Below are 54,456 nucleotides of genomic sequence, written 5' to 3' on the forward strand. Positions count from 1 at the left end.
ACGACGTCGCCGGACGTGGGCGCGAGGAGGTCGAGCAGTTCCTCGCGCGAGCAGAACCGGTACCGCCCCGGCTTTTCGAGGTCGTCGGCGCGGTCGGCGTCGAACGTGTGAAAGGCCATGTAGAACGAAGGGACGTGACGCACCTAACCCCACCGGAACCGGGCGAAACTGAGACAGGGTTAAATCCCTCGACGTCGCCACTGAACGTATGAGCAGCGGAGACCTTCGGCGGCCGACCGACCGGACGTGTGAGCGGTGCGGCCGAGAGGAGACGTGGAACGCGGACGCGGAGAGTTGGCGAATCGTCGTCGCCGACGGCGAGCGACGGGCCGGGAACGCCTACTGCGTCCACGAGTGGGACATCAACGGTCGGTTCGCCCCCTTCGACTCCTGAGACCCGACGACCATGCCGACGCTGTACGTCACCGCGCCCACCGAGGTGGCCGCCGACCTCGCCCGAACCGTCGTCGAAGCGCGCCTGGCCGCCTGCGTCAACCGCTTCCCCTGCACGTCGACCTACCGGTGGGAGGGTGAGGTCGTCGAGGACAGGGAGGAACTCCTCCTCGTGAAGACGACCGACGAGCGGTACGAGGCGCTCGTGGCCCGACTCGTCGAAGAACACCCGTACGACGTGCCCTGTATCGAGCGGTTCGACGAGGACGACCTGTTCGAGGCGTTCGACGCGTGGGTCGCCGAGTCGACGACCGAGGCGTGAGCGCGGCTCAGTCCGCGTCGCGAACCGCGTCGAGCGCCCTGAGCGTCCCGTCCATGTACCCCTCGTCGAGGACGACGTCGGCGGCCGCCTTCGCCACGTCGTCGGCGTTGGCGACGGCGAACGAGCGCCCGGCGACGGCGAACGTGGAGGCGTCGTTCTCGCTGTCGCCGACGGCGACGAAGGCGGTGGGGTCGAAGCCGAGTTCCTCGGCGACCAGTTCCAGCCCCTCGCCTTTCTCGACGCCGGGCGTCTTCACGTGGTAGGCGTAGCCGGTGTCGACCACCTCCATGTCGAACTCGGCGGCGACGTCTCTGAGGAGCGTCCCGTCCGCGTCCATCGAGACGGCGAGTTCGGTCTCGCGCCAGCGGTTCACGAGGTCGGCGTCGCTCCAGCCGACGTCTCCACCCCGTGACTCGAACGCCTCGATGACCCGGACGGCGCGCTCGCGGTCGCCGGCGAACCGGACAGTGTCGGGCGTGCAGACGACGCCACCGTTCTCGGCGATGACGCGCTCTGGCAGTCCGGCGAAGTGACAGAGCGCGACCGGGTACGGGAACGACTTGCCCGTGGCGACGACGACGGGCGCGTCCCACGCGGCGAGTGCGTCGAACAGTCGTGGGTCGAGGCTCCCGGTCGACGTGGTCAGCGTCCCGTCGATATCGAGCGCGAGCGGTGGGCTCATACGAGGACGTCGACAGAGCGGAAGGAAAGAGGCGTCGTTTCCGCGAGTGGCCGTCAGTCGCTGATGTCGACCAGTCGTCGAAACACGCGGGTCGGGAACTGTGGTTCGAGCCGACTCGGGGGGCGACCGAGGCCCCGGTCCTCGTCGGTCTCGATCCGTTTGACCACGCCGGCTTCGGCGAGTTCGTAGAGGACCCGCTTGATGGTCGTCGCCGAGAGGTCGATGTACGGGTCGGCGGTGAGCGCGTCCGTCGCCGCGGTGACGGACGAAACCGCGTTCGCGTCGAGTTCGAGGAGGCGGCGGAGGATCCGCCGTCGGTTCTCCGGGAGCGCGAGGACCCGCCCGAGCGACACCGACGGCCACGGGACCGAGTCCATCCCGACCTCGATGTCGTCGGTGCTGATTCGGTCCTGGTCACGCTCGAGCGCGTGGTCGGCGGCGCCGAAGACGGCCGCGAGCGCGTCGTGCGCGTCGCCGTCGGCCCACGACGCCACCTCGCGGATGTCGGTGTGTGAGACGGCGTTCCGCGTGAGACCGAGCGACGCCCGCTGGGTGAGGATGTCGACCAGCGCGTGTCGCTCGTACCGCGGAACCTCGACCGTCTCGTCGACCCGTGTCGCGACCGCCTCGTCGGTTTCGGGTGCCGCTGTGTCCGGTGCGTCCCGCCCGACGACGAGATACGCCATCGAGGACATGTCGAGGAGCGAGTCGACCTGCCCCGTCGTGAGCGTGTTCGCCTCGTTGACGTGGTCGACGGCGACGACGGCCTGCGTCGTCCCGACCAGTTCCTCTCCGAGGCGGTCTCGGAGGTCGTCGGTCCCGACACCACCTTCGGGGACGGGTTCGTCGACGATGCTGTCGAGGATGTCGTGATACAACGCGAACTCGCTCGAGGCGTCGCGCGCGTCCACGTAGACGAAGAGCGTAGCCGGCGGCGCGACTGCCCGCGTCGTCGTGAGGATCGCCGACCGACGCCGAGCGTTCCGCTCGGAGAGATGTCCGAACAGGGCGCTGACGACCGCGGACTTCCCGGCGCCTTTCGGGCCCCAGACGTAGGCGTCGTCCGGAAGGTCGCCGCCGAACGTCGGGTCGAGCACGTCAAGCAGCCGTTCGAGGACGGGTCCTCGTCCGTTCGGCTCGGTCAGATGGGTCACGGGGCTCAGTACGTCGAAGTCACGGACGAGTGCGCGTTCGCTCTCGCCGCGTCGACGTCGTTCGATTCGTTCGTCGAGGTCCATGCTATGTCTGGCGCGAGGAGTCACGTCACGGTTCTATCGTACGCTGTCGTGTCGTGGTGCGGCGACACGTGTTGCTCGGACGTCGTCGAAACGACGGTCGGAGAACGATGCGACGAGCCGACTGCGTCCCGATCAGAGGGTCGGGACCCAGACGGCGGTGCTGAAGACGCCGACGATGGCGAGCACCGCGATGAAGAACGTGTTCACCACGATGGCTGCGGCCGGCGGGTCGAAGTGGGTGTCGGCGTGCGCGTAGAAGACACGCTGGACGACCTCGCCCGTGAGGGCGCCGGAGACGCCGAAGACACCGGCGACGACCATCGCGACCGCCCCGACCTCCGCGACGCCACCGGTGACGGCCAACGCGGCCGTCGACGCGGGGAGCGTCATGTGGTGGGTCACCGGGATCTGGGCGACGCCGAGGTTGAGGAACGTCAGCGACGCGGCGCTGATACCGAACGCCAGGAAGGCGCTGCCGGTCGTCAGTGCCGTGACGCCGCCGATGAGACCGGCAACGAGGCCGATCATCGCGACGTTCCCCCACTTGTACTGGTGGCCGAGCCACGGCTCGGTGGCGAGGCGCTGCTTGGTCTCGCCGCCGTCGGTCATCGCGCCGGCACTGCTCTGTGCCGGTCGCATCTCCTCGCGCTCGAACGGCCCCATGTCGAGGATGCCGCTACCGCGGACCTCGCCGATGAGGTCGTAGCCGAACACGAGGCGGTGTGCGACTGCCGAGAGGACGACCGCGATGGCGATCGGGTCCCACGGGAGCCCGACGGTGCCGGAGATGGCCGTGATGATGTAGCCGAGGATACCGAAGAGGCCACCGACGACGAGGACGTCGGGTTTGGTGCCGAGCGCCGCCGGGATGTTCTTCGCCTCGTGGTAGTCGAAGCCGAAGTCCATGTATCCCTTCTTGGCCGCGTAGGCCGCGGCGGCCGCGCCGCCGGCGAAGGAGATGTGTGGGCCGAAGACCGTCCCGAACGCGACGTTGCCGGTGATGCCAGCGGCGACACCGGCCCCGCCGAGGTCGATGCTACCGGCCTCAACGACGGCACCGGCAGCGAGATTCGCGGCCTCGCCGGCGATGACCATGAAGCCGGTGAAACAGAACGCCGGCAAGGCACCCAGTGCTGCGCCGAACGCGCCGCCTGCGAACGCCGCGAGCAGGAGCCCGGGGTTGGCGATCGCATCGATGATCGCCGACGCCTGCAGGACGACGCTCATCTAGTCGTCACCACCGTCGCGCGCCCAGTCCTCGGCGCGGGCGACCGCCTCGTTCCAGCGCTCGTAGTTCTTCTCGTAGTCCGCGTCGGGGTCGACATCGAACTCGCGGTCGACCTGCCAGTTGTCGCGGAGTTCGTCGAGCGTCTCCCAGTAGCCGACGGCGAGACCGGCGGCGTACGCGGAGCCGAGCGCCGTCGTCTCGTCGACGACCGGACGGACGATTTCGGTGTCTATGATGTCCGCCTGGAGCTGACAGAGGAAGTTGTTCTTCACGGCCCCGCCGTCGACACGGAGCGAGCCCATGTCGATACCGGAGTCGGCCTCCATCGCCTCGGCGACGTCGCGCGTCTGGTACGCGATGGATTCGAGCGTCGCACGGACGACGTGCTCGCGTCGGGTACCACGCGTCATGCCGACGAGGGTCCCGCGGGCGCGACCGTCCCAGTGCGGCGCGCCGAGGCCGGCAAAGGCTGGGACGAGGTAGACGTCGTCGGTGGAGTCGACCGAGCGGGCGAGCTCCTCAGTCTCGGCGGCGTTCTCGATGAGGGTCATGTCCTCGAGCCACTCGATCGCGGCACCCGTGATGAAGATGGCACCCTCGAGGGCGTACTGGACCGGCTCACCGGAGCGCTGGAAGCCGATGGTCGTGAGCAGGCCGTGCTCGGAGGCGACGGCCTCCTCGCCGGTGTTCATGAGCATGAACGAACCGGTGCCGTAGGTGTTCTTCGCGTCGCCCTCGTCGAAACAGGTCTGGCCGAACAGCGCGGCCTGCTGGTCGCCGAGCGCGCCGGCGACGGGGATGTCGGCGTCGAGGAAGTCGGGTGAGGAGTCACCCGTCGTGCCGTAGTAATCGTCGTCCGAAGACGGCCGGACCTCGGGCAGCATCGACGCCGGGACGTTGAACTCCTCGAGGAGCTCCTCGTCCCACTCGTTGTCGTGGATGTTGTACAGCATCGTCCGCGACGCGTTGGTGACGTCGGTGATGTGGTTGCCCGTGAGCTTGTAGATGAGCCACGAGTCGATGGTCCCCATCATCAGTTCGCCGGCCTCGGCGCGGTCGCGGACGTCTTCGGGCCGCGAGCGGGAGAGCTTGATCGGGTCCGCGTTGTCGAGAATCCACTCCGCCTTCGTCGCGGAGAAGTACGCGTCGCACTCCAGCCCCGTCTTGCCACGAATCCACTCGACCTTGTCCTCGGCCTGAATCTCCTCGACTCGGTCGGTCGTCCGCCGGTCCTGCCAGACGAGCGCGTTGTGGATGGGCTTGCCGGTCTCGGCGTCCCACACGACCGTCGTCTCGCGCTGGTTCGTGATGCCGATGGCCTCGAGCTGGTCGGCGCTCAGTCCGGCCTCGTCGAGGGCCGTGTTGATGACGTGCTTCGTGTTCCGCCAGATCTCGTTCGCGTCGTGTTCTACCCAGCCGGGCTCCGGGTAGATCTGTTCGTGCTTCTCGTAAGCGTTCGCGACCACTTCACCCGCGTGGTCGAACACCATGAAGCGCGTTCCTGTCGTCCCCTGGTCGATCGCACCGACGAATGTGTCCTGACTCATGTGTGTAGCACCTTGGTGTGCCAGCCTGTGCCGGACGCATGTTCTTTATCCACGGTCCGGCGGTACCAGTAAACAGTGTGAAAGAGTGTGATAAACTTTGCTAATTCATTGGGAGTCAGACACGTCTTCGGCCGTTCTTCACAATCTTTGCACACGCATGCGTGAGTGTCTCTTCCGGTGGGGTCTCGAACGGGGCACACGCGTGTGAGCGGTGTTCCAGCGTCAGTTTACCCCCGTTCTGGAAGCCGCTATCGGGGCGCGCGCGCCGTCTCGTCGGGGGCGCTCTCCACGCAACGCGGGGCGTGATAACACCAGACATATCTAGCGAGTGCCGAGGAGAGGTAAAGTAAAGTGGATAGGGTCCACAGCGTTACAAAGATTAATGACAGACACACCAGAGATCCTGGTCATCGGCGGGGGATCGACCGGGACAGGAATCGCGCGGGACCTGGCGATGCGTGGGATGGACGTCACGCTCGTCGAGCAGGGGAACCTGACACACGGGACGACGGGCCGGATGCACGGCCTGCTCCACAGCGGCGGCCGGTACGCGGTCACGGACCAGCCGAGCGCCAAGGAGTGTATCGAGGAGAACCGGGTGCTGCGGGAGATCGCGAGCCACACCGTCGAGATGACCGGTGGGCTGTTCGTCAAGCGACCCGAGGACACCGAGGAGTACTTCGAGAAGAAGCTGAAAGGCTGCAAGGAGTGTGGCATTCCGACAGAGGTCCTCTCGAACGCGGAGGCCCGACAGCTAGAGCCGTACCTCGCGAAGGACATCGACAAGGCGATTCGCGTCCCGGACGGGGCCATCGACCCGTTCCGACTCTGCGTCGCCAACGCCGCCTCGGCCGAGCAACACGGTGCGCGCATCGAGACCCACTCGAAGGTCGTCGACGTGCTCATCGAGGCGGGTGAAGTCGTCGGCGTCGAGGTCGAACACACCTCCGGCGAGGGCAAGCGCGTCCACGGGCGGAGCGGCGGACGCGAGAAGATCTACGCCGACTACGTGGTGAACGCGACGGGCGCGTGGGCCGGGCGCGTGGGCGACATGGCCGGCGTCGACATCGAGGTCCGTCCCTCGAAGGGCGTGATGACCATCATGAACGTCCGACAGGTCGACACGGTCATCAACCGGTGTCAACCAAAGGGGAACGCCGACATCATCGTGCCACACGAGACGACGGCCATCCTGGGAACGACCGACGAGGAGGTCGAAGACCCCGAGGACTACCCCGAAGAGCAGTGGGAGGTCGACATGATGATCTCCGAGTTGTCGAAGCTGGTCCCCATGCTGCAGGAGGCGCGGACTATCCGCTCCTTCTGGGGCGTCCGACCCCTCTACGAACCGCCGGGGACGGGCACGACGGACCCGACCGACATCACGCGCGATTTCTTCTTACTCGACCACGCCGCCCGCGACGACCTGCCCGGCATGACGAGCATCGTCGGCGGGAAGTTCACCACCTTCCGGATGATGGCCGAGAAGATTTCCGACCACGTCTGTGCGAAGTTCGGCGACACGACCGAGTGCCGGACCGCCGACGTGCCGCTGCCGGGGAGCGAGGACTTCTCCGTTCTGCGGGACTACATGGACGAGTTCGGCCTCCGGTCGCCCATCGGTCGGCGGTCGGTCCAGCGACTCGGCTCTCGCGCCGACGAGGTGTTGAAGACGAACGAGCCGAACCCCACCGTCTGTGAGTGCGAGGGAGTCACCCGCGCCGAGGTGCGCGACGCCATCTCGTCGGCCGGGTCGGACCTCAACGCCGTCCGGCTTCGGACCCGGGCGTCGATGGGGAACTGTCAAGGGGCCTTCTGCTGTCACCGGATGGCGAACGAACTCGCCATGGAGTACCCCGAGCCGGTCGCCCGCGAGGCGCTCGACGAACTCTACCAGGAGCGCTGGAAGGGCGAGCGACACGCGATGTGGGGCGAACAGCTCTCGCAGGCGATGCTGAAGCATCTCCTGCACGCGACGACGATGAACCGCGACCGCGACCCCGTCCGCGTCGGGAGTGACGTCGACTTCGGCGCGTTCGACGGCGGCCCGGCTGTCGGCGACGACGCGGGGGCGAAGCGGGCGGCCGCCGACGGAGGACGGCGGGATGGCGATTGAGGAGGACGTCATCGTCGTCGGGGGCGGCGTCGCCGGGACCGTCGCCGCGCTCTCCGCTGCGGAGACGGGCGCGAGCGTCCGGCTCATCACCCACAAGAAGAGCACGCTCCGACACGCGAGCGGCCTCATCGACGTCCTCGGGTACACGCCCGACGCCGACGGCCCCCTCGCCGACCCCTTCGAGGGGCTCGACAGCCTCCCGGAGGAACACCCCTACCGTGTCGTCGGCGAAGACGCCATCCGCGAGGGACTGGCCACCTTCGACGACATCGTCGGTGACGAGTACCACGGCGAACACACGGACGCGAACGCGCTCGTCCCCACGCACGGCGGCGCGGTGAAACCCACGGCACGGTATCCGAAGGCGGCGGCGGCCGGCGTCGCCTCGGACGACCGCGACATGCTCCTCGTGGGGTTCGCGTCGATGACCGACTTCGAGGCGTCGCTGGCGGCCGACCATCTCGACGCCGCCGGCGTCCCGTTCGAGGCGAGAGGCGTGACCATCGAGTTCCCGAAGCGCTTCCGGGCGGACGCGAAGGTGACTCGCTTCGCGAAGGCGCTCGACACCGACGAGGACGTCGGCGGGCGCGGCACCCGCGAAGCGCTCGCCGCGGCCGTCGAGCCGCATCTGGACGGCGCAGCGCGCGTCGGCTTCCCGTCGCTCCTCGGCGACGACCACCGACACGAGGTACGTGCCGACCTCGAGGCGTATCTGGGCGCGGAGGTGTTCGAGGTCCCGATGGGCCCGCCCTCCCTGCCCGGACTCCGTCTGGAGGACCTCCTCTTCGACGCGCTCGACGAGGCCGGGGTCGGTATCTCGTCGGGCAACAAGGCGGTCGGCTACGAGACGGACGACGGCGAGGTGTCGGCCGTCATCGTCGACCGGAAGGGCCGCGAGATTCCGTACCACGCCGACGCGTTCGTCCTCGCGACGGGCGGCCTCGTCGGCAAGGGCATCGACTCCTCGCGCGAGGGCGTGCGCGAACCGCTGTTCGACTGTTACATCCCCCACCCGGACGACCGCTACGACTGGTTCGTCGAAGACGCCTTCGGCGACCACCCGTTCACCTCGTTCGGCGTCGTCCCCGACGACCGGCTTCGACCCACGCGGGCGGACGGTCACGCAGAGTTCGAGAACCTCTTCGCCGCCGGCGGTGTCGTCGGTGGCGCGAACGTCGCGGCCGAGAAGTCGGCCAGCGGCGTCTCGCTCGCGACCGGTGTCGTCGCGGGCCGCGCGGCAGGTGACTCCATATGAGTGACGCACAATCTCCCACAGATTTCGACTTCGAGCCCGTCGACGACTTCGAGCCCGTCGACGTGTTCGACGACAGTATGGACCTCCGCCCCGGCGCGGACAACTGCTACAAGTGTACGGCGTGCGATACGTCGTGCCCGGTCGCCGAGGTCGACGACGAGTTCCCGGGGCCGAAGTTCCAAGGACCCGAACAGTGGCGGCTCAAGCGCAAGGAAGACGTCGAAATCGACGACTCCATCCTGTCCTGTTCGAACTGTATGCGGTGTGACAACGCCTGTCCCTCCAGCGTCCCGCTCTCGCAGATGCACAACGAGGCCCGCGGGGAGTACGTGGAGAACCAGATGGACCACCGCTCCCGGGAGTACATCCGGAACCGCATCCTCGCGAACTACCGCACGCTCGCCGAACTCGGGAGCAAGGTCCCCCGCATCACGAACGCCGTGATGGGGAACTCGCTCGTCCAGAAGCTCAACGAGAAGCTGCTCGGCATCACCGCCGAACGGGAGTTCCCCGAGTTCGCGACCCAGACCTTCCGCGAGTGGTGGCGCGAGCGCGGCGGCGCGCAGGTCTCCTCGGAGGAGAAGCGCATCGCGTACTTCCACGGCTGTTACTCGAACTACAACACGCCCGAGGTCGGCAAGGCCCTCGTGCGCGTGTTCGAGGAGTTCGGCTACGAGATCGCGGTCCCCCGCCAGCGCTGTTCGGGGACGCCGATGTTCGCGAACGGGATGTTGGACGACGCCGAGCGCGCGGCGAACGTCAACGTCCCCGAGTTCAAAGACCTCATCGACGAGGGGTACGACGTCATCGCCTCCTGTACCTCCTGTTCGATGTCGCTCAAACAGGAGTACCCCGAACTGTTCCAGATCTCGGGCATCGACGAGGTGTCGAACCACACCTACGAGGCGCTGGAGTACCTCCGTATCTACGAGGACGTCCAGGGGGCACTCGAGGGCAAGAGCGTCGACTATCCCGACCTCGCGTACCACGCGCCGTGTCACGCCCGCAACCAGGGACTCGACCGACAGGCGGTGGAGCTGTTCAGAGAGGTCGACGGCTTCGAGATCGAGGACGTCGGCTCCTCCTGTTCGGGCATCTCGGGTACCTACGGCTGGAAGGCCGAGAAGTACGAGAAGTCGATGAAAATCGGCGAGGACATGTTCGACCACATGCACCACGCCAAGGGTAGCGTCGGGATGACGGAGTGTCCCACCTGCTCGATGCAGATGGAACACGGGAGCGGCTACGAGATCCGCCACCCGCTCCAGTTGCTCGAAGAAGCGGTCGCCTGAACGACCTCGCCCTCCAACGGTTCTCGCTGTCGCCTCGCCACCCACCAGCTAGCTCGTCGGTACCGCCGAGACGCTGACCTCCCCGTCGGCGTCGACGGCGACCACGAACCCGTCCAGTGTCCACTCGACGCGCAGGTCGGCCGAACTGTTGGTGAACAGGTCGTCGATGGCTTCGAGGTCGACGACCTCCGAGAGCGGTTCCAGGTCGTCGAAGTCGACACCCTTCGCCACGGCGACCGCCCGCACCACGCGAACACTCGGCCGGTCGGTGCGCGTTTCGGTGATTGTCACATGTGCGCGATTGTCACGGGTGACCGTAAATCCGCGTCAGACCTCTGGCTGACGGACACGCCTCGTGTCGCGGCGGCAGCGCGGCTCAGTCGTCGGCCACCACGTCCTCGTCCGTCGGCGACCGCGCGTCGTACGCGGAGACGAACTCGTTCAGTTCGGCGGGGTCACTCGCGCCCGGAAGGACCGCCTCGGCGGTCCGGCAGGGTTCGTCGACGCCGAGGCGGTCGGCGACGAGGTCGGCCGTCTCCTCGGCCATCAGCCGGTAGGAGGTCAGCTTCCCGCCGACGACGCTCACGAAGTTCTCCACGCCCTCGTCGGCGTGGTCGAGGACGAAGAACCCACGCGAGATGCCGCGGTTCGCTCCCGAGCCACCGCTCTGGCTCCCGCGGGCGTCCTCGTCGGGCGCGTAGAGCGGGCGAACCCCCCACCAGGTACGAATCGTTTCCGCGTCGCGAACGGGGGGTAACATGTCGCCACACTCTTCGAACATCTTGTCGACTTCCGCCTGCGCTTTGGGGTAGTCGTCGGGGTCGTCGACGACGTTGCTGGTCGTCCCGAGCACCACCTGGTCGTCGTGTGGGATGATGATGTCGCCGTCGGCGGGGTCCCGACAGCGGTTGAGCACGGGGCCGAGGTCGGCGTAGTCGACGGAGACCATCACGCCGCTCGTGGGTCGCATCTCGACCACGACGCCCGCTTTCTCGGCGACCTGCCCGGCCCACGCGCCCGTCGCGTTCACCACGTACGTCGCGTCGACGTCGGCCGCACCGCCGAGTCGAGCCCCCGTGATGCGCCCCTCGTCGAGGGCGAACGACTCGAGCGGCGCGTCGCGGAGGACGGTCCCCCCGTGCCGCTCGACGTCGGCCGCGTTGGCCGCGACGAGTCGCGACGGATAGACGACCGCGTCGGGGACGACCATCGCCCGCTCGACCGCCGCGGCGAGTCCCGGGACCCGCGCGCGTGCCTCGTCACCCGAGATGACCTCGGCGTCGATGCCGTACTCGCGACAGGCGGCGAGTTTCGTGTCGAAGTAGTCGGGGTCGTCCTCCTCGAGTTGGACGAAGAGCCCGCCGGTGTCACCGATACAGTGGCCGGCGACCTCTCTGAGTATCTCGTTCTCCGCGATGCACTCACGAGCGCCGACCTCGTCGGCCTCGGCGTACCGAGCACCGCTGTGGAGCAGGCCGTGTGACCGCCCCGTGGTGCCCGACGAGAGGCCACCGCGGTCGGCCAGCGTTACGTCGACCCCACGCAGGGCGAGGTCACGCGCGATACCGGCACCCGTCGCCCCACCACCAACCACCAGGACGTCCGTTCGGTGTGTCATCAAACGTCATTGGACTGGGAAGACTTGACTCTTCTCCCGGTGCTCCGCGGGTGTCGCGGTCGAGGGTGTGACGACGCACATCGAAGCGGCTAACACCGCTCGTCCGCAGACACGGGTATGGAACGACTCGTCACCGTCGTCCCCGAAGCGGGCCTGCACGCCCGCCCGGCGTCGAAGTTCGTCGAGACCGCGAACGAGTACGACTGCGACATCCAGATCGGCCCCGAGGACGGCGACCTCGTCAACGCCCGGAGCATGCTCGGCGTGACGGGCCTCGGCGTGAAGTCCGGTGAGAGAGTCCGACTCGTCGCAGACGGCGACGACAGCGAGGCCGCACTCGACGCCTTGGAGGACGTCCTCTCGACCGAAGAGGTCGAAGGATAGTTCAGTTCGGTTCAGTTCAGTTTTCGGTACTCACGGGCCTCTTCGGCCGCCGCAACCACCGAATCGAGCGTCGCCTTCTCGCTCGTCGCCTCCACGGCGGCGTTGACAGCCGCTTCGAGGACGGGTGCGTCCGCGATGCGTACCTCGCTTCCCTCACGCATCTCGACAGCGAGTTCGGCGTTCATCACGGCGCTTCCGAGGTCGACCAGGAGGACGACGCCGTCGCCGTCGTCGGCCGCTTCGATGGCTTCGCTGATTCTGTCTACAGAGGTCCCGAGGCCGCCGTCGTTGTCTCCACCAGCGGGTTCGATGCTCGCACCGGTCGCCATCTGTGCCGCCACCTCACAGATACCCTCGGCAGCCTTCGCCGAGTGCGAGACGACGACGAGGCCGACCATCTACGACTCCTCCTCGCCGTCGTCGGGTACCGTCGGCGAGGTGGCGTCTCTGTCGACCTCACCGTCGAGGTACTCACTCGCGGTCGCTAACAGTTCCTCGAGGATGAACAGCGTGGAGGTCGCCCCGGGGTCCTGGTGACCGACGGAGCGCCAGCCCAGATAGGAGGCGCGCCCCTTCGTCGCCCGGAGGGGGACGGTGTACGCCACTCCGCGCTCGGCGGCGTCGACGGCCTTCGCGAGCGCCTCCAGCGGCGGGAGGCCGTCCTCCTCGATGGACTTCTTGTACGTGTGGACGGCGGGCGTGACCACGTCGACCATCGTCTTCTGCCCCAGCTGGGCCCCCCCGCGGTCCTGGAGCTTCTCGAGGTAGGCCTCGGCGAAGGCGACGCTCGTCTCCGCGGTGATGCCCGCTTCGAGTTCCTGGCTCGCGGTCATGATGGAGCCGCCGTAGAGCGGACCGGCCGCACCACCGACCTCGCTCACGATGGCCATGCCGACCGCCTTGACGATGTCGGCCGGCTCGCCGTCCATCCCCTCGGTCTTCTCGAGGACCTTCTGGAAGCCGCGGTTCATGTTCGCCCCGTGGTCGGCGTCGCCGATGGCCGAGTCGAGGTCCGTGAGGTAGGTCTTCTCGTCGGCGAGTCGCTCGGCGATGTTCTCGAGTGCCGCGTGCAGCGCCGCCACCTGGACGTCCGTATCTGCCATGCCACCGAATCAGCCGGAAAGAAAATAAGGATACGGGCAGCGGCGACCCTACTCTCGGACGGTCATCGCCGGCGTGTCGCAGGGAGCGCCGATGAGCTCCTTCAACTCGTCGTCGACGGCACACACCGTAATCGAGCAGCCCATCATGTCGAGCGACGTCATGTAGTCGCCGACCCACGCGTCCCACGTCTCCAGGCCGTGGTCGTCGAGGAGTTCCTGGAGTTTGCGGTTGACGATGAACAGTTCCGACTGCGGTGTCCCACCCATCCCGTTGACGATGGTGATGACCTCCTGGCCCTCGTCGAGGTCGAGGTCTTCGAGCACGTGTTCGGTGAGGTGTTCGGTGACCTCGTCGGCGCTCATCACGTCCGTCCGCTCCGTCCCCGGTTCGCCGTGGATGCCGATACCGAGTTCGATCTCGTCTTCGCCGAGGTCGAACGTCGGCTCACCCTTCTCGGGGGTGACACAGGAGGTGAGCGCCATCCCCATCGTTCCGACGTTGTCGATGACCTTCTCGGCGACTTCCTGCACCTCCTCGAGGCTGCCGCCCTGAGCGGCCTTCGCGCCGGCGGCTTTGTGGACGAGGATGGTCCCACAGACGCCGCGTCGACCCGAGGTGTACAGCGAGTCCTCGACGGCGACGTCGTCGTTCACGACGACCTGTGCGACGTCGACGCCCTCCATCTCCGCCAGTTCGGCGGCGGTGTCGAAGTTCATCACGTCGCCCTCGTAGTTCTTCACCACACAGAGGACGCCCTCGCCGCCGTCACACGCCTGAATCATCTCCTGGAGCTGGTCGGCCGTCGGGGATGTGAACACCTCGCCCGCGGCGGCACCGTCGAGCATCCCCTCGCCGAGGTAGCCCGCGTGTGTCGGCTCGTGGCCCGAGCCACCGCCGGAGACGATTCCCACCTTGCCGTCGACGGGGGCGTCCTCCCGGACGAGGACCTCGATGTCGTCGAGCCGTCGTACCTGGTCGGGGTACGCCGCGACCATCCCATCGAGCATCTCGTCGACAACGTCCGCCGGTTCGTTGATGAGTTTCTTCATGTTGCGTGCTACCAGACGGAGAACGGGGTGAAAAGTGTTTGTCGTGAACGATGAGGAACGACGAGCGTTTCGCCCGACGACGGGCGGTCGCGACCCGCTCAGGCGGCCGGTTCGGCCGCCTCGATGCGGTCGATACCGATGGTCACCGAGACGCCCTCGACGTCCCACTCCTCGACGAGGTCCATCTTCTCGGTGTCCTCGACGAACGCCTCGGTCCGTGTCTCCTCGGCGATGAGGTCGCGGTGGCGGTCGACGAGGTCGGAGATGCGGTCGTCGGCGACCTCGACTGCCGTGTGAATCTCCTCGTCGACGGCCAGGTCGAGCCGCTTTCGCATCTCCTGAATCCGCCGGACGACGTCGCGGGCGTAGCCCTCGGCCTCGATCTCCTCGGTCAGGCTGGTGTCGACGTACACCGTCCCGGAGTCGAAGTCGGCACCGGAGACGTGTGCTGGCGGCTCGGCGCGCCACTCGACCATCTCGTCGGTGAGTTCGTACTCGTCACCGTCGACCATCACCGACAGGGTGTCGCCGGCGAGTTCGTCCCGGGTCGCCCCCTCGACGGCACTCATGAGCTTCTGGGCGTCGGCACCGAACTCGGGGCCGATGACGCCCATCTGCGGCTCGGCGTACTCGACGAGTTCGTCGAACGTCTCGACCACCTCGACCGCACGGGCGTTGACCCGCTCCAAGAGGAGGGCAGAGAGCGACTCGACCGCCCCCCGCACGTGCTCGTCGTCGGACGCGACGACGACGCGCGGGACGGGCCACCGGAGCTTCCGCCCACCCTGCTGTCGGGCGTTCGCCGCCGCCTCCTCGACCGTCCGCAGGACGGCCATCTCCTCTTCTAACGTGGGCTGGTGGAGCGACTCGTCGACCTCGGGAGCCGACAGCGCGTGGACCGACGTGGCTTCCCCATCGAGCAACTGGTACATCCGCTCGGTGATGTACGGCGTGAAGGGCGCGAGGAGCCGGACGGCCTCGTCGAGCACGACCGAAAGCGTCGCGTACGCGCCGCGTTTCGAGTCCGAATCCTCGTCCTCCCACATCCGCTCGCGGATGGCCTTCACGTAAAAGCGCGAGACGTCGGCCGTGACGAAGTCCACGACCGCGTTGAGCGCGTCGTGGACGCGGTACTCGGACCAGGCGTCGTCGACCTCACGCTTCACCGACTGGAGGCGCGAGAGCACCCACTCGTCGACGACGGTGAGTTCGCCGTCCGAGAGGTCGGCGTCGGCGGGGTCGTAGTCGTCGAGTTCCATGTACGACAGCGGGAAGCGGAAGACGTTCCAGAAGATGTTGAGCTTCGACTGGGTCTCGCCCATCCCGTCCCACTCGAACGCGAGGTCCTCGCCGTGCTGGTTGTGCGAGAGCAGGTAGGCCCGAAGCGGGTCGCGACCGAACCGGTCGATGGCCTCCTCGGGTGTGACGATGTTCCCCAGCGACTTGGACATCTTTCGCCCGTCGCTGTCGTTGGCGAAGCCGTGCATCAGCACCTGCTTGTACGGCACCTCGCCGACCGAGGCGGTGCCCATCCCCAACTGCGACCAGAACCACCCGCGCGTCTGGTCGTGCGCCTCGATGATGAGGTCGGCGGGCCACAGTTCGTCGAACGCCTGGGTCGAGGAGGGGTAGCCGAGTGTCCCCCACGTCGCCACCGACGAGTCGATCCAGACGTCGAACACGTCGGGGACGCGCTCGTAGGTGGTGCCGTCCTCGGTGATGGTCAGTGGGTCCACCGAGGGACGGTGGAGGTCGATGTCGTCGGGGTCGATGTCCTGGTCGACCCGTTCTGCCAGTTCCTCGCGCGTGCCGACGACGAGGATGTCCTCGGTGGAGTACTCCTCTCCTCGTGGAACCCAGATGGGGAGGGGAATCCCCCAGTAGCGCTGGCGGGAGACGTTCCAGTCGGGCGCGTCCGCGACGAAGTTCCGGAAGCGGTTGTCGCGGGCCCAGTCGGGGAACCACTCCGAATCCTCGATGTTGTCCAGCAGTTGCTCCTTGACGTCGGTGACCGTGATGAACCACTGGTCGGTCGCGAGGAAGATGATGTCCGTATCGCACCGCCAACACTGGCCGTAGCGGTGGTGGTGGGTCCCCGAGTGGAGGAGTTTCCCCCCGGAATCGAGGTCGGCCACGATGTCGTCGTTGGCGTCGCGGACGAACGTCCCCGCGTAGTCGCCTGCGGCCGCGGCGAACGTCCCGTCGCCGTTGACGGGCGAGAAGATTCCGAGTCCGAGTTCCTGCCCGCGCTCGAAGTCCTCCTGCCCGTGCCCGGGTGCGGAGTGCACTAATCCAGTCCGGTCGGCCTCGACGTACTCCGCGGTGTACACCTGCCCGGCCCCCTCGAAGCTGGCGTGGTCCGGTACCTCCTCGGCGAGGGGGTGGTCGTACGTCCAGCCGACCATCTCCTCGCCCGAGACCTCCTCGAGGACCTCGTAGTCGGTGTAGCGGCCCTTCTTCAGCACCTCCTCAACGCAGGGTTCGGCGAGGTAGAGCACCTCGCTCTCGCCGTCTTTCTCGGCGCGGACCGCCTGATACGTCATCTCGGCGTCGACGGCGACGAAGGTGTTCGCGGGGATGGTCCACGGCGTTGTCGTCCAGATGACGAGGTTCCCCTCTCGCTCTCGGAGGGGGAACTTCACGTAAATCGAGGGCGACTCGATTTCGTGGTACTCGACCTCGTTGTCGGCGATGGCCGTCTCACACCGGGGACACTGGTTGATGGCGCGCTTGCCCCGCTCGACGAGACCGTTGTCGTGGACGTTCGAGAACGCCCACCACGCGGCCTCCATGTACTCCGGTGAGATGGTCTTGTACGGGTCGTCCCAGTCCATCCACGCCCCGATGGACTGGAAGTCCTCGTCCATGTTTTCCCGATTCCGCTCGGCGAAGGCCTTGCACTCCTCGATGAACGCCTCCATCCCGTACTCTTCGATGTCCTTCTTCGATTCGAAGCCGAGTTCCTCCTCGACTTTCACCTCGATGGGCAGGCCGTGCATGTCGTAGCCCGGCCGGTCCGTCACCCGGAACCCCTCCATCCGCTTGCGGCGGATGACCGCGTCTTTCAACGTTTTGTTCCACGCCGTCCCGAGGTGCATCTGTCCCGAGGTGTACGGCGGCCCGTCGACGAAGAAGAAGGCCGGGTCGTCGGCGTGTGCCTCCTTCGTCGCCTCGTATGCGTCGTGGTCGTCCCAGTACGTCTCTACCGCGGATTCGACGTCCGCGGGCGCGTACTGGTCGGAGACCTCGTCTGCGTCCATACTCGTTCCTACCCGTGGACGTATATCAAAACGGTGGTGTTCTCACGCCGCGGCGCTCAGGCCGCGTCGGTGAGTTCCTCCACGACGTCCCAGTGTCGTCGCACTCGCGACGTCGGGACGTACACCGCTCCGTAGTTGCTCCCCCCACGACTCACCGCGTCCGCCTCCGCGAGCACCGAGAGGTGGTGCCGGACGGTCTTGTAGTCGAGGCCGAGCGCCTCGGCCAACCGGTTGGCGTTCCGCGGTCGCTCGGCGAGCGCGTGGAGGATGCGACGGCGGTTGCGTCCGCCACGCGCGCCGCCGAGCACGTCGCGGAGCGCCGTCTCCGCCTGGTCCTGCCGCGAGGTGACGCGGACGGCCTGTGTCCGGTGTGGTGCCATGGGTCCCTCAGTTGTCGGTGACGACGGCGAGATCGAACCCGGCGTCGGCGGGTTCGTCGTCCGGCGAGAGGTACCCCTGGGCGAACGCGGTGTACGCCGTCCCGCCCTCGACGGTGACGTCGAACGTCGCGGCCACGTCGCCGTCGTTCGACTCGGTGTCGCCGCGGACTTCGAGCGTGTACGAGCCGGCCGGGACTTCGACCGTCGCGGTCTGGCCGAACGCCGCGCCGTCGACGAGCACGTCGCCCGAGGACTGCACGGTGACGTCGACGGCTGGCGCGTCGGGCGACGCGTGGACCAGCCGGACCCGGGCCGTGTCGTCGGCGGGTGTCGAGGTGTCGTCGGTCAGCAGTTGGACCGCGAAGCCGTTCTCCGCCTCGCTGTCGAGTTCGCCGAGCGCGGCGGCCGTGTAGGCGCCTGGTTCGAGGTCGAGCGACTGGTCGAAGACCACCGTGTCGGAGTCACCCGCAGCCTGGACCGTCACCTGATACGACCCCGCCGAGAGCGAGAGGTAGTCGCTGACCGCGCCGAAGGGTACGTCTTCGAGGACGGCCGAGCCGTCGACGAGGACGTCGACGTTCGGCGCGTCCGGCGAGAGGTGCGCCACCCGGAGCGAGACGCCGTCGCTCATGTCACCCATGTCGTCGCCGTCAGCCGCTTCGACGATGCCGCCGCCGCCCGCACCGGCGTCGACAGTCGCGATGGGTTGGAACGGCGTACTCGCGGGTTCGTCGTCCGGCGAGAGGTAGCCCGCCGCGAAGATGGTGTAGACGGTGCCGCCGACCAGTTCGGCGTCGAACGTGGCGACCGCGTCGCCGTCGTTCGACTCGGTGTCGCCGCGGACGTTGATGGTGTAGGTGTTCGCCGGCACCTCGACGTAGCCCGACCCCTGGTAGGAGACGCCGTCGAACAGCGCGTTCCCGCCGGCGGTGACGTCGACGGCTGGCGCGTCCGGCGACGCGTGGACGACGCGGACCTTCGCGGTGTCGTCGTCCGGGACGGTGTTGTCGTCCGAGAGGACGAGTGGCTCGAACGTCTCCTCGGCCAGTTCGCCGACAGCGGCGACGGTGAACGCGCCCTCGGTGACGTCGAGGTCACCCTCGAACGCGACGGTCGACGGGTCGCCAGCCGCCGCGATGGTCACGGTCCGGGTGCCGACGGGGACCTCGAGATAGCCGCTAACCGCACCGAACGGGACGTCCTCCAGGACGACGCTGCCGTCGACGGAGACGTCGACGTTCGGCGCGTCCGGCGAGAGGTGCGCCACCCGGAGCATCGCCATCTCGGGTGCCGGTGTCGGCGTCTCGGTCGCCGTCTCCATCTCGGTCGGCATCGGTGTCGCCGTCGCCGTCTCGGTCGATTCCTCGCCGGAGCCCCCCTGGTTCGACGAGCACCCGGCCAACCCACCGATGATCGCGACGCCCCCGAGCGTGCGAAGCACGTCTCTGCGTGACTTGTCTGTCATGTCCTCATCCGCGACGGAGGACGTTGTAATAAAGAGAGTTTTCCCAAATTCAACCCACCTCCGACCACCATTGGAACGCGCCAGGGCCTGTGACGTGTCAGGGGGCGGGTCCTCGTCGGGGGTCTCCCGAGGCGGACAACGACCGGGACTACGGCGGCTCCCACTGCCGCGTCTCGACGTCCCTGATGAGGGTGCCCATGCCCGCCCCGTCGACGCCAGCGTGGACGGCGACGGTTCCCTTCACAGGGTTGGTCTCGGCGGTGAAGTAGCCGAGGTACGTGCTCACGACCCGGTCGGCGTCGGGCAGGTCGTCGGGGTCGAGTTCTCGTCGCACGAACTCGAATGGGAACCGCGCCCGCCGCCAGCCGGTCCACGCCGGGTCGGCCGGGAAGGCAGGTTCGGCCTGGTGTGCGTCCGCGCGCGAGCTTCGAGACTGAACGAGGAGGGTGAATCCCACCTCGTAGTTCTCGTTGTGAACCTCGTTGTCCCACTCGCGTCGCTCCTCGGCCCCGCGAGCGTCGGTGAATACGGTCCGGTCGTCGGGCGGTGCCTCGGGGAACAGCCACGCGCGGAACCGGTCATCGGAGTCGGCGGTGAGCCCACCGCGGACGAAGCGTGCACTGGCCGGGTGGACGGTGAGGCGGGCGTGGTCCGGGCGAATATCCCCCGAGAGGGTCTGACGGGCGTCTCCGAGACAGCCGGCCGTCGCGGCGAGACCGAGGGCGGCACTGGAGAGGAGGGCACGGCGGCGCATCGGCTCGAACGTCGCCCTCGGGGCCGAAAGCTCTTGTCGTCGCTCAGGAGAAGTCCGGCAGGTCGTCGGGTGCCTCGTACTCGGACTCCCAGTCGACGTACTCGTCTTTCAGGACGTCACAGACGACCTGACCCAGTTCGGTGAGGCCGGCGTTGATGCCCGACACCTGCCCCCACGAGGTCAGGTCGGGGTGGATTCCCCGCTCCTTCCAGTCCTCGGGGATGCCGGGCGCGTGGTAGCCGACACGGTCCGCGAACGAGTCCCAGAAGAAGTCGAACCGTGAGACGAGGTCGAGGTCTTCGGCGATGGCCCACTCGTCGACCGAGAGGTCCGCGGTGGCGGCCCACTGTTCGAACGCCTCCTCCCACGCCCCCTCGTGGAGGAACCGTTCGAGGTCGTCGCGGTGGTAGTCGTCGCCGCCGACCTCGGCGTCGTCGTACTCGTTCGGGTCGACCTGTCTGAGCGTCGGCGGCTCCGGCGCGGGTACGTCGAGCATAGTTGGTGTGAGACGGCGGGCGAGTAAAGCGTGTCTCTCGTGGGGCGGGCGTCGCGTTCGGTGTGTAGCGGCCGGGCCACAGGACGGCGTGGACCGCGTGACCGACGCTACTCCTCCATGCGCTCGATGACCGCCTCTAGCTGTGCCCGACGCTCGGCGCGCGCCTCCTCGCGGCGGTCCTTCTCGGCGTCCGTCGGGCAGTCGACGCGAGGGACCTCGGTGGGCGTTCCCTCCTCGTCGAGCGCGACGAAGGTGAAAAAGGAGGTGGTCGTCTTCCGCACCTCGTCGTTTCGGGGGTTCTCGGCGTGGACGTCAACCTTCACGTCGATGCTCGTCCGGCCGACGTCGAACACGTAGCCCTCAACGACGGCCACCTCGCCGATGTCGATCGGCGAGATGAAGTCAACGTGGTCCATCGACGCCGTCACCACCTGGTTGTTGGCGAACCGCATCGCCGCGATGGCTCCGCAGATGTCCATCCAGTGCAGGACCGCCCCACCGAGCGCCCGGCCGAGGTCGTTCGTGTCGTTCGGGAGGAGGTACTCGGTCATCTCGGTGTGTGACTCCGCCAGCGTCGCGGTCTCGTCGCTCATGGGAAGGGCGATGGGCGGCCCGCTATTCAAACGTGACCCTCGGCGGCGGGGAACGTCCAGCGTTCAGACGCCGTCGAGCGCGCGCCGGACGCGGTCGCGGTCGAACGCCCGAAGCGCCGCCTCGTCCTCGCAGAGCTCGTCGAGCGTCCAGAACCCGGCGTCGGCCGCGTCGCTCCCGGCGACCGGGTCGCCGGTCGTTCGGTCCCGCGAGACGGCGTAGGTGATGGTCACGAGATGGCGGTCGCTCGGGTGGACGAGGTCGTCGACGTCGACCAGCGCGAGCGCGTCGGCGTCGACGCGGAGGCCGGTCTCCTCACGGAGTTCGCGCGCCGCGGCCCCCCGCGGATGCTCGCCGTACTCGACGAAACCAGCCGGGATGCTCCACTGGCCGGCGTCGGGCGGCTGTCTCCGGCGGACGAGGAGCACTCGCGGCGGGTCCGCCCAGTCCTCGACGACGGCGACGGCGGCGGTCGGAACCGGATTGCGCCAGACCACCTGAGCACAGGAGGGGCAGTACGCCCTGTCGCGCTCCTCGACGCGACGCGTCTCGAGGGGCGTCCCACAGGCCGGGCAGAAGGAAGGTCCGACGGCGACCACGGTTCAGGTTCGGGCCCTCAGCGGGCGAAGTCGTCCTCGTCGTCCTCGATGTCGAACTGCGACGGCGGCTGGCCGGCGGCGTCGAGAACGGCGTCGGAGACCATGATTGGGCAGTCGACGCGGACGGAGAGGGCAATGGCGTCGGAGGGACGGGCGTCGAAGACGAACTTGTGCGGCTCGCCGTCCTCGTACCGCTCGGCGTCGACCTTCGCGTAGAAGGTGCCGTCGGCGAGGTCGTCGATGCGGACGGAGTCGATTGCGCCGCCGAACTCGGTGATCATGTCGACGAGGAGGTCGTGCGTGAGCGGTCGCTCGAACGGTTCGCCGGAGAGCGCGAGCTGGATGGCCTGTGCCTGGTCCGTCGTGACGACGATCGGGAGATACTCCTCGCGTGCCGAGAGGATAACTGCGGGCACGTTCGACCCGTCGTCGCTCATGCCGACGCCGATACCCCTGACCTCGGCCTCGTGGTTCATAGCGACCCCTTTGACGTGTAGGTATGAATAGCTACTCCCGCGCTCGATGTGGGTCTGCGGCGAGTCCGGCCTCGCGAGCGACCGTCAGTGTGAGCCCGGCGGGGGTGGCGGCGTCACACGCCTGAACGACAACGCTCACCGGGAGCGGTACCACCAGCCGACAGCCGCAGCGAGGATGACGACCAGCCCGCCGAGGAAGAACAGCAGTCCGGGCGGGAGGCCGGTCGCCGCCGCGGCGGTGGTGGTTTCGGCCGCGATTCTGGTCGCCTCGGCGCTGTCGGCGCTCGTCGTTGCGCCCTGGGCGGCTCGACTCCCGCTCTCGAGCAGGTACTGGACGAGGACGCTGGCGACCCCGAGGAGTCCGACGGCACCGAGCAGGCGCGTCAGCACGTCGCGGAGGCCGGCCGTCTCTGACTCGTGGGCGGCGACCACGACCAGCGGCTTGTCCGCCGGGGCGTACACTTTCATCTCCCGGCCCTTCTCCGAGTAGACCGTCTCGCACACTTCGACGAGGCCGGCGTCTTCCATCCGGCCGAGGTGGTACTGGACGTTCTGCAACGAGCTGTCGACCCGTGCGGCCACCTCGGACGCCGAGGCGGGGTCCTCGTGGAGCAGCGAGAGGATGCGTCGAGCGGTCCCCGACGAGAGCGCGCCGATGAGGTCGTCGGCGTCGGCCGAGTCGAGACCGATGACGCGCGGCGTGGCGTCGTCGGCCGCCGTGGAGGAGAGCGAGGGGAGCAATCGGGCCATGCCCGCCGTACGACACCGGAGGGCACAATCTTGTTGGTCGCGGGCGACGGCGACGGGGGGAAACCGAACGGCGCGTCGGGAGCGGCGCGGCGAGCGAACCGCGACGCGCAGGTCACCCGCGGTCGACCACGAGGACCCGGAGGTCGTTGACGTTCGTCCCCGTCGGGCCGGTCCGGATGACACAGCCGTGGCGGTCGAGTTCGGGGAGGGCGTCGTTGCGGTCGAGCGCGTCGCGGGCGGCTGTTCGCTCGTCGCGCCCGGTCAGCGTCGACTCGTCGACGACCGCACCGGCCACCTCGGTGCCGCCGTCTCTGCCGTCGGTGTCGACGCTCGCGAGGACACCCCGTCCCAACCGCCCCAGAGAGGAGCACTCGATGGCCGCGGCGAGGGCGTACTCGAGGTTGGGTCCGCCCTCGCCGTCCCCGCGGACGGTCACCGTCGTCTCGCCCCCCGAGAGGACGACCGCGGGCGGGTCGAGCGGTTCGCCCGTCGCCAACACCTCCTCGCCGACGGCGACGTGAGTCTTCGCGGCCTCGCGGGCCTCGCCGCGGACCCGCGAGGAGAGGACGAGTGTCTCGAGCCCCCGGCGTTCGGCCTCGTCGCGGGCGGCGTCGAGCGCCGTGAACCCGTCCGCCAGCACGTGGTTATGGACCCGGTCGAAGGCTGGGTCGCCCGGCTTCGGCGTCTCCGCGATTTCCCCGGCCGCGCCCCGTTCGAGCCGTTCTCGAACCGCGTCGGGGACCGAGAGGTCGTAGCGGGCCAGGACGTCGAGCGCGTCGTCGTACGTCGTCTCGTCGGGGACCGTCGGCCCGGACGCGACGACGCCGAGGTCGTTGCCGACCACGTCGGAGAAGACGAGCGACACCACGGTTGCGGGGGCGGCCCGACGGGCCAATCCCCCGCCCTTGAGCATCGAGAGGTGCTTGCGGACGGCGTTCATCTCGCCAATCTCCGCGCCGCTCTCGAGGAGCCGTTCCGTCGTCTCCTGGAGGTCCGAGAGCGAGATTCCCTCGGCCGGCGCGGGCAACAGGGCGCTCGCCCCGCCGGTGACGACGCAGAGGACGAGCGTCTCCTCGTCGGCCTGCGCGACGAGGTCGACGACGCGCCTGGTGCTCTCGACGCCCCGTTCGGAGGGGACCGGGTGGTCGCCCGGGAGGTGGTCGATTCGCTCCCCGGTGCCGGGGTCGTAGGTGACCACCGCCCCCGCGTCGATACGGTCGCCGAGGACGCGCTCGAGGGCCTCGGCGACGCCCGCGGCGGCCTTGCCGCCTCCGACGACGACACAGCGGTCGTACGCGGAGCAGTCGTAGACGGCGTCCGCCACGTGGAGGTCGTCGCCGTCGAGCCGGAGCGACGATTCGAGGACGCGCTCGGGGTGGGCGGCCGCGATACCCGCCTCGAGACAGGCGAGTGCCGCCTCGTGGCGCGCCGTCGGTGCGTTCGAAGCGAGGTTCATGCTGTGCGAGGCTCTCGCAGTGGGTAATAAAGTACCGACAAGCGTATGAGTCGCCGACGGAAAGACCGGGCAATGAGTCAGGACGCGGCCCCGTCACCCCGACAGGGGCGGGTGCAGGTCGTGGGGACCGCACACGTCTCGAAAGAGAGCGTGGCCGAGGTCGAAGAGACGATTCGGGCCGAGCGCCCGGACGTCGTCGCCGTCGAACTCGACGAGGGACGTTACCGCCAGCTGAAGGGCGGCACCCCCGACGACATCGAACCGGGCGACCTCCTCTCGGGCAACACGGTCTTTCAGTTCATCGCCTACTGGATGCTCTCGTACGTCCAGGCCCAACTGGGCGAGAAGTTCGACATCTCGCCGGGCGCGGACATGCTCGCGGCGGTCGACACCGCCGAAGCGGAGGGAATCGACGTCGCGCTCGTCGACCGCGACATCCAGACGACCATCCAGCGCTTCTGGGCGCGGATGTCCGTCGTCGAGAAGTTCCGGATGGTCGGCGGCCTCGCGTTCGGGGTCTCCGACGCCCGGGCCGTGGGCATCGTCGTCGGCCTCCTCGCCGGCCTCCTCGTCGGCCCGCTCGTCGGGCTCTTCGGGGGGGCCGTCGGCATCACCCCGTTCGTCCTCGGGCGGGTCGCCGGCGGCGCGATTCTCGCGGTCGCGGCTGGCCTCGCCGTCCAGACGCTCGCCGACGGGTTCACCGAGGGCGACGACGCGCTGTTTCTCGGCATCGGCGTCGGCCTCGCCGTTGGCCTCGTCGCCGGCGTCGGCCTCGGCCTCGCGGCCCCGCTCGTCGACCGGCTGAGCCCCTTCTTCGTCCGCGCCGTCGGGAGTCTCGCCATCGGCATCGGCATCGGCGTCACGCTCGGTGGCCTCGGGGGACTGGCCGCCCACCGCCTCGGCCTCGGCAGTCACGAGGAGGTCGAGGAGTTCGAGATGTCGGACCTCACCGACGCCGACGTGGTGAGCGTCATGATGGAGGAGTTCCGGGCCTTTTCGCCGGGCGGCGCGGAGGCGCTCATCGACGAGCGCGACGCGTACATCGCCCATCAACTGGTGGCGCTTCGACAGAACGGACAGCACGTCGTCGCCGTCGTCGGCGCGGGCCACCGCGCAGGCATCGAATCGTATCTGGAGAGCCCCGAGACGCTCCCGCCGATGGACTCGCTCGTCGGCGCGCCGACGAAGCGCGGCGTTCCGTGGGGGAAGATCATCGGGGTGGGCCTCTCGGTGGTGTTCGTCGGCTTCTTCGTCCTCCTGGCGATGGCCGGCGTCAGAAACGGCTTCCTCCTCCGGGTGTTCGCGGCGTGGTTCCTCATCAACGGTCTCTTCGCCGCCGCGGGGGCCAAACTGGCCGGCGCGCGGTGGCTCTCCGCGCTCGTCGGGGGTGCCGTCGCGTGGCTCACCTCGGTGAACCCGCTGCTCGCGCCGGGGTGGTTCACCGGATACATGGAGCTGCGACACACACCCGTGAACGTGACCGACATCGGCCGCCTGAACGAACTGCTCGCCGACGAGGCGCGCTCGATTCGGACCATCGTCGCCGACATGTTCGACGTGCCGCTCTTCCGGCTCATCATGGTCGTCGCCATGACGAACATCGGGAGCATCGTCGCCAGTCTGCTGTTCGTCGCGTACGTCCTGCCGCTGTTCGCGGCCGACCTGGGGGGCGTCGACGCCGTCACCCGGCTGATGCTCGACGGTGCGACGAACAGCGCGGACCTCATCTGGAGGGCGGTCACATGAGCGTCGGCAGCGCGCTCACCTTCTCCGACCGCGAACTGCGTGACCTCGCCATCGCGTGGGTCGCGCTCGGGGTCGCCTTCGCCGTCTTCTTCGCCGGCGGCGGCAGCGGACTCGTCTCGCTGCTCTCGCGCGGCGGGTTCGCCGTCGCCGTCGTCGTGAGCCTCCTGACCGCCGGTCTCGGCTTTCTCATCCACGAACTCGCCCACAAGGTCGTGGCCGTTCGCTTCGGGCAGGTCGCGGAGTTCCGCGCCGACTACGGCATGCTCTTTCTCGCCGTCGTGAGCGCGCTCGCCGGGTTCATCTTCGCCGCACCCGGTGCGGTCTATCACCGCGGCGTCTTATCGGACAAAGAACACGGCCTCATCGCGCTGGCCGGCCCCGCGGTCAATCTCGTCCTCGCCGTCGTGTTCGTTCCGGTGCTGCTCCTCGGCGTCTTCACGGGGAGCGGTTTCCTCGACCTCGTGGGGTCGCGCGGCGTCGCCATCAACCTCTTCCTGGCGGCGTTCAACCTGCTGCCGTTCGGGGCGCTCGACGGCCGGACGGTGCTCGACTGGAGCACGCCCGTCTTCGTCGCCGTCTTCGTGCCCAGCGTCGTCGTGACAATCCTCGTCGTGTTCGTCTTCGGCGTCGGGTTCTGAGGACGGGTGGGCTCGTCGTCCTCGTCGTTGGCTTCGACACTCGCCGCGCGATGAACATCCAACAGCCTGCGTCCAAGACCACGGTCCGAGCGTCGTCGCGCCGCCTGGCAGTCACCTCGTCGCCCGAATCTCACGGTCGTCTCACGCGAGGAGTCCGGCGACGACGCACCCGCCCCCCAGTCCGACGGACACGAACAGCCCAACGCTTCTCGCGAGTCGCTCCTGCCGTCGTTTCGCCCGTCCGGGGTCGTCGGTCCACTCCCCACTGGGAACGAAGTTCATCGTCCGGTGGGGACGCAGCGCTACGAGGCCTCCGATGAGCACGAAGAAGAGTCCGACAGAGAGGAGCGAGCCGTTCATCGGTTGTTCTCCTCGGCTGTTCGGCCGCCCCCCGAATAAACGGTCGGACGCACAACCTCGTTCGGTGGTTCGTGGACCAGACAGATTACACCGCACCTATTTACTGCCAGTCCTCCGACGGAGAGTCATGACCGGCGACGCCGAAGACCCGAACGACGAAATCCAGTACCACGTCGAACTCGCCCCCGGCGATATCGCCGGCCCCGTGCTCCTCCCCGGCAATCCCGAGCGCGTCGACGTCATCACCGACCTCTGGGACGACCACGAGGAGAGAGCACACCACCGCGAGTACCGGACGGCCACGGGCAGCTACGACGGCGCGCCCATCACCGTCACCTCCACTGGTATCGGGTCGCCCTCGACCGCCATCGCCGTCGAGGAACTCGCACGCGTCGGCGCGGACACCTTCATCAGGGTCGGCTCCTGTGGCGCTATCCAGCCCGGGATGGACGTCGGCGACCTCGTCATCACTTCGGGGGCCGTCCGGCAGGAGGGGACGAGCCACGAGTACGTCCGCGGTGACTACCCCGCCGTCGCCTCGCACGAGGTCGTCTCGGCGCTCGTCGCCGCCGCCGAGCGGCTCGACTACGACTACCACGTCGGGCTGACGATGAGCGCCGACGCGTTCTACGCCGGACAGGGGCGCGAGGGCTTCGAGGGCTTCGTCGCCGCCGGCTCGGAGACGCTCGTCGAGGAGTTACAGGAGGCCAACGTCGCCAACATCGAGATGGAGGCGTCGGCGATTCTCACCCTCGCGAACCTCTACGGCCTGCGGGCGGGCGCGGTCTGTTCGGTCTTCGCGAACAGGGTCACGGGCGAGTTCCAGACCGAAGGGGAGTCGAGAGCGGCCGAAACCGCGAGCCTCGCCGTTTCCCTCCTGGCGCGGATGGACGAGGTCAAGCGCGAAGCGGGTGTGGCCGAGTGGCACGCTGGACTGTCGCTCTGACCCCGTGACGAGTCGTTCGTGAAGCACGTGCGCCGTCGTTTCAACATCCCTTTATCGGATGAATCCTCACCACGACACAGACATGAGCACGCAGGTCGTCGTTCTCGGCTCGGGGTACGCCGGGACGGGCGCGATACAGCGCCTCGAGAAGGAACTCGACGGTGATGCGGATATCACGTGGGTATCGGAGCACGACTATCACCTCGTCTTACACGAGGTCCACCGATGCATCAGCAACCCGAGCGCCGAGTCGAAGGTGGCCATCCCCGTCGACGAGGTGAAGTCGCCGTCGACGGAGTTCGTCCAGGGACGGGTCACGGACGTCGACGTCGACGAGCGCACCGTCGCGCTCGACGACGGCACCGACGTCGACTACGACTACCTCCTCGTCGCCCTCGGGAGTACGACCGCCTTCTACGGCATCGAAGGTCTCGAGGAGTACTCGCTCGAACTGAAGGGCCTCGACGACGCTCGCGAGATCCACCAGAAGGTCTCGGACGCCGCGGCGGACGCGACCGCATCCGACCCCGCGAGCATCGTCATCGGCGGGGCCGGCCTCTCGGGCATCCAGACCGCCGGTGAGGTCGCGGAGTACCGCGACGACCACGACGCTTCCCTCGACATCCACCTCGTGGAAGGGCTCGACCAGGTGCTCCCGAACATGGACCCCGAACTCCAGGGCGCGCTACGCCGTCGCCTCGAAGACCGCGACATCAACATCAAGTGCGGCGAGTTCGTCTCGAAGGTCGACGAGGAGACCATCTACATCGGCGGCGGCGAGGACGAAGCGCCCGAGGAGCTCCCCTACGACGTCTTCGTCTGGACCGGTGGCATCACCGGCCAGCCCGAGATGGCCGGCTGCGGCGTCGAGAAGGACGAGCGCTCGAACCGCGTCCACGCCAGTTCGGACTTCCAGACCTCGAACGACCGCGTGTTCGCCCTCGGCGACTCCGCGCTCGTCGAACAGGGTCCCGACGCCATCGCGCCGCCGACCGCCCAGGCCGCCTGGCAGGCCGCCGAGGTCGCCGGCGAGAACCTCGCCCGGGTCGTACGCGGCCAGCCGCTGAAGACGTGGACGCACAAGGACAAGGGGACCGTCGTCTCCGTCGGCGAAGACGCCGTCGCCCACGACGTCGACGGCGTCCCCATCAACGTCTTCGGCGGAAAACCCGCCCAGCTCTTGAAGAAGGGAATCGCCACGAAGTGGATCGCCGACGTCGCGAGCGTCTCACGCGCCATCGACGCGTGGGGCGACATGTAACACGGGGACACGCCCGACGGGTCCGCGGGTCGTCTTCGAACCGGTCTCTGTTTCGTTCGCTGTCGACACAGGCTCCCACAAGCCTCGGCTCACGGCGGCGGGTCGTCGTCACGCGGTGACGACAGTCGTTCCTCGGATGACAAACAGCGCGTCGACTCAGTGTGCGGACTCGCCGACCGGGGCCTCCATCCCATCGATTCGGAGGATGAGGATGTTGTTCGTGTCGTCCTTGCCGTCGACGGTCCCGCGGATGACGAGTTTCGAGAGCGGCGTCGGCCCAACTTGGACGTCATCACCCTCGTGGAAGTCGCGGACCGACCCCTGGACGTGAATCTCCGCGCGGCACAGTTCGGGGTGGTGGACGCTGGAGAGGTCGATGCCGTCGACGTTGACGCCCTCGACCTGTTCGTCGTTGTGGAACAGCGGGACCGACGCCGGCTCGTCCATCTGGTCGACGTCGAGCGCCTCGTACGCGTTCGCCGTCGGCTTGTAGCCGCCTTTCGGCCCCGGTACTCCCTCGACCAACTGCAGCGCCTTCAGGCTCTGCATCTGGTTACGGATGGTGCCCGGGTTGCGGTTCACCTCTTCGGCGATGTCCTCGCCTTTCACTGCGCTCTCGGACTCGCGGTAGAGGTTGATTAGTGCAGTCAGAATGGTCTTCTGACTCGACGTAAGTTCGATTGATGACATAGCACTTACTTCGTGGGTAGCCTCCTTAAATTCGATGGATGGGCTAGCACACAAACAGCCACGATGCGGTTACTGTGGCCTTTTTTCACACACCGTATCGCTGGTTCCATCCGGTGCGGCCGGGGCGGCTCCGGTGACCGTAACGGCTATCTCGCGCGTCTGTCACGGTTCGTGTATGACACGTCGCGTCCGAATCCTCGGAGCGCCGACCGACTACGGGGCGAACCGTCGTGGAGTCGACATGGGACCCTCCGCTATCAGATACGCCGGTCTCGCGTCGGCGCTCGAGGCCGCCGGAACGAGCTGTCACGATGCGGGTGACCTCTCGGTCCCGCGGATGGAAGAACGCGACCCCGACGCCGAAGAACCGCCCGCCGGGACGGCGCGATTCCTCCGTGAGACGCGGGAGGTGTGTACGGCGCTCGCCGACCGCGTCGCCGACAGCATCGACGCGGGTGCGACGCCGCTCGCACTCGGCGGCGACCACTCCATCGCCATCGGCTCGCTCGTCGGGTCGGCACGAGACGCGCGCATCGGTGCCATCTGGTTCGACGCCCACGGCGACATGAACACCCCGACGACCTCGCCGAGCGGGAACGTCCACGGGATGCCGCTCGCGGCCGCACTCGGTGTCGGCGACTTCTCCGAGGCGGCGTACGACTGGGCGAACGCCGTCGGCCTCGACGCCTCGAACGTCGTCCTCGTCGGGCTGCGGTCGCTCGACGACGACGAACGGGCCGCTATCCACGACTCGGACGTGACGGCCTACACCATGTCCGACATCGACGAACGCGGTATCGCCGACGTGGTCGACGACGCGCTCGCCGTCGCCACCGCCGGAACCGACGGCATCCACGTCTCGCTCGACCTCGACTGGCTCGACCCGACGGTCGCTCCAGGGGTGGGGACGCCCGTCCGTGGCGGCGTCACCTACCGCGAGGCGCACCTCGCGATGGAAGCCGTCGCCCGGAGCGGGGACCTGCGGTCGATGGAGCTCGTCGAGGTCAACCCGGTCCTCGACCAGCACAACGAGACCGCATCGCTCTCCGTCGAACTCGCCGCGAGCGCGTTCGGCAAGCGAGTGCTCTGAACCGAGCGCGTCGGACGTGGACGACGGCGGGTGGTCGGACCGTTCGGCGGTCTCTCAGCGGAAGTCTGCGTCGAAGACGTGCACCGCGCCCGTCGTGACGACGACCGGGTGTCCCCAGAGGGTCGCCGAGAAGCGGACGCTCTCGTCGGCCGTCTCGACGAGTTCGTCGAGCGCGTCCGGGTCGACGAGGTCGGCCAGTCGTTCGTCGTTCCCGACGAGGTCGACGTCGAGGCGCTCGAAGGCGTGCAGAATGGCCTTCGACGGCGGCACGTGCGTGAGCGGTTCACGAGCGATGACAGACTCGTCGGGGCGGGCGTCGGCTGAGTCACTCGTGTTCATGAGACAACACTGTCTGGTAGTGGAGTGTGTATCAACGATAGTTAATGTTTTGTTTCGTATAATGTTATTGAGTCTGATAATAGCGGCGGTCAGTCCGCGTCGGCGTCCCCGTCGCCGGCGTCGGCCACCGCCTCCTCCGCCGGTTCGTCCTCGGCGGCCGTCTGTGCCACCGCAGCGGGGATAACGGAGACAGCGCCGACGGCGTCGCCTGCTTCGACGTCCATCACCGTCACGCCCTTGGTGTTCCGGCTGATGACCGAGAGGTCGTCGACCGCCGTCCGGATAATCTGTCCGTTCTCGCTCATCACGACGATATGGTCGCCGTGGCCGACAGTCTCGATCGTGCAGACGGGACCGTTTCTCCCTTCGGTCTTGATGTCGATGAGTCCCTTGCCGTTGCGCGACTGCGTGCGGTAGTCGGCGATCTTCGTCCGCTTCCCGTACCCGTTCTCGGTGACGGTGAGCGTCCAGTCGTGGCGCTCTTCGTCGACGGCCGCGAGTCCGGCGACGCGGTCGCCCTCTCTGAGGTCGATGCCGCCGACCCCGCGGGCGCTGCGGCCCATCGCGCGGACCTCCGTCTCGTCGAAGCGGATGCTCATCCCCCGTTCGGAGGCGACGATGAGGTCGTGTCTGCCGTCGGTGACCTCGACGTCGGCCAACTCGTCGCCCGCTTCGAGCGTGATGGCTCGGATGCCCGTCGAGAGGATGTTCTGGAAGCGGTCGACGTTCGTCCGCTTGACTCTCCCACCCCGGGTGACCATCGTCAGGAACTTCTCGTCTCCCCCCTCGCCGTCGCCCATCTCGAGGTCGTCGCAGTTGACGACGGCCTGTATCTCCTCGCCGGCGTCGAGGTCGAGGTAGTTGACGAGCGCACTGCCTCGCGTGTACCGGGTTTCGGGTCGTGGGAGCATGTACGTCTTCAGCTTGTACACCTGTCCCTGGTCGGTGAAACAGAGGAGATAGTCGTGGGTGTTGGCGACGAAGACGCTCGCCACCTTGTCACCCTGTTTCAACTCGCTCCCGATGATTCCCTTCCCGCCGCGGCGCTGGGCGCGGAACCACGACAGCGGCATCTGTTTCACGTAGTCGTCCTCGGTGACGACGACGACCACGTCTTCCTCGGGGACGAGGTCCTCGCGCGTCACCTCGCCGTCGTCCTCGACGAAGTTCGTCCGCCGCTCGTCGGCGTACTCGTCTTTGATGTCGAGCAGTTCCTCCTCGATGACGCCGAGCAGTTCGGACTCGTCGCCGAGAATCTCTTCGAGCCGCTCGATGGTGGCCTGGACCTCCTCGTACTCGGTCTCGATTGCCGCCGTCTCCATCGACGTCAACGAGCCGAGCTGCATCGAGACGATGTGGTCGACCTGCGCCTCCGAGAAGTCGTACTCGTCGATGAGCGCCTCTTTCGCACCGTCGCGGTCGTCGGCGTCGCGGATGAGGTCGACCACGCTGTCGACGTGTTCGAGCGCCGTGAGCCGCCCTTCGAGGATGTGTGCGCGGTCTTCCGCCTCGGCGAGGTCGTACTCCGACCGCCGACGGACGACCTCTTTCCGGTGTTCGAGGTATTCGACGAGCGTCTCCTTGAGGTCCAACACCCGGGGTTCGCCGTCGACGAGGGCGAGGTTGATGACGCCGAACGTCGACTCCAGGTGCGAGGAGAGCAGGTGGTTCTTCACCAGCTGGGGGTCGGCGTTGCGCTTGAGTTCGATGACGACGCGGATGCCGTCCCGGTCGGACTCGTCGCGGATGTCGCGAATCCCCTCCAGGGAGCCGTCGTTGACGTCGTCGGCGATGCGCTTGATGAGCCGCGCCTTGTTCTCCTGGTAGGGAAGCTCGTTGATGACGATACGCTCGTCGGTGACGTCGAAGTCGGCGCGGACGCGAACGCGGCCTCGACCCGTCGTGTACGCCTTGTAGACGGCGTTCTTGCCGACGATGTTCGCGCCCGTCGGGAAGTCCGGGCCCTTGATGGGTCCGTCAGAGCCGTTGCCGCGCCCGTCGCGGGTGTCGATGAGGTCTTCGACGCCGCAGTCAGGGTCGTCGATGAGTTCGACGGTCGCGTCGATGACCTCGCCCAGGTTGTGCGGCGGGATGTTCGTCGACATACCTACGGCGATTCCGGACGAGCCGTTCACGAGGAGGTTCGGGAACGACGCGGGGAGGACGGTCGGTTCCTGCTTGCGGTCGTCGTAGTTCGCCTGGAAGTCGACGGTGTCCTTCTCGATGTCTTCCAGCAGTTCCTCGGCAATCGATGACATCCGCGCCTCGGTGTACCGCATGGCGGCCGCGGGGTCGCCGTCGACGGAGCCGAAGTTCCCCTGGCCGTCGACGAGCGGGTAGCGCATGGAGAAGTCCTGCGCCATCCGGGTGAGGGTGTCGTAGATTGCGGAGTCGCCGTGCGGGTGGTAATCACCCATCGTCTCGCCCACGATGGACGAGGACTTCCGGTGGGAGGAGCCCGAGGTGACGCCCGCCTGGTGCATCGCGTAGAGGATGCGCCGGTGGACCGGCTTGAGGCCGTCACGGACGTCGGGGAGCGCTCTCCCCGCGATGACGGACATGGCGTAGTCGATGTACGACTGCTCCATCTCCTGTTCGATGCGGGCGTTCTCGACCTGTGCGGCGATCTTGGGTTCGGGGTCGGGTTCGGAGCTCATCTCAGATGTCCACCCACTCGGCGTCGGTCGCGTGTTCTTTGATGAACTGCTTGCGCGGTTCGACCGCGTCGCCCATCAGGACGTTGAACATCCGGTCGGCGGCGGCGGCGTCCTCGACGGTGATCTGTTTCAACACGCGGTTCTCGGGGTTCATCGTCGTCTCCCAGAGCTGTTCGGGGTTCATCTCGCCGAGGCCCTTGAACCGCTGGACCTGCGTCGGGTTCCCGTTACACTGTTCTTGGATGATGCGGTCCCGTTCGGCCTCGGTCATCGCGTCGTACGTCTGGCCCCGGTATCTGACGCGGTACAGCGGGGGTTTGGCCGCGTAGACGTAGCCCGCCTCGACGAGCGGCCGCATGTACCGGTACAGAAGCGTCAGGAGGAGCGTCCGGATGTGTGCCCCGTCGACGTCGGCGTCGGTCATCACGATGATGCGGTGGTACCTGGCCTCGGAGACGTCGAAGTCCTCGCCGACACCCGCGCCGATGGCCGTGATGAGCGAGCGGATCTCCTCGTTCTCGAGGATGCGGTCGAGGCGGTGTTTCTCGACGTTCAGGATCTTCCCTCTGAGGGGCAAGATGGCCTGGAACGAGCGGTCCCGGCCCTGTTTCGCACTCCCTCCGGCGGAGTCGCCCTCGACGATGAACAGCTCCGATTCGGTGGGGTCGCGGTTCTGGCAGTCGGCCAACTTCCCGGGGAGCGCCGTGGATTCGAGCGCCGACTTCCGTCGGGTGAGCTCCTTGGCCTTCTTCGCGGCCATCCGGGCCTTCGCGGCCTCGACGGCCTTCATGACGACCGACTGAGCGACGTCCGGATGCTCCTCGAAGTAGGTTCCCAGTTTGTCGTTGGTGACCGTCTCGGTGATGCCTCGTACCTCGGAGTTCCCCAGTTTCGTCTTCGTCTGGCCCTCGAACTGCGGGTCGGGATGTTTGACCGAGAGCACGGCCGTGAGCCCCTCGCGGACGTCCTCTCCTTTCAGTGTGGAGTCGAGGTCCGAGAGCATGTCGTGACGCTCGGCGTAGTCGTTGACCGTGCGCGTCAGCGCCGTCTTGAACCCTGTCAGGTGAGTCCCGCCCTCGCGCGTGTTGATGTTGTTTGCGAAGGCGTGGATAGAGGGCTGGACCTCGTCGGTCGCCTGGATGGCGACCTCGACGTGGATGCCGTTCTGTTCGTCCTCGTAGTAGATGATGTCGTCGTGCAGCGTCGTCTTCGTCTCGTTGATGTAGTCGACGAACGCCTTGATGCCGCCCTCGTACTCGAAGACGTCGGACTCGCCGGTGGCCTCGTCCTCGATAGAGATACGGACGCCGGAGTTGAGGAAGGCGAGTTCGCGGAGCCGGTTCGCGATGGTGTCGTAGTCGAACTCGGTCGTGTCGAATATCTCGCCGTCGGGCCAGAAGCGCACGGTCGTCCCGGTGTCCTCGTCCGGTTCGAGGTCGCGGACGCGCTGGAAGGCGTCCTCCTCGGGGATACCGTGGTCGAAGCGGTGGGTCCAGACGCCGCCGTCGCGTCGGACCTCGACCTCGAGCCACTTCGACAGCGCGTTGACGACGGAGACGCCCACGCCGTGCAGGCCGCCGGAGACAGAGTACGAGTCCTTGTTGAACTTCCCGCCGGCGTGGAGGACGGTCATCACGACCTCCACAGCCGGTCTGTCGTACTTCTTGTGGGTGTCGACGGGAATCCCCCGCCCGTTGTCGGTGACGCTCACCGACCCGTCCTCGTGGACGACGACGTCGATGTCGTCACAGTAGCCCGCGAGCGCCTCGTCGATCGAGTTGTCGACAACCTCGTAGACGAGATGATGTAGGCCCCGAGACCCCGTCGAGCCGATGAACATCCCCGGTCGTTGCCGGACCGGTTCCAGATCCTCGAGAGCCTGGATCTGGTCGGCTCCGTATTCGGTTTCTCCTGACATAGAATCTGAATTCAGCTAGGACACCGGCTTGCTTAAACCCTCGCACGCGCGCGTGCATCAACATGAAGAAGCGTTCGCAACAACGAAACTGACGACCGGGAATCACCAAGATATCTTGGTCGCGCTCCGGTCGGAGTGGACTCCGCGGAGCAACATAAGTGTCGCTCGCGCGGCGACGGCAGCGCCCGTTTCGACGGGGGCAGCCGTCGGACGGTTCGCGCTAACAGTCGACACAGTGCTGGAACGAATCGGCCGCCGACCGGCTACCGACGTCGTGAGCCCCACGATTTTACTTTCACCGTACCAGCGGAGAGTTCTTAACGGTCGGTACGGAAGGGGTGGACAGACGATGACCTCGATACAGTCGACACTCGGCGAGGGAGACAAGGATATCGCCGAGGAGTTGGCCAAAGGCCAACGAGAGATATCCATCGCCGAGTTCTTCGAGAAGAACAAGCACATGCTCGGGTTCGACTCGGGCGCAAGGGGGCTCGTCACCGCCGTGAAGGAGGCGGTCGACAACGCCCTCGACGCGACCGAGGAGGCCGAAATCCTGCCCGACATCTACGTCGAGATCCGGGAGGTCGACGACTATCTCAGGCTGGTCGTCGAGGACAACGGCCCCGGCATCACGAAAGAACAGGTCCCCAAGGTCTTCGGGAAGCTCCTCTACGGCTCTCGCTTTCACGCCCGCGAGCAGTCGCGCGGCCAGCAGGGTATCGGCATCTCCGCGGCGGTCCTCTACTCACAGCTGACCTCGGGGAAGCCCGCGCGGGTCACCAGTCGGACGCAGGGGAAGCCGGAGGCGCAGTACTTCGAACTCGTCATCGACACCGACACCAACGAGCCCGAGATCAAAGCGTCGCGCGAGACGTCGTGGGACCGCTCGCACGGGACGCGCATCGAACTGGAGATGGAGGCGAACATGCGCGCCCGGACGCAACTCCACGACTACATCAGACACACCGCCGTCGTCAACCCCCACGCGCGGCTCGAACTCCGCGAACCCGGTCTCGACGAGCCGATGAAGTTCGAGCGGGCGACGGACCAACTGCCCGAGCCGACCGAAGAGATCCGTCCGCACCCTCACGGCGTCGAACTCGGCACCCTCCGAAAGATGCTCGCCGCGACGGAGTCGTACTCCGTCTCGGGCTTCCTCCAAGAGGAGTTCACCCGGGTGGGCAAGAAGACCGCGAGCAAGGTCATCGACAACTTCCGCGACCGTCACTTCGGGCGGGAACTGTCGTGGACACCGCCCGGAACCCACGAGGGCGTCGACCTCGTCGCCGTGGTCGACGAGGCGGTCTCGAACAAGGGCGCCGACGCGACGGCCGACTTCGCCGACCGAATCGCCGACGTGGTCTCGAACCACGAGCGAATCACACACCACGAGGTCCAGGCCGTCGTCGACACCTGCGCCGACGAGGTCGAGTCGGAGACGGGAACCCGGTTCGGTTCGACCGTGAGGGAGAACACGGTCACGGCGGTCTGGGCGGCCGTGACCGGGGTCGGTGGGGACGGGGCCGAGGAGACGGAGACCGACGGGGGTGACCGGCTGACGGCCGACTGCTACGCCATCGTCGACGAGGTGACTTCGACCCGGAAAGACGACGCGACGAAGCAGGGGATGGCAGAACGCCTGGCGCGGAAGGTGTCGGCGCTCGACGACGGTCGCCACCGACTCACCCACCGCGGCCTCACAGAGCTCGTCGACGCTGCCGCGGACGACACCGTCGAGTACGACGACGTCACCTTCGGGCAGACGGCCCGGGAGAACGTGGTCGAGTCCGTCTGGTCGCGAGCGCAGACCGTCCCGGACGACCCGCCGAAGGTGAAGGAGGTCATCGACGACCGCGACTGTGCGCGGGCCCTCCTGGAGGCGATGCGCGAGACGGACATCCTCGCGCCCCCGACGACGTGTCTGTCACCCATCTCAGACGACCTCATCGAGGCCGGCCTGCGTGAGGTGTTCGACGCGGACTTCTACGCCGCCGCGACGCGCGACGCCGAGGTCCACGCCGGCGACCCGTTCGTCGTCGAGGCCGGCATCGCCTACGGCGGCGAACTCGCCGCCGAGGGCTCCGTCGACCTCCTGCGCTTCGCCAACCGCGTCCCCCTCGTCTACCAGCAGGGGGCCTGTGCTATCACGGGCGTCGTCAAGGACATCGGCTGGCGCAACTACGGGCTGGACCAGCCCGGCGGCTCGGGCATTCCGAACGGCCCCGCGGTGGTCATGGTCCACGTCGCCTCGACGAACGTCCCGTTCACGAGCGAGTCGAAGGACGCCGTCGCGAACGTGCCGGCCATCGAAGACGAGGTCGAACTCGCCATCCGAGAGGCCGCCCGGGAGCTGAAGTCGTACCTCAACCGTCGGCGGTCGATGCAGAAGCGCCGGAAGAAACAGGAAGTCCTCGGGAAGATTCTCCCCGAGATGGCGGACAAGCTCTCGGAGGTGACGGGTCGGGAGCGGCCGAACATCGACGGCGCGCTCGCTCGCATCATGAACAACGTCAGCGTCGAGCGCGTGGTCGAGGGGGACACCGTGACGCTCGTCGTGGAGAACTACTCCGGGCGGGCGGAACAGCCGGAGGTCACCGACATCCTCGCCGCCGAACCGAACGGAGTCAACGGCGACGCGCAGGTGGTCGACCTCGACGGCGAGTGGTTCGTGAAGTGGTCCCCGTCGGTCCCCGCGGGCGAGACAGCGAAGCTCAGTTACACACTCCCCGAAGACACCGACTTCGACATCGCCGTCGACGGCGTCGAGGCGGAGAAACTCACGGTGAACACGTAAATGTCTCAGACGAAACTCAACGACGACCTGGCGCGCGAGCGCCTCATCGACCTCGCGGCGGAGTTCTACGACCAGTTCCAGGGCGGGGAGGTCCCCGAGATGACCCTGCCCACCCGGACGAAGAGCAACATCGAGTACGACGAGGCGTCGAAGGTGTGGAAGTACGGCGACCGCACCTCGACGCGCTCTGCGAACTCCGTCAGGGGCGCACGGAAGCTGCTCAAGGCCGCCTACACCATCGAGTTCCTCGCCCGCCAGCTGGAGGAGGGCCGCTCGTCGACCCTGCGTGAGCTGTACTACCTCTCGGAGTCGTGGGACTCCGAGGAGGCGCACTTCTCCGACCAGGACGAGTCGAATCAGCTGGTCGAAGACCTCGAAATCGTCTCCAAAGTGACGCGGGAGGACTTCCACATGCGGCCCGAGGAGTCGGGCGCGACGCTGATGGGCCCGCTGAAGCTCCGCGAGCAGACCCGCCGCGGCGAGCGCGAGATTCACTGTCAGAAGGACGTCGGCGAGGGCGGCTACCAGATTCCGAACAACCCCGACACCATCGAGTTCTTGGAGCACGACATCGACTTCGTCCTCTGTGTCGAGACCGGTGGGATGCGAGATAGGTTAGTAGAGAACGGCTTCGACGAGCAGTACAACGTCCTCGTCGTCCACCTCAAGGGCCAACCAGCCCGCGCGACCCGACGCATCACCAAGCGCCTGCACGACGAACTCGGCGTCCCCGTCGTGGTGTTCACCGACGGCGACCCCTGGAGCTACCGCATCTTCGGCTCCGTCGCCTACGGCTCGATCAAGTCCGCGCACCTCTCGGAGTACCTCGCGACCCCCGAGGCGGAGTTCATCGGCATCCAGCCGCAGGACATCGTCGACTACGACCTCCCGACCGACCCGCTCTCGGACTCGGACGTCAACGCCCTCCAGTCCGAACTGGACGACCCCCGGTTCATGACGGACTACTGGGAAGAACAGATCGAGCTGCAACTCGACATCGGCAAGAAGGCCGAACAGCAGGCGCTCGCGTCTCGTGGCCTGGACTTCGTGACCGACACGTATCTCCCCGAACGACTCGACGAGATGAGCGTCATCTGACGCTGACGCACACCGCTCGGACGTTCCTCTCCGACGACAGACAGCTTCATCCTCTCGGGACCCCTCCCTCTATGTATGTCCCGTGGTACCGAACACCTCAGCACCGACCCGGGGCGGCTCAAGGCCGTTCCGGACGTCGCCGAACAGCTCCTTCGGGTGTACTGGTGGCTCCGAAAGACCGTCTTCACCCACGAGAAGACCGACAACCCGTACCTCGTGGTGGAACTGACGAAGAGCGAAGCCCAGGAGTTCTTCGGGAGACACCACTTCGAGCCCGGCTGGGAGATGTCCTACAGCTTCCGGGGGGAGATCCTGAACCTCCGACGCGTCGAGTGGGCGCACGTCCCCGCGTACCCCGACCTGCCCTGGTGGCAGGTCCACATCCGCGGCTACCGCCACGACGACCCCGACGGGTTAGAACTGACGGCCCACTTCGAGCCCGAGCCCGCCGAACACCCCGAAGAGCACCTCGAACATCTCGGTATCGACGTCCCGCGGGGGAACGCCGTGCTACAACAGATGCTCGACGAGGCGGGCATCGCGTACACGACCTCTCCCGACTGGTCCGCCGACCCCACGCTCGCCGAGGAGGCACCGTGGACGGACGACACCGACGACACCGACGACACCGAGGGCGTCGGCGTCGAGGTCGAGTGAGGCCGTCTCAGCGCTCGTCCAACACGACGGGGACGCCGCGTTTCGCCACGTCGCTCGCGAACGCACCGGAGTCCGCCTCGAGGAAGTCGAGCGTGTTGTAGTGGACCGGGAGGACCAGGTCGGGGTCGAGCGCCGCGGCGAGGTCGGCCGCGTCGTGGCGGTCCATGCAGACGGAGCCGGAGATGTTCGCGAGGAAGAGCGACACGTCGAGACGCGAGAAGCCGTCGTGGGCGTCGGAGTCACCGGGCCAGAACACCGTGGTTCCGTCGAGCGAGAGGAGGAACCCACAGCCCTCGCCGCGGGGGTGAACGACAGAGCCGTCGGCGCGAGTGTAGGGCCCCTCGGGGTCGTTGTACGCCGCGACGGTCCAGACGTCGACGCTCCCGCCGTCCGCGCCGGCGACGACCCGGTGGTCGTCGTCGCTCACGCGGACGACGTCGTACGGGAGGGATTCGGGAGCGTCTGCGTCGCGGTCGAGCTCGTCCGCACTGACCGCCTCGTGGACGACTACCGTCGCGTCCTCGCTCGCGACCCGTTCGACGCCGTCGGAGTCGTAGTGGTGGCCGTGGGTGACGCAGACGAGGTCGGCGTCGCGGGCGTGGTAGTCGGTCGGTTCGGGATGAGCGGCCGCGGCGTCGGACGAGTCACTCGTCCACTCGCCCGTGAGGACGCCGTACCGCCCGGGGTCGAGGTAGACGACGAAGCCGTCCGGCGTCTCGATACGAACCGTCGCGTACCCGAGCCAGTCGACCGTGAGCCCGTCGTGGCGAATCGTCATGCGTGAGAGGAGGCGTCGCGAAGGACTTAATCGACCGGATTCCGCCTCACTCGCGGCCGCTCAACGCGCGGAGCCGCGCGAGCGTGTCCGCCTCCGCCGGCGGCTTCTCGCGAATCGCGACCAGGCGGGGAAAGCGCAGCGCCGCCCCCGACTCGTACGTCTGTGAGGCCTGAATCTCCTCGTAGCCCACCTCGAGGACGAGGTCCGGGTGGATATCGACGGCCTTCCCCGACTCGGACTCGACGAGCGGTTCGAGGTGCTCGGTGAGGTCTGCGAGCGTCTCGTCCGTGATGCCCGTCGCGACCTTTCCGACGGGGGCGAACCGTGCGCTGTCACCCGCTTCGACCCGAGCGGACACCTCGAACGTCCCGAGGAACGACGCGCGGCGGCCTTCCCCCCACTCCGCGCCCGTCACCACGAGGTCGAGCGTCTCCACGTCGGGCTTGCGTTTCAGCCAGTTCTTCCCGCGTCGCCCCGGCGTGTACGGGGACGCGGGATTCTTCAGCATGATCCCCTCGTGGCCGTCACCGAGCGCCCGCTCCTCGTGGGCTTCGACGGTCTCGAGGTCCGACGCGAGCGTGAGCTTCGAGACCACGTTCGGGTCGTCGACGACTGATTCGAGGCGGGCGTGTCGCGTCTCGAACGGCGCGTCGAGGAGGTCGTCCCCGTCGGCGTGGAGGCAGTCGAAGAGCCGTATCGCGAGCCCGACCTCCTCCCTGACCTGCTCGACGTCGTGCTTTCGGCGGAACCGCCGGAGGACCTCCTGGAACGGCAGGGGCGCACCGTCGTCGTCGACGGCGACGACCTCCCCGTCGAGGATTACCGGACAGCCGAGGGCGCGGTCGGCGAACTCCCTCACTTCGGGCAGGGCGTCGGTGACGTCGGCCATGTTCCGGGAGAACGCCCACGTCTCGTCGTCGGTGTGGTGCAGTTGGACCCGCGCCCCGTCGAACTTCGTCTCGACCGCGACCGTCTCCCACGCCTCGAGCGCCTCCTCTGCGGTCCCCGCCTGTGCGAGCATCGCCTGCACGGGGCGGCCGACCGCGAGCGAGAGCTCCCGCAACCCCCGTTCGCCCTCGTCGCGAGCGACCCGGGCCACGAGGCCGTAGTCGTTCGAGACCTGCAACGCGTGCTCCACCGCGTCGACCGGGACCTCGAAGGCCGCCGTCGTCGCGTCGCGGACGGTCCCTTCGCCGACCCCGACGCGCATCGCTCCGAGGACGAGGCGAGCGAGGTAGCGAGCTTCCGCGGGTGTACACCGGTTGAACAGGCCGAAGAGTCGGTCCTCCTTCCGCGAGGCGCTCCCGTCGCCTGCGCTCTCGGCGAGCGCGCGGAGTTCGTCGTCGACGGACGCGACGGTGAGACTCGACGAAGCCCCGTCGGTGAACGCCCCGAGCCCCTGCTGGCTCCCGAGGTCCAACCCGGCCGCGACGTCGCCGACGTCGCCGGTCTCGGCGACCCGGGATTCGACGTCGTCGCCCGAGACGTTCGGGCCGGCCGCGCGGGCGAGGGCGGCGTAGCAGAGTCGTGGGCCGACGTCGAGCGTCGTCGCGTCCCACGCGGGGAAGACGCGCCCCTGGACGAACCGCGCCGCCGTGGGAAGGTCGGCGTCGGCGGTCGCGAACAGCGCCGCTACCGCCGCCACGACGTCGGTGTCGGCCGACACCGACTCGAGTCGCGAGAGCCGCTCGCAGAACGCGTCGAACCGCATCGACTGCGTGGGTGTCATCGCTCACACCTCCGGGAGGACGTGAATAAACCCTTGCTCTTGCTCTTGGGACCGCGTGGACTCTCGAGATGCGGCGCGTTCAAGGGGTCCGAGGAGAAACCGGGGAGTATGACTGCCGACCTCGCGGACCGTGTCAGAGACGTCCTCGACGTCGACGCTGACGCGTTCGAGGCACAGGCGCGGGCCGACGCCGAGGTAGTAAAGGAGGGGCTTCGCGACGGCGTGTTCGACAACCACCAGGCCATCGTCGGCTTCGAGTACGAGTTCTACGCCGTCGCGGACGGCCGCTGGCGCGCCGACGACGAGGTACACGCACTCACGCGCGTCCCTCGACGCCTCCTCGAACTCATCGGCTTCGAGAAGGAACTGGGTCTGCACAACGCCGAGATGACCACCTCGCCACAGCCGCTGTCGGCCTACGGACTCCAGGCCCAAGAGTCCGAGGTGAAGGCCCGCTTGGCCGCCGCGCTCGACTGCGCCCGCGCCGAGGGGATGCGACTCGTGAGCGACGCGCTCTGGACCATCCCGCCCGCGGGAGAGACGGCCCGCGAGTATCTCACCGACGCCATCGAGGTCGACGGGGTCCGAATCGCGACGAACATGAGCGACGCCGTCCGCTATCACGCGATGGCGAACGGGCCGAACGCCCCGGACTCGATGGGCATCGACGCCCCGCACCTCTCGTTCGAGGCCCCGACGGTGATGCCCGAGAGCCTCATCACGTCCATCCAACCGCACTACCAGGTGGCCCACGCCGCCGACCTGCCCCAACACTTCGCGTACGCGCTACGGGTGGCCGGTCCGCTGCTCTCGCTCGCCGTCAACTCCCCGTTCTTCCCACCGGACCTCTACGACGAGGACGCCACCGCGGAGGAGATTCTCGCCGACGGCTGGGACGAGGGCCGGATTACGGTGTTCGAATCGGTACTCAACACGACCGACTCCGAGAAGGTCCGCTTCCCTCGCGACGTCGACACCGTCGAGCAGGCGGTCGACCGCGTGGCCCAGGACCCGAGCGTCGTTCCCATGTCAGTCTCCGGCGGCGACCGCTACGACGACCGCTTCGCCACCCTCCGACGCAAGCACGGAACCTACTGGCGGTGGGTCCGGCCGGTGTTCGACGGGCCCACCCGCTCGGCGGCGAACGCCCGCATCGAGTTCCGTCCCATCGCGGCCCAGCCGACGGTGCGCGACTCCATCGCGTTTCAGGCTGCCTTCGCCGGGCTGATGGAGAGCCTCCCGCGGCGCGCGCACCCGGTCGAAGGCCTCGACTGGGAGACGGCGAAGGAGAACTTCTACGCCGCCGCCCGCGAGGGACTCGACGCCGACCTGACCTGGGTGACGAACGCCGGTGACGTCACGACCAACACCGGCGAACTGTACGACGACCTCCTCGCCCACGCTGCCGACGGCCTCGAGTCCGCGGGCTGTTCGGCCGCGGAGGCGGCGTACTACATCGACCCGCTCCGCCGACGCGTCGAGACGGCGACGACGCCGGCCGCGTGGAAGCGGAGTCGCGTCCGAACGCGACTGGACGACGGCGAGTCGTTCGAGGCGGCGGTGGCCGGAATGCAGCGGTCGTACATCGAACGGCAGAAGCAGACGCTGTTAGAGGGCTGTTTCACCGACTGGATCTGAGCAGGTCGGCGTCGGTGTCGTGCACCAGTGACGTGACGTCGGAACCGTCTATCGACGACCAGACCGAGCCGGTGGCTCACGAACGATGGACCGGTTGGAAGCGCGAGACACTGGGCGGCGGGTGTCGGGAGACGGAAGGGGCGCAGGCCGACTTAGAGGACTTCCGCGAAGTCCTTGTGCCGGGTGATGTCGACGCCGTCCTCGGTGACGACGGCGACGTTGATACCGTTCCCGGACGCGAGGTCACGCTCGACGGCGCTCTTGATGGCGCGGGCGGCGATGGTCTTCGCCTCCTCGATGGAGAGTTCGTCGGTGTACTCCTGTTCGAGAACACCCAGCGCGTACTGGCTCCCCGACCCGGTGACGGTGTACTCCTCTTCGGTGGTGCCGCCGAGGGGGTCGATGCTGTAGATGTGCGGTCCGTCCTCGTCGACGCCACCCAGGATGGGCTGGACGATGAGGAACGCGCCCGAGCGGAGGAAGTTCGCCGTAAGCGTCGACAGCGCCTGCATGCTCATGTTCTCACCGCGGCGGGACTCGTAGAGGCTCACCTCCGCCTTCAGCGAGCGGATGAGCGACTGGGCCGCCGAGACCGACCCGGCGATGGTGAGCGCACCGGTCGGGTGAATCTCCTCGACCTTCTGGACGTCCTTCGAGGCGACCATGTAGCCCGCGCTGGCGCGCATGTCCGTCGCGAGGACGACGCCGTCTTCCGTCTTGAGGCCGACGGTGGTCGTCCCGGTCTTCATCTCTTTCGTCTCCTCGGAGTCGCCCGACTGTCGGCGCTGGTCGGCGTTGGGGAACTCGCCGAGTTCCGGGCCGAACACCGGTCGACTGTTTCCTGAGTCGAACCCGCCGGAGAAGTCGTCGTGAGTGGGGGTACGCATTGACGGTCCTTGTCGTCCAGCGCTGATAAATGCAGTCCTTCCCCCCGCCGTTGCCGCCTCGGCCCGCCGAGTCGACGACTGGCGCGGGGACGTCACGCCGACGCGTCGCTCGGCGGCGAAGTCACAGTCGAGAACAGTCGAGCGGCGCTCAGCGCGCGTCGGCGTTGTCGGTGGCGTTCGTGTAGGCGTCGTCGAGCGTCTGGACGAGGTGACCGACCGGGAGAGTGACACCCACTTGACGGGCGAGCAGGGCTACGGGCATCAGGACGATGCCGACGAAGACGGCGAACTGGTACGCGACCAGCAGGCCAGCGCGATACGTGGTCTCTATCATCTGCGTACTTCGCTCCCGAGTCGTTCCAGGATATAAGCTTTCTCCCTCGTCGTTCGAAGGCACCCCTCCGCAGTCGTGCGATTAAACTGAGCTTGTAGTAGACACAACTCCGTCTGAATATCGAGGATGAGTACCGTAGCGATGGGGTCACTCACGGCGAGTATTCCGATAAGTTATGGGCGTAATCGACAGGACGTGCGCTTCTCTCACGCCCACAGTAGCACGGCAGACAACGACAGTCACGACAGAGAGCCACACTCACGCGGCGGTCGAACCGCAAGAGACGAAAGCCCGAGCCTCGATGGAGTGGTATGAGCAACTATCTCGTCGCTCTCGAGGCTGCGTGGCTCGTGCGCGACGTCGACGACGTCGACGACGCCATCGGCGTCGCCGTCAGCGAGGCCGGCAAGCGATTGAACGAGAAGAACAAAGAGTTCGTCGACGTGAACATCGGCCTCACCGGCTGTCCGTTCTGCGGTGAAGGGTTCGACTCGGCCTTCATCGCTGCGAACACCGCGCTGGTCGGGCTGGACCTCGAAATCGAAGTGTTCAACGCCGACAGTGAACAGCACGCCGCGCGCATCGCCAAGAGCGAGGTCGGTGGCGCCCTCCGTGACGTCCCCCTCTCGGTCATCGACATCGTCGAGACCGCAGAGGACGCCGACGAGTAAGGTCCCACAACCTTTTAGTCATTACCTCTGGTTATACGTCGGTATGGAGCTCCCGACCCCGCAGGAACTGAAAGACCGCCGGGAGTCGCTCGAACTGACCCAGAGCGCGCTGGCGGAGATGGCCGACGTCTCCCAGCCGCTCATCGCCCGCATCGAGGGCGACGACGTCGACCCGCGACTCTCGACGCTGCGCCGAATCGTCAACGCGCTCAACGAGGCGGAGGGCGAGGTCGTGCGCGCGGCCGACGTCATGAACGAGAGCGTCGTCTCGGTCTCGCCGGACGACTCGGTGCGCGAGGCGCGCGACCGGATGCTCGCGGAGGGGTTCTCACAGCTCCCGGTCATCCTCGACGGCCGCCCGCGTGGGTTCATCTCCAACAGCGACATCAGACACGTCCACGAGGACAACGTCACCGACCTCCCCGTGGCCGAGGTGATGCGCGAGTCGTTCACGACGGTCGAACCCGACGCGACGCTCGAGGAGGTCGACAGCTACCTCGACCGCCACGACGCCGTCCTCGTCATGCAGGACGGAACGACGGTAGGCATCATCACCGACGCCGACATCGCCGCGCAGATGCCCTGACGGTTACGCTCTGGCTCGAATCCGCACCGGAACCGGTCCTGCCGGCTGGGTCGTCATCTCGGGGGCGAGTGCCACCTCGCCCTCACCGGCGTACGCCAGACGGTACTCTTGGGCGATACGTGCGACCGCGAGCGTCGCTTCCACCAGTGCGAACTGTCTCCCGATACAGCGCCGCGGCCCGGCACCGAACGGCAGGTAGGCGAACCGCGGTTGCTCCCCGTCCGTCCAGCGGTCGGGACGGAACGCGAGGGGGTCGTCGTAGAACCGCTCGCTCCGGTGAATCTGGAAGGCCGAGACGTGGACCTCGGCCCCGGCCGGCAGCCGGTAGTCGCCGACATCGACCGACTGCGTCGTTCGTCGTGGGATGGTGTGGACCGGCGGATAGAGCCGCATCGCCTCGCGAACGACGCGCCCGGTGAGCACGAGGTCGTCCAGGTGGGCCGCCCGGGGACGCCCGTCGCCGACGACCGCGTCGACCTCGTCGCGAACGCGTGCCGCCACCGCGGGATGCCGGGCGAGGAGATACCACGCGTACGTGAGCGTCAGCGCCGTCGTCTCGTGCCCCGCGAACACCATCGTCACGAGCTGGTCTTCGATCTCCTCGCCGCCGGTCGGATAGTCCTCCCCGTCGCTCGCCGTCGTGAGCAGTGACAGCAGGTCCCCGCCTGGTTCGTCCGCCACGCGCTCGCGCCAGAGTCGGCGGACCTCCTCGCGGAGCGTCTCTCGTGCTCGCTCGAACCGCCGTCGACTCGGCGTCGGGACCCACTCCGGGAGTGCCCACGAGGTTGGTACGAACCGGGCGTTGAGTCCGCCAGCGGCCGCCCGCAGTCGAGCGTCGTCGCCCGCCAGGGAGAGCTCGCGACCGAACAGGGTGGCGAAGAGGACCTCCAGCGTGAGTGCCTTCATCTCGTCGCGGAGTGAGCGCCTCTCACCCGGTTCCCATCGCGAGACGCGGCGCTCGATCTGGTCGACCATCGTGTCGGCGTAGCCGGTTACGGCCTCCCGGTAGAACAGCGGTTGGAGGAACTCACGCTGTCGCGTCCACGCCTCGCCCTCGACGGCGAGGAGCCCCTGGCCGAACGCCTCGGTGAAGTCGTCGGTCTTCTCGAACGAGTCGCGGTCGTCGACGAGTACGCGCTCGACGTGGTCTGGGTGAGCGAGCACGTAGGGGCCGTCGGTCCCGAGCACGTCGAGGTCGACGACGTCGCCGTACCTGTCGACTGCGCGGCTCGCGAACCCGAACGGGTCGCGGGCGAACGCGACCGTGTTGCCGAGCACCGGGAAGCCCGTCGGCGACGGCGGCGAGTCGGTCATGTTCGACGCACCCGCGTCGACCCTAAAGAACGGTCCGATGTCCGCGGGGGACGGTCCAGCTCTCAGAGCGTCAGCCCGCGGACGGAGACGCACGAGTCGCCGTCGCCCGTTTCGACGTGGCCGATGACCCGTCCGTCGGTTTCGGCGGCCAGTTCCTCGGCCGCTTCCGGGGGAAGCGTACAGACGAACCCGGTACCCATGTTGAACGTCCGGTGCATCTCCTCGTCGCTCACGTCGCCTTCCTCCTGGACGAACGTGAAGACCGAGTGAGCGTCGAAGGGGTCGTCGACGACGTAGTGGTACTCGCCCATCCGGGTCACGTTCGTCCAGCCACCGCCGGTGACGTGTGCGGCAGCGTGGACGCCGTGGTCCCGCATCGGGTCGAGCAGGTGGGTGTAGATTCGCGTCGGTTCGAGGAGCGCCTCGCCCACGCTCTCGTAGTCGGGTTCGTCGTCGGGCGTCTCCAGGGGGTAGGGGTCGGTGTACTCGTGGCGACGGGTCGCCGCCGTCCGCGCCAGCGTGAGCCCGTTCGAGTGGATGCCCGACGAGCGGAAGCCGACGATTGCGTCGCCCGGCTGTGCCTCCCCGTCGAACAGCGCGTCCTTCGCCGCGAGGCCCGCGCAGGTCCCCGCGAGGTCGAGCCCCTTCACCACCTCGGGCATCACCGCCGTCTCGCCGCCGACGAGCGCGATGTCGGCCTCCTCGGCCCCGGCGCTGAGTCCCTCACCGACCTGCGCCGAGAACGTCTCGTTCGGCTCGTCCACGGCGAGGTAGTCGACGAAGGCGACCGGACGGACCCCCGCGGCGACCATGTCGTTGACGTTCATCGCGATGCAGTCGATACCCACCGTCGAGTAGTCGCCGAGCGCCTCCGCGACGAGGAGCTTCGTTCCCACGCCGTCGGTCGCGAGCGCGAGGTAGCGGTCGCCGATGTCGAGCAGGCCGGCGTAGTCGCCCGCGCCGGTGTCGCCCGCGGCGGCGACGAGCGCGGCCGTCGCCGCCTCGCTCGCCTCGATATCGACGCCGCTGTCGGCGTACGTCAGTCCCTCGTCGTCCTCGTCCGCGCCACCGTCCGTCCGCAGCGTGGAGCCGTTAGTCATGTCCGAACGCACCCGCGGGGCGGGCAAGAAGGCCTCGGTTACGTCTCCGTCCGAAGACGCGCAGACAGCGACGCCGAGACAGCCTCATAAACCCCGATAAACGGTCTCGGGCGTGGAGAAACAGTCGTGAAACGTTTCAGTGGGCCGATGAACCGTCTCGCCGACGGCTGAACGGTCCGGAACTCGAGTGAAATCGAGCCAACGCTCTCCTCGTTATATCGTGGTCTCCGTCGTAGGGAGAAGTGGCCATGTCCGGTGCCCACTCTCAGTCCCCACGGTTCGCCACGCTCACGACGAGCACGCTCGCCCGACTCCCCGTGCTCGCCTCGAAGACGGTGCGAGCGCTCGCCTTCTGGCTCGCCGTCGTCTTCCCGGTCGCGTATCTCCCGCTCCTCTCCGGCGGCGTCGGGCCCGGCGAACTCCTCCCGTTCATCGCGGTCCTCGCGGGCAACGTCCTCGCGTTGACCGTCGGACACGACTACGCCCGCTGACGTCGGCCCTCGGCCCTCCACCGCATCCTCACCTCGTCGGCTTTCCGTCTGTCACTTCTGCTCCGGCCACTCCCGGCGCTCCGGTTCGACTTCGGTCCGCATTCGGTTCGACTTCGGTTGGACGTCAGTCGGCGTCGTCCCGCGTCGTCCGTTCCGCCGCATCGAGCGTGTCGAGCGAGATGGTGTTCGGGAGGAGCTCGCCGAGGGTGTACGCCGTCCGCTCGTCGCCCTCGTCACAGACGACGACCAGGTCGTCGTCGCAGAACTCCGCGAGCGTCTGCCGGCACATGCCACAGGGGGTGACGCCGTCGCGAACGCCGGAGGAGACGGCGATGCGCTCGAAGTCGTCGTGCCCGTTCTTGACCGCCTCCGCGATGGCGACCTCCTCCGCGTGGAGGCTGTTCGAGTAGTTGGCGTTCTCGATGTTACAGCCGGTGTAGACCGTCCCGTCGCCGGTGAGCAGCGCTGCGCCCACGCGGTACTCCGAGTACGGGACGTACGCGTCGGCGAGCACCTCGCGGGCGGCGTCGACGAGGTCGGCGTCGGTCGGCGGCGTCGTATCCGTCATACGCGGGGCTTCGACGCTGCCGGTCAAATATCTCGGGGTCTCTCGGGGACGCCCGGCGGTCGAGGAAGAAAGGGTCTATACCGTCGCTTCCCAACCTCTATCCGTGACTCCTGTGGCAGACGACAGTACCGACGGTCGTCGCATCTTCCTCGTCATCGTCGTAGCGGTGGTGCTTCTCGCCGGCGGCATCGGCTTCTTCGTCGGGGCGAACGGGGCGAGCGTCGCACCGACGATTACGGTGTTCGGTGGGTTCGACATCCCGACCACGCCGGCGACGATGACCCTCTACGGGATGGTGCTCGCGCTCGTCTCGCTCGGCGTGCTGCTCGGCCTCGTCACGCTCGCCTCGCGGTTCGACGACGTCGGCGACACCGACCGGCCGGACTGATCGAGCGGTCGGAGCGGACTGCTTTTGTCGGTTCGCTCCCGAGTACGGGTATGTCCACCACGCTCGTCGAAGAGACGGGGAAGAACCGCAAGCGCGCCGCCCTGGCCGTGTTACCGTTCCTCGGTATCGGGCTCGCGGACGTGGTCCTCCTGTTGTTCTGGGGAATCGAGCCGCTGTGGGGGCTCGCTATCCTGCCGCCGATCCTCTTCTGTTCGGTGCTGGCGTGGATCGTCTTCAGTACGGACTTCCTCGAAGACCGAACCTGAGTTCAGCGTCCGGTGTCGTACTTGTAGGTCGCGCTCTCAGGGTCGATACCGAAGTCTTCAGGTGCTTCTTCGGGCGTGCTCTCGTCGTCGACCGAGACGGCCATCTTGAACGCCTCGCGGAGGCGCTCCGGCATCTCGAACTGTTCGAGCGAGAGCCGCATCGGGACGATGTCGCCGGTCATCGTCTCGCGTTTCGCCGCCAGCCGAGTGCGCATGGGTGCGGGTAGCTCCCCGGTCGGGACCGGCTCGAAGCCGAACTGGGCGAGGTACGTCGGTTCGAGCGCGAACGAGTAGACCACGTCGAACCCGGCGTCACCGGACTTCTCGACGAGTCGCTCGATGACGTGCGCGCCGACACCCTGACCGCGCCACGCGTCGAGGACACCGATGCCGGTGAGCTCGCAGTAGTCGCCCTCGTCTGTCTTGTGAACGCGGAGCCGGCCGAACCCCGCCTTCTCGTTCGTCTCCTCGTCGAGCGCGACGACGTAGTCGCGAGACCGGAACGCCGCGTCGTCCAGGCCCATCGCCTCGATGTGGTCGAGCAACCAGACCTCCTCTCTGTTTTTGGCATCCCGGACGTACATGCCAAGGAGTTAACGACGGCGTCGTAAAAGGGTTTACCGCCGGTGGAAGGCGTGTCTCAGTACGGGATGACCGTCAGCGCCACCGCGAGGAACGGAATCAGCAGGATGAGCATCGTCACGGCGTAGCCGAACATCTCGCGGGCGCGGATGCCCGTGATGCCGAGGAGGGGAAGCGCCCAGAACGGCTGGAACAGGTTCGTGTGGGCGTCGCCGACGGCGTAGGCGATGGTCGCCTGTCCGGCGGGGACGCCGAGTTCGTTCGCGGCCGCGAGGATGGTCGTGCCGATGACCGTCCACTCGCCGCCGCCGGAGGGGACGAAGATGTTGACGACACCGGCGGTGACCCACGCGACGACTGGGAACGTCGCCGGCGTCGACAGCGAGACCAGCGCTTCGGCGAACGTCTCAGACAGGCCCGAGGCGTTCATCATCCCGATGATACCCGCATAGAAGGGGAACTGCAGGATGATGCCGCTCGTCGCCGGAATCGCGTCGGAGAACGCCTCCTGATACGCCGCCGGACGCGTGAACAGCGCAAGGCCGAGGAAGACGAAGAGGAAGTTGACGACGTTGAGGTTGAGCGCCCCGAGGCCCTGCTGGGCGAACGTCCAGACCGAGAGCGCGACGCCGGTCAGAGCGATGACGCCGCCGACGATCCGGCTGTTGTCGATGCGGTCACCGACCGTCTCCGCGTCCGGTTCGCCGCTATCGACGCCACCGTCGGCGCTCGCCGAACTCAGCTGGCTCTGCGGGACGTACTCGGTGATGGCGTCGGACTGCTCGGACGGGGGCGCGAGCAGGTACAACACGACCGACGCGTAGACGATACTGCTGACGACGAGCGCCAGCGTGTACGGGTGGAAGATCGTCTGGGAGGTGGAGATGAGGCCCTCGACGATTCCTTGCTCGATGAAGACGTTCCCCGGCGTGTTCATCAACAGCGGTGCAGAGGCAGCCAGCCCCCAGTGCCACGTCAGACCCATGCCCATGTAGCCGGCGACACACAGGAGTGGGTAGTGGACCGAGAGGCCGCGTTCTTTGGCCTGCCGACCCATCTCCCGGGCCATCACCGCGCCGACGATGAGGCCGAGCCCCCAGTGGACCCACGCGACGACCATCGAGATGGCGCCGACGAGGACGACCGCCTGCTTGCCGTCGTTCGGGAGGCCGGTGAGCCACGCGATGAACCCCTGGACCCACGGGTGATACGCTAGCGCGTACCCGGTCACGAGGATGAGCACCATCTGCATCGCGAACGTCAACAGCACCCAGAAGCCGTCCTGCCAGTACTGTGCCATCGCGACCGGCGAGGCTCCCTCCACGACGACACCGGCGACGAACACGACGTACGTCAGGATGATCGCGAAGAGGAACGGGCTCGGCATCCACTGCTCGACGCCGTCGGCGATACGACTCCCGAACCGCTGTATTACCGTTTCACTCGTGCCTGTCGACATTGCGCTTCGGCGGTCACAAATATCTCTTAAAATAGTGTTGGTTTGGATTCCTCCCGAAAGATTAGGTTGGTTCGTAGACCAGCGTCCGCTATGCAGACAGCACCCGACCCGGACCAGATCGTCCACGAACCGAGCGCGGAGTTCGTCGACTCCACCAACGTCTCCGAGTTCATGCGCGAGTATGGAATCGCCGACTACGACGAACTCATCGAACGCACGACCACCAATCTCGAAGGCGTCGACGACTCCGGCGTCGAGTGGTTCTGGGACACCCTCCCCGACTACCTCGACATCGACTTCTACACCGAGTACGACCAAGTCCGCGACGACTCCGACGGCCCGCAGTTCTCCGAGTGGTACCCTGGTGGCGAACTCAACCTCGCACACAACGTCGTCGACCGCCACGCCGAATCCGACGCCGAGAAGAGAAACACCGTCGCCTGCATCTGGGAGGGTGAACCCGGCGACGTCAGAGAGATAACCTACCACGAACTCGCCCGCCAGTCCAACAAGGTCGCCAACTATCTCGAATCAGTCGGCATCGACACCGGCGACACCGTCGGCCTCTACATGCCGATGGTCCCCGAGGTCATCTCCATCCTCTACGGCTGTTTCAAAGTCGGTGCCATCGCCGTCCCCATCTTCTCTGGCTTCGGCGTCGACGCCACGGCGACGAGAATCGAGGATTCGGAGTGTTCGGTCCTCTTTACGGGAGATGGCTTCTACCGCCGCGGTAAGCCCCTCACCCTCAAAGAGAGTGCGGACGACGCCATCGACCAGGCCGGCCACGTCGAACACACGGTCGTCTACGACCGCCTCGGCGACGACGTCGATATCCCCTGGCAAGAGCGCGACGAGTGGTTCGCCGACGCCGTCGAGACGCAAGACGACGCGTACGACACCAAATCGCTCCCCTCGAATCAGGAGTCGATGCTGCTGTACTCGTCGGGCACCACGGGCAAGCCCAAGGGAATCGTCCACACCCACGCGGGCGTGCAGATGCAGTGCGCCAAAGA

The 54,456-nt window shown here is 67.4% G+C and carries 55 protein-coding genes (1 of these 55 only partly in view); 21 read left to right on the forward strand and 34 right to left on the reverse strand.

The window, feature by feature from the left end; all coding sequences use genetic code 11:
* Nucleotides 1-119: the 5' portion of a class I SAM-dependent methyltransferase gene (locus E6N53_RS04190; RefSeq protein ID WP_142857275.1), read on the reverse strand. 442 nt of this gene lie to the left of the window's left edge; only the first 119 of its 561 coding nucleotides appear in the window; it begins with the start codon at nt 117-119; its stop codon lies beyond the left edge, outside the window.
* Between the two features lie 89 nt (nt 120-208).
* On the opposite strand from E6N53_RS04190, the gene E6N53_RS04195 reads away from it, so the two are divergent.
* Both E6N53_RS04195 and cutA read left to right on the forward strand, forming a co-directional pair.
* Nucleotides 209-394 (forward strand): HEWD family protein, encoded by a 186-nt coding sequence (locus E6N53_RS04195; RefSeq protein WP_142857105.1) that lies wholly within the window; start codon nt 209-211, stop codon nt 392-394.
* A 12-nt stretch (nt 395-406) separates the two neighbouring features.
* Nucleotides 407-715: a divalent-cation tolerance protein CutA gene (gene cutA, locus E6N53_RS04200; RefSeq protein WP_136589175.1), complete on the forward strand. Its 309-nt coding sequence runs from the start codon at nt 407-409 to the stop codon at nt 713-715.
* A gap of 7 nt (nt 716-722) precedes the next feature.
* On the opposite strand, the gene E6N53_RS04205 is transcribed toward cutA, so the two are convergent.
* The 4 genes from E6N53_RS04205 to glpK all read right to left on the reverse strand — a co-directional run bounded on the left by E6N53_RS04205 (nt 723) and on the right by glpK (nt 5,410).
* Nucleotides 723-1,397, reverse strand: coding sequence for an HAD hydrolase family protein (locus E6N53_RS04205; protein ID WP_142857107.1), 675 nt, complete (start codon nt 1,395-1,397; stop codon nt 723-725).
* Between the two features lie 53 nt (nt 1,398-1,450).
* Nucleotides 1,451-2,635 (reverse strand): Cdc6/Cdc18 family protein, encoded by a 1,185-nt coding sequence (locus tag E6N53_RS04210; RefSeq protein ID WP_142857109.1) that lies wholly within the window; start codon nt 2,633-2,635, stop codon nt 1,451-1,453.
* A gap of 132 nt (nt 2,636-2,767) precedes the next feature.
* The gene (locus E6N53_RS04215; RefSeq protein ID WP_142857111.1) at nt 2,768-3,862 is read right to left on the reverse strand and encodes a DUF7973 family transport facilitator; all 1,095 of its coding nucleotides are present in this window, start codon (nt 3,860-3,862) and stop codon (nt 2,768-2,770) included.
* A complete protein-coding gene (gene glpK / locus E6N53_RS04220; protein ID WP_142857113.1) occupies nt 3,863-5,410 on the reverse strand; it encodes a glycerol kinase GlpK in 1,548 nt (515 codons plus the stop codon).
* Nucleotides 5,411-5,792: 382 nt separating this feature from the next.
* On the opposite strand from glpK, the gene glpA reads away from it, so the two are divergent.
* The 3 genes from glpA to E6N53_RS04235 are packed head-to-tail and all read left to right on the forward strand — an operon-like array spanning nt 5,793 to nt 10,073.
* Nucleotides 5,793-7,526 carry an anaerobic glycerol-3-phosphate dehydrogenase subunit GlpA gene (gene glpA / locus E6N53_RS04225; protein WP_142857115.1) on the forward strand — a complete coding sequence of 578 codons (1,734 nt, stop codon included), beginning with the start codon at nt 5,793-5,795 and terminating at the stop codon, nt 7,524-7,526.
* A complete protein-coding gene (gene glpB, locus E6N53_RS04230) occupies nt 7,516-8,781 on the forward strand; it encodes a glycerol-3-phosphate dehydrogenase subunit GlpB (RefSeq protein WP_142857117.1) in 1,266 nt (421 codons plus the stop codon). Before glpA ends, glpB begins: the two co-directional genes overlap by 11 nt.
* Nucleotides 8,778-10,073: an anaerobic glycerol-3-phosphate dehydrogenase subunit C gene (locus E6N53_RS04235; RefSeq protein ID WP_142857119.1), complete on the forward strand. Its 1,296-nt coding sequence runs from the start codon at nt 8,778-8,780 to the stop codon at nt 10,071-10,073. Before glpB ends, E6N53_RS04235 begins: the two co-directional genes overlap by 4 nt.
* A 48-nt stretch (nt 10,074-10,121) precedes the next feature.
* Here the strand turns inward: E6N53_RS04235 and E6N53_RS04240 are convergent, their stop codons facing one another.
* Together E6N53_RS04240 and E6N53_RS04245 are read right to left on the reverse strand one after the other, a co-directional pair.
* Nucleotides 10,122-10,364 carry a HalOD1 output domain-containing protein gene (locus E6N53_RS04240; RefSeq protein ID WP_142857121.1) on the reverse strand — a complete coding sequence of 81 codons (243 nt, stop codon included), beginning with the start codon at nt 10,362-10,364 and terminating at the stop codon, nt 10,122-10,124.
* Between the two features lie 85 nt (nt 10,365-10,449).
* Nucleotides 10,450-11,691 carry an FAD-dependent oxidoreductase gene (locus E6N53_RS04245; protein WP_142857123.1) on the reverse strand — a complete coding sequence of 414 codons (1,242 nt, stop codon included), beginning with the start codon at nt 11,689-11,691 and terminating at the stop codon, nt 10,450-10,452.
* Nucleotides 11,692-11,808: 117 nt separating this feature from the next.
* On the opposite strand from E6N53_RS04245, the gene ptsH1 reads away from it, so the two are divergent.
* Nucleotides 11,809-12,075: a phosphocarrier protein HPr gene (gene ptsH1, locus E6N53_RS04250; RefSeq protein ID WP_142857125.1), complete on the forward strand. Its 267-nt coding sequence runs from the start codon at nt 11,809-11,811 to the stop codon at nt 12,073-12,075.
* Between the two features lie 11 nt (nt 12,076-12,086).
* Here the strand turns inward: ptsH1 and dhaM are convergent, their stop codons facing one another.
* The 13 genes from dhaM to E6N53_RS04315 all read right to left on the reverse strand — a co-directional run bounded on the left by dhaM (nt 12,087) and on the right by E6N53_RS04315 (nt 24,455).
* Nucleotides 12,087-12,473, reverse strand: coding sequence for a dihydroxyacetone kinase phosphoryl donor subunit DhaM (gene dhaM, locus E6N53_RS04255; protein ID WP_142857127.1), 387 nt, complete (start codon nt 12,471-12,473; stop codon nt 12,087-12,089).
* Nucleotides 12,474-13,178 (reverse strand): dihydroxyacetone kinase subunit DhaL, encoded by a 705-nt coding sequence (gene dhaL / locus E6N53_RS04260; protein WP_136589187.1) that lies wholly within the window; start codon nt 13,176-13,178, stop codon nt 12,474-12,476.
* 48 nt (nt 13,179-13,226) lie between these two features.
* The gene (gene dhaK, locus E6N53_RS04265; protein ID WP_142857129.1) at nt 13,227-14,228 is read right to left on the reverse strand and encodes a dihydroxyacetone kinase subunit DhaK; all 1,002 of its coding nucleotides are present in this window, start codon (nt 14,226-14,228) and stop codon (nt 13,227-13,229) included.
* 98 nt (nt 14,229-14,326) lie between these two features.
* A complete protein-coding gene (gene ileS, locus E6N53_RS04270) occupies nt 14,327-17,488 on the reverse strand; it encodes an isoleucine--tRNA ligase (protein ID WP_142857131.1) in 3,162 nt (1,053 codons plus the stop codon).
* A gap of 56 nt (nt 17,489-17,544) precedes the next feature.
* A complete protein-coding gene (locus E6N53_RS04275) occupies nt 17,545-17,868 on the reverse strand; it encodes a helix-turn-helix domain-containing protein (RefSeq protein ID WP_136589190.1) in 324 nt (107 codons plus the stop codon).
* A gap of 7 nt (nt 17,869-17,875) precedes the next feature.
* The gene (locus E6N53_RS04280; protein WP_142857133.1) at nt 17,876-19,333 is read right to left on the reverse strand and encodes a DUF4397 domain-containing protein; all 1,458 of its coding nucleotides are present in this window, start codon (nt 19,331-19,333) and stop codon (nt 17,876-17,878) included.
* Between the two features lie 148 nt (nt 19,334-19,481).
* Complete coding sequence (locus E6N53_RS04285; RefSeq protein WP_142857135.1) at nt 19,482-20,087, reverse strand: hypothetical protein; 606 nt, start codon at nt 20,085-20,087, stop codon at nt 19,482-19,484.
* Between the two features lie 43 nt (nt 20,088-20,130).
* Nucleotides 20,131-20,583 (reverse strand): DUF7992 family protein, encoded by a 453-nt coding sequence (locus E6N53_RS04290; protein WP_136602558.1) that lies wholly within the window; start codon nt 20,581-20,583, stop codon nt 20,131-20,133.
* Between the two features lie 107 nt (nt 20,584-20,690).
* A complete protein-coding gene (locus E6N53_RS04295; RefSeq protein WP_136589194.1) occupies nt 20,691-21,176 on the reverse strand; it encodes an acyl-CoA thioesterase in 486 nt (161 codons plus the stop codon).
* Between the two features lie 63 nt (nt 21,177-21,239).
* Nucleotides 21,240-21,773, reverse strand: a complete 534-nt coding sequence (locus E6N53_RS04300; protein WP_142857137.1) for an NUDIX hydrolase — start codon at nt 21,771-21,773, stop codon at nt 21,240-21,242.
* A 17-nt stretch (nt 21,774-21,790) separates the two neighbouring features.
* The gene (locus tag E6N53_RS04305; RefSeq protein ID WP_142857139.1) at nt 21,791-22,249 is read right to left on the reverse strand and encodes a bifunctional nuclease family protein; all 459 of its coding nucleotides are present in this window, start codon (nt 22,247-22,249) and stop codon (nt 21,791-21,793) included.
* Between the two features lie 135 nt (nt 22,250-22,384).
* Complete coding sequence (locus E6N53_RS04310; protein ID WP_142857141.1) at nt 22,385-22,999, reverse strand: ArsR/SmtB family transcription factor; 615 nt, start codon at nt 22,997-22,999, stop codon at nt 22,385-22,387.
* Between the two features lie 112 nt (nt 23,000-23,111).
* Nucleotides 23,112-24,455 (reverse strand): glycerate kinase type-2 family protein, encoded by a 1,344-nt coding sequence (locus E6N53_RS04315; RefSeq protein WP_142857143.1) that lies wholly within the window; start codon nt 24,453-24,455, stop codon nt 23,112-23,114.
* Between the two features lie 72 nt (nt 24,456-24,527).
* On the opposite strand from E6N53_RS04315, the gene E6N53_RS04320 reads away from it, so the two are divergent.
* Both E6N53_RS04320 and E6N53_RS04325 read left to right on the forward strand, forming a co-directional pair.
* Nucleotides 24,528-26,201 (forward strand): TraB/GumN family protein, encoded by a 1,674-nt coding sequence (locus E6N53_RS04320; protein WP_142857145.1) that lies wholly within the window; start codon nt 24,528-24,530, stop codon nt 26,199-26,201.
* Nucleotides 26,198-26,839, forward strand: coding sequence for a zinc metalloprotease (locus tag E6N53_RS04325; RefSeq protein ID WP_142857147.1), 642 nt, complete (start codon nt 26,198-26,200; stop codon nt 26,837-26,839). The genes E6N53_RS04320 and E6N53_RS04325 overlap by 4 nt, the downstream gene beginning before the upstream one ends.
* 141 nt (nt 26,840-26,980) lie before the next feature.
* On the opposite strand, the gene E6N53_RS04330 is transcribed toward E6N53_RS04325, so the two are convergent.
* On the reverse strand, nt 26,981-27,199 hold the full coding sequence (locus tag E6N53_RS04330; RefSeq protein ID WP_142857149.1) for a hypothetical protein: 219 nt from the start codon (nt 27,197-27,199) through the stop codon (nt 26,981-26,983).
* A 127-nt stretch (nt 27,200-27,326) separates the two neighbouring features.
* On the opposite strand from E6N53_RS04330, the gene E6N53_RS04335 reads away from it, so the two are divergent.
* Entirely contained in the window at nt 27,327-28,145 is an 819-nt protein-coding gene (locus tag E6N53_RS04335; protein ID WP_142857151.1) for a nucleoside phosphorylase, read from the forward strand.
* A gap of 82 nt (nt 28,146-28,227) precedes the next feature.
* A complete protein-coding gene (locus tag E6N53_RS04340; RefSeq protein ID WP_142857153.1) occupies nt 28,228-29,406 on the forward strand; it encodes an NAD(P)/FAD-dependent oxidoreductase in 1,179 nt (392 codons plus the stop codon).
* Nucleotides 29,407-29,562: 156 nt separating this feature from the next.
* Here E6N53_RS04340 and E6N53_RS04345 read toward each other — a convergent pair whose 3' ends face one another.
* Nucleotides 29,563-30,096 carry an Rrf2 family transcriptional regulator gene (locus E6N53_RS04345; protein ID WP_142857155.1) on the reverse strand — a complete coding sequence of 178 codons (534 nt, stop codon included), beginning with the start codon at nt 30,094-30,096 and terminating at the stop codon, nt 29,563-29,565.
* Nucleotides 30,097-30,271: 175 nt separating this feature from the next.
* Here E6N53_RS04345 and rocF point away from each other — a divergent pair, with 175 nt between their 5' ends.
* Nucleotides 30,272-31,186: an arginase gene (gene rocF / locus E6N53_RS04350; protein ID WP_142857157.1), complete on the forward strand. Its 915-nt coding sequence runs from the start codon at nt 30,272-30,274 to the stop codon at nt 31,184-31,186.
* Nucleotides 31,187-31,240: 54 nt separating this feature from the next.
* On the opposite strand, the gene E6N53_RS04355 is transcribed toward rocF, so the two are convergent.
* The 3 genes from E6N53_RS04355 to gyrB form a co-directional block, all read right to left on the reverse strand.
* Nucleotides 31,241-31,525, reverse strand: coding sequence for a HalOD1 output domain-containing protein (locus E6N53_RS04355; protein ID WP_142857159.1), 285 nt, complete (start codon nt 31,523-31,525; stop codon nt 31,241-31,243).
* An 89-nt stretch (nt 31,526-31,614) separates the two neighbouring features.
* Nucleotides 31,615-34,182 carry a DNA gyrase subunit A gene (gyrA, locus tag E6N53_RS04360; RefSeq protein WP_142857161.1) on the reverse strand — a complete coding sequence of 856 codons (2,568 nt, stop codon included), beginning with the start codon at nt 34,180-34,182 and terminating at the stop codon, nt 31,615-31,617.
* Nucleotide 34,183: 1 nt separating this feature from the next.
* Nucleotides 34,184-36,100 (reverse strand): DNA topoisomerase (ATP-hydrolyzing) subunit B, encoded by a 1,917-nt coding sequence (gene gyrB, locus E6N53_RS04365; protein WP_142857163.1) that lies wholly within the window; start codon nt 36,098-36,100, stop codon nt 34,184-34,186.
* 349 nt (nt 36,101-36,449) lie between these two features.
* Here gyrB and E6N53_RS04370 point away from each other — a divergent pair, with 349 nt between their 5' ends.
* The 3 genes from E6N53_RS04370 to E6N53_RS04380 all read left to right on the forward strand — a co-directional run bounded on the left by E6N53_RS04370 (nt 36,450) and on the right by E6N53_RS04380 (nt 40,649).
* The gene (locus E6N53_RS04370) at nt 36,450-38,894 is read left to right on the forward strand and encodes a DNA topoisomerase VI subunit B (protein WP_142857166.1); all 2,445 of its coding nucleotides are present in this window, start codon (nt 36,450-36,452) and stop codon (nt 38,892-38,894) included.
* Entirely contained in the window at nt 38,895-39,992 is a 1,098-nt protein-coding gene (locus tag E6N53_RS04375; protein WP_142857168.1) for a DNA topoisomerase IV subunit A, read from the forward strand.
* Between the two features lie 75 nt (nt 39,993-40,067).
* Nucleotides 40,068-40,649 carry a hypothetical protein gene (locus tag E6N53_RS04380; RefSeq protein WP_142857170.1) on the forward strand — a complete coding sequence of 194 codons (582 nt, stop codon included), beginning with the start codon at nt 40,068-40,070 and terminating at the stop codon, nt 40,647-40,649.
* A gap of 7 nt (nt 40,650-40,656) precedes the next feature.
* Here E6N53_RS04380 and E6N53_RS04385 read toward each other — a convergent pair whose 3' ends face one another.
* Entirely contained in the window at nt 40,657-41,427 is a 771-nt protein-coding gene (locus E6N53_RS04385; RefSeq protein ID WP_142857172.1) for an MBL fold metallo-hydrolase, read from the reverse strand.
* Between the two features lie 46 nt (nt 41,428-41,473).
* A complete protein-coding gene (gene ligA, locus E6N53_RS04390) occupies nt 41,474-43,138 on the reverse strand; it encodes an ATP-dependent DNA ligase LigA (RefSeq protein WP_142857277.1) in 1,665 nt (554 codons plus the stop codon).
* Nucleotides 43,139-43,264: 126 nt separating this feature from the next.
* Here ligA and E6N53_RS04395 point away from each other — a divergent pair, with 126 nt between their 5' ends.
* Nucleotides 43,265-44,794: a glutamate-cysteine ligase family protein gene (locus E6N53_RS04395; protein ID WP_142857174.1), complete on the forward strand. Its 1,530-nt coding sequence runs from the start codon at nt 43,265-43,267 to the stop codon at nt 44,792-44,794.
* 152 nt (nt 44,795-44,946) lie between these two features.
* Here the strand turns inward: E6N53_RS04395 and psmB are convergent, their stop codons facing one another.
* Together psmB and E6N53_RS04405 are read right to left on the reverse strand one after the other, a co-directional pair.
* Entirely contained in the window at nt 44,947-45,681 is a 735-nt protein-coding gene (gene psmB / locus E6N53_RS04400) for an archaeal proteasome endopeptidase complex subunit beta (protein ID WP_142857176.1), read from the reverse strand.
* A 148-nt stretch (nt 45,682-45,829) separates the two neighbouring features.
* A complete protein-coding gene (locus tag E6N53_RS04405; protein WP_142857178.1) occupies nt 45,830-46,015 on the reverse strand; it encodes a hypothetical protein in 186 nt (61 codons plus the stop codon).
* A gap of 311 nt (nt 46,016-46,326) precedes the next feature.
* Here E6N53_RS04405 and E6N53_RS04410 point away from each other — a divergent pair, with 311 nt between their 5' ends.
* On the forward strand, nt 46,327-46,686 hold the full coding sequence (locus E6N53_RS04410) for a DUF555 domain-containing protein (RefSeq protein ID WP_136589216.1): 360 nt from the start codon (nt 46,327-46,329) through the stop codon (nt 46,684-46,686).
* A gap of 43 nt (nt 46,687-46,729) precedes the next feature.
* Nucleotides 46,730-47,272 carry a CBS domain-containing protein gene (locus E6N53_RS04415; protein ID WP_136589217.1) on the forward strand — a complete coding sequence of 181 codons (543 nt, stop codon included), beginning with the start codon at nt 46,730-46,732 and terminating at the stop codon, nt 47,270-47,272.
* A 3-nt stretch (nt 47,273-47,275) separates the two neighbouring features.
* On the opposite strand, the gene E6N53_RS04420 is transcribed toward E6N53_RS04415, so the two are convergent.
* Together E6N53_RS04420 and purM are read right to left on the reverse strand one after the other, a co-directional pair.
* Entirely contained in the window at nt 47,276-48,586 is a 1,311-nt protein-coding gene (locus E6N53_RS04420; RefSeq protein ID WP_142857181.1) for a cytochrome P450, read from the reverse strand.
* A gap of 62 nt (nt 48,587-48,648) precedes the next feature.
* On the reverse strand, nt 48,649-49,686 hold the full coding sequence (purM, locus tag E6N53_RS04425) for a phosphoribosylformylglycinamidine cyclo-ligase (RefSeq protein ID WP_142857183.1): 1,038 nt from the start codon (nt 49,684-49,686) through the stop codon (nt 48,649-48,651).
* Between the two features lie 248 nt (nt 49,687-49,934).
* On the opposite strand from purM, the gene E6N53_RS04430 reads away from it, so the two are divergent.
* Nucleotides 49,935-50,177 (forward strand): DUF8028 family protein, encoded by a 243-nt coding sequence (locus E6N53_RS04430; protein WP_142857185.1) that lies wholly within the window; start codon nt 49,935-49,937, stop codon nt 50,175-50,177.
* 124 nt (nt 50,178-50,301) lie between these two features.
* Here E6N53_RS04430 and cdd read toward each other — a convergent pair whose 3' ends face one another.
* On the reverse strand, nt 50,302-50,745 hold the full coding sequence (gene cdd / locus E6N53_RS04435; RefSeq protein WP_142857187.1) for a cytidine deaminase: 444 nt from the start codon (nt 50,743-50,745) through the stop codon (nt 50,302-50,304).
* A gap of 103 nt (nt 50,746-50,848) precedes the next feature.
* Between cdd and E6N53_RS04440 the strand changes: the two genes are divergently transcribed.
* Together E6N53_RS04440 and E6N53_RS04445 are read left to right on the forward strand one after the other, a co-directional pair.
* Nucleotides 50,849-51,133 (forward strand): DUF7520 family protein, encoded by a 285-nt coding sequence (locus tag E6N53_RS04440; RefSeq protein WP_201741067.1) that lies wholly within the window; start codon nt 50,849-50,851, stop codon nt 51,131-51,133.
* Between the two features lie 50 nt (nt 51,134-51,183).
* Entirely contained in the window at nt 51,184-51,399 is a 216-nt protein-coding gene (locus tag E6N53_RS04445) for a DUF8142 family protein (RefSeq protein WP_136589222.1), read from the forward strand.
* Between the two features lie 2 nt (nt 51,400-51,401).
* On the opposite strand, the gene E6N53_RS04450 is transcribed toward E6N53_RS04445, so the two are convergent.
* A complete protein-coding gene (locus E6N53_RS04450; RefSeq protein WP_142857189.1) occupies nt 51,402-51,983 on the reverse strand; it encodes a GNAT family N-acetyltransferase in 582 nt (193 codons plus the stop codon).
* Nucleotides 51,984-52,039: 56 nt separating this feature from the next.
* Complete coding sequence (locus tag E6N53_RS04455) at nt 52,040-53,440, reverse strand: short-chain fatty acid transporter (RefSeq protein WP_142857192.1); 1,401 nt, start codon at nt 53,438-53,440, stop codon at nt 52,040-52,042.
* Between the two features lie 90 nt (nt 53,441-53,530).
* Here E6N53_RS04455 and E6N53_RS04460 point away from each other — a divergent pair.
* A partial coding sequence (locus E6N53_RS04460; RefSeq protein WP_142857195.1) for an AMP-binding protein occupies nt 53,531-54,456 on the forward strand: 926 nt, incomplete at its 3' end.

The sequence above is a fragment of the Salinigranum halophilum genome, from assembly GCF_007004735.1.
Taxonomy (GTDB): domain Archaea; phylum Halobacteriota; class Halobacteria; order Halobacteriales; family Haloferacaceae; genus Salinigranum; species Salinigranum halophilum.

Coding starts and splice junctions, on each gene's coding strand:
- E6N53_RS04195 (WP_142857105.1), top strand. CDS start 209: ATGAGCAGCGGAGACCTTCGGCGGCCGACCGACCGGACGTGTGAGCGG.
- cutA (WP_136589175.1), top strand. CDS start 407: ATGCCGACGCTGTACGTCACCGCGCCCACCGAGGTGGCCGCCGACCTC.
- E6N53_RS04205 (WP_142857107.1), bottom strand. CDS start 1,397: ATGAGCCCACCGCTCGCGCTCGATATCGACGGGACGCTGACCACGTCG.
- E6N53_RS04210 (WP_142857109.1), bottom strand. CDS start 2,635: ATGGACCTCGACGAACGAATCGAACGACGTCGACGCGGCGAGAGCGAA.
- E6N53_RS04215 (WP_142857111.1), bottom strand. CDS start 3,862: ATGAGCGTCGTCCTGCAGGCGTCGGCGATCATCGATGCGATCGCCAAC.
- glpK (WP_142857113.1), bottom strand. CDS start 5,410: ATGAGTCAGGACACATTCGTCGGTGCGATCGACCAGGGGACGACAGGA.
- glpA (WP_142857115.1), top strand. CDS start 5,793: ATGACAGACACACCAGAGATCCTGGTCATCGGCGGGGGATCGACCGGG.
- glpB (WP_142857117.1), top strand. CDS start 7,516: ATGGCGATTGAGGAGGACGTCATCGTCGTCGGGGGCGGCGTCGCCGGG.
- E6N53_RS04235 (WP_142857119.1), top strand. CDS start 8,778: ATGAGTGACGCACAATCTCCCACAGATTTCGACTTCGAGCCCGTCGAC.
- E6N53_RS04245 (WP_142857123.1), bottom strand. CDS start 11,691: ATGACACACCGAACGGACGTCCTGGTGGTTGGTGGTGGGGCGACGGGT.
- ptsH1 (WP_142857125.1), top strand. CDS start 11,809: ATGGAACGACTCGTCACCGTCGTCCCCGAAGCGGGCCTGCACGCCCGC.
- dhaM (WP_142857127.1), bottom strand. CDS start 12,473: ATGGTCGGCCTCGTCGTCGTCTCGCACTCGGCGAAGGCTGCCGAGGGT.
- dhaL (WP_136589187.1), bottom strand. CDS start 13,178: ATGGCAGATACGGACGTCCAGGTGGCGGCGCTGCACGCGGCACTCGAG.
- dhaK (WP_142857129.1), bottom strand. CDS start 14,228: ATGAAGAAACTCATCAACGAACCGGCGGACGTTGTCGACGAGATGCTC.
- ileS (WP_142857131.1), bottom strand. CDS start 17,488: ATGGACGCAGACGAGGTCTCCGACCAGTACGCGCCCGCGGACGTCGAA.
- E6N53_RS04275 (WP_136589190.1), bottom strand. CDS start 17,868: ATGGCACCACACCGGACACAGGCCGTCCGCGTCACCTCGCGGCAGGAC.
- E6N53_RS04280 (WP_142857133.1), bottom strand. CDS start 19,333: ATGACAGACAAGTCACGCAGAGACGTGCTTCGCACGCTCGGGGGCGTC.
- E6N53_RS04285 (WP_142857135.1), bottom strand. CDS start 20,087: ATGCGCCGCCGTGCCCTCCTCTCCAGTGCCGCCCTCGGTCTCGCCGCG.
- E6N53_RS04290 (WP_136602558.1), bottom strand. CDS start 20,583: ATGCTCGACGTACCCGCGCCGGAGCCGCCGACGCTCAGACAGGTCGAC.
- E6N53_RS04295 (WP_136589194.1), bottom strand. CDS start 21,176: ATGAGCGACGAGACCGCGACGCTGGCGGAGTCACACACCGAGATGACC.
- E6N53_RS04305 (WP_142857139.1), bottom strand. CDS start 22,249: ATGAACCACGAGGCCGAGGTCAGGGGTATCGGCGTCGGCATGAGCGAC.
- E6N53_RS04310 (WP_142857141.1), bottom strand. CDS start 22,999: ATGGCCCGATTGCTCCCCTCGCTCTCCTCCACGGCGGCCGACGACGCC.
- E6N53_RS04315 (WP_142857143.1), bottom strand. CDS start 24,455: ATGAACCTCGCTTCGAACGCACCGACGGCGCGCCACGAGGCGGCACTC.
- E6N53_RS04320 (WP_142857145.1), top strand. CDS start 24,528: ATGAGTCAGGACGCGGCCCCGTCACCCCGACAGGGGCGGGTGCAGGTC.
- E6N53_RS04325 (WP_142857147.1), top strand. CDS start 26,198: ATGAGCGTCGGCAGCGCGCTCACCTTCTCCGACCGCGAACTGCGTGAC.
- E6N53_RS04330 (WP_142857149.1), bottom strand. CDS start 27,199: ATGAACGGCTCGCTCCTCTCTGTCGGACTCTTCTTCGTGCTCATCGGA.
- E6N53_RS04335 (WP_142857151.1), top strand. CDS start 27,327: ATGACCGGCGACGCCGAAGACCCGAACGACGAAATCCAGTACCACGTC.
- E6N53_RS04340 (WP_142857153.1), top strand. CDS start 28,228: ATGAGCACGCAGGTCGTCGTTCTCGGCTCGGGGTACGCCGGGACGGGC.
- E6N53_RS04345 (WP_142857155.1), bottom strand. CDS start 30,096: ATGTCATCAATCGAACTTACGTCGAGTCAGAAGACCATTCTGACTGCA.
- rocF (WP_142857157.1), top strand. CDS start 30,272: ATGACACGTCGCGTCCGAATCCTCGGAGCGCCGACCGACTACGGGGCG.
- E6N53_RS04355 (WP_142857159.1), bottom strand. CDS start 31,525: ATGAACACGAGTGACTCAGCCGACGCCCGCCCCGACGAGTCTGTCATC.
- gyrA (WP_142857161.1), bottom strand. CDS start 34,182: ATGAGCTCCGAACCCGACCCCGAACCCAAGATCGCCGCACAGGTCGAG.
- gyrB (WP_142857163.1), bottom strand. CDS start 36,100: ATGTCAGGAGAAACCGAATACGGAGCCGACCAGATCCAGGCTCTCGAG.
- E6N53_RS04370 (WP_142857166.1), top strand. CDS start 36,450: ATGACCTCGATACAGTCGACACTCGGCGAGGGAGACAAGGATATCGCC.
- E6N53_RS04375 (WP_142857168.1), top strand. CDS start 38,895: ATGTCTCAGACGAAACTCAACGACGACCTGGCGCGCGAGCGCCTCATC.
- E6N53_RS04380 (WP_142857170.1), top strand. CDS start 40,068: ATGTCCCGTGGTACCGAACACCTCAGCACCGACCCGGGGCGGCTCAAG.
- E6N53_RS04385 (WP_142857172.1), bottom strand. CDS start 41,427: ATGACGATTCGCCACGACGGGCTCACGGTCGACTGGCTCGGGTACGCG.
- ligA (WP_142857277.1), bottom strand. CDS start 43,138: ATGCGGTTCGACGCGTTCTGCGAGCGGCTCTCGCGACTCGAGTCGGTG.
- E6N53_RS04395 (WP_142857174.1), top strand. CDS start 43,265: ATGACTGCCGACCTCGCGGACCGTGTCAGAGACGTCCTCGACGTCGAC.
- psmB (WP_142857176.1), bottom strand. CDS start 45,681: ATGCGTACCCCCACTCACGACGACTTCTCCGGCGGGTTCGACTCAGGA.
- E6N53_RS04405 (WP_142857178.1), bottom strand. CDS start 46,015: ATGATAGAGACCACGTATCGCGCTGGCCTGCTGGTCGCGTACCAGTTC.
- E6N53_RS04410 (WP_136589216.1), top strand. CDS start 46,327: ATGAGCAACTATCTCGTCGCTCTCGAGGCTGCGTGGCTCGTGCGCGAC.
- E6N53_RS04415 (WP_136589217.1), top strand. CDS start 46,730: ATGGAGCTCCCGACCCCGCAGGAACTGAAAGACCGCCGGGAGTCGCTC.
- E6N53_RS04420 (WP_142857181.1), bottom strand. CDS start 48,586: ATGACCGACTCGCCGCCGTCGCCGACGGGCTTCCCGGTGCTCGGCAAC.
- purM (WP_142857183.1), bottom strand. CDS start 49,686: ATGACTAACGGCTCCACGCTGCGGACGGACGGTGGCGCGGACGAGGAC.
- E6N53_RS04430 (WP_142857185.1), top strand. CDS start 49,935: ATGTCCGGTGCCCACTCTCAGTCCCCACGGTTCGCCACGCTCACGACG.
- cdd (WP_142857187.1), bottom strand. CDS start 50,745: ATGACGGATACGACGCCGCCGACCGACGCCGACCTCGTCGACGCCGCC.
- E6N53_RS04445 (WP_136589222.1), top strand. CDS start 51,184: ATGTCCACCACGCTCGTCGAAGAGACGGGGAAGAACCGCAAGCGCGCC.
- E6N53_RS04450 (WP_142857189.1), bottom strand. CDS start 51,983: ATGTACGTCCGGGATGCCAAAAACAGAGAGGAGGTCTGGTTGCTCGAC.
- E6N53_RS04455 (WP_142857192.1), bottom strand. CDS start 53,440: ATGTCGACAGGCACGAGTGAAACGGTAATACAGCGGTTCGGGAGTCGT.